The sequence below is a fragment of the Serratia nevei genome (assembly GCF_037948395.1).
Lineage (GTDB): Bacteria > Pseudomonadota > Gammaproteobacteria > Enterobacterales > Enterobacteriaceae > Serratia > Serratia nevei.
The window spans coordinates 1,375,874-1,430,691 of record NZ_CP149940.1 but is presented as its reverse complement, the minus strand read 5'-3'; the positions used below and the strand labels follow the sequence as shown (position 1 = coordinate 1,430,691).

60 protein-coding genes (2 of these 60 running past the window's edge) are annotated in these 54,818 nt (G+C 61.0%); 34 read left to right on the top strand and 26 right to left on the bottom strand.

Going from position 1 to position 54,818, the window contains the following annotated elements; translation table 11 throughout:
* A protein-coding gene (locus V8N38_RS06785; RefSeq protein ID WP_038880072.1) for a suppressor of fused domain protein crosses the window boundary here: on the bottom strand, positions 1-77 show its 5' portion. The gene continues 1,027 nt to the left of window position 1, outside the view; 77 of the gene's 1,104 nt are visible here — the first part of the coding sequence; its start codon is at positions 75-77; its stop codon lies beyond the left edge, outside the window.
* A gap of 163 nt (positions 78-240) precedes the next feature.
* The gene (locus V8N38_RS06780; protein WP_089185669.1) at positions 241-1,113 is read right to left on the bottom strand and encodes an oxygenase MpaB family protein; all 873 of its coding nucleotides are present in this window, start codon (positions 1,111-1,113) and stop codon (positions 241-243) included.
* 241 nt (positions 1,114-1,354) lie between these two features.
* Here V8N38_RS06780 and V8N38_RS06775 point away from each other — a divergent pair, with 241 nt between their 5' ends.
* From V8N38_RS06775 to V8N38_RS06760, 4 genes are all read left to right on the top strand, one after another.
* Positions 1,355-1,798, top strand: a complete 444-nt coding sequence (locus V8N38_RS06775) for an acetyltransferase (RefSeq protein ID WP_147839588.1) — start codon at positions 1,355-1,357, stop codon at positions 1,796-1,798.
* Between the two features lie 264 nt (positions 1,799-2,062).
* The gene (locus V8N38_RS06770; protein ID WP_033647004.1) at positions 2,063-3,088 is read left to right on the top strand and encodes a methionine ABC transporter ATP-binding protein; all 1,026 of its coding nucleotides are present in this window, start codon (positions 2,063-2,065) and stop codon (positions 3,086-3,088) included.
* Positions 3,081-3,749, top strand: coding sequence for a methionine ABC transporter permease (locus V8N38_RS06765; protein WP_033637581.1), 669 nt, complete (start codon positions 3,081-3,083; stop codon positions 3,747-3,749). Before V8N38_RS06770 ends, V8N38_RS06765 begins: the two co-directional genes overlap by 8 nt.
* A gap of 19 nt (positions 3,750-3,768) precedes the next feature.
* Positions 3,769-4,587: a MetQ/NlpA family ABC transporter substrate-binding protein gene (locus V8N38_RS06760; protein WP_038880058.1), complete on the top strand. Its 819-nt coding sequence runs from the start codon at positions 3,769-3,771 to the stop codon at positions 4,585-4,587.
* An 815-nt stretch (positions 4,588-5,402) separates the two neighbouring features.
* Here V8N38_RS06760 and V8N38_RS06755 read toward each other — a convergent pair.
* A complete protein-coding gene (locus V8N38_RS06755; protein WP_049201030.1) occupies positions 5,403-6,047 on the bottom strand; it encodes a TetR/AcrR family transcriptional regulator in 645 nt (214 codons plus the stop codon).
* A gap of 176 nt (positions 6,048-6,223) precedes the next feature.
* On the opposite strand from V8N38_RS06755, the gene bhsA (V8N38_RS06750) reads away from it, so the two are divergent.
* Together bhsA (V8N38_RS06750) and bhsA (V8N38_RS06745) are read left to right on the top strand one after the other, a co-directional pair.
* Entirely contained in the window at positions 6,224-6,481 is a 258-nt protein-coding gene (gene bhsA, locus V8N38_RS06750; protein ID WP_060421097.1) for a multiple stress resistance protein BhsA, read from the top strand.
* 192 nt (positions 6,482-6,673) lie between these two features.
* Positions 6,674-6,931: a multiple stress resistance protein BhsA gene (gene bhsA / locus V8N38_RS06745; protein WP_004939517.1), complete on the top strand. Its 258-nt coding sequence runs from the start codon at positions 6,674-6,676 to the stop codon at positions 6,929-6,931.
* A 77-nt stretch (positions 6,932-7,008) separates the two neighbouring features.
* Here the strand turns inward: bhsA (V8N38_RS06745) and V8N38_RS06740 are convergent, their stop codons facing one another.
* Together V8N38_RS06740 and V8N38_RS06735 are read right to left on the bottom strand one after the other, a co-directional pair.
* Complete coding sequence (locus tag V8N38_RS06740) at positions 7,009-8,307, bottom strand: SLC13 family permease (RefSeq protein ID WP_060440445.1); 1,299 nt, start codon at positions 8,305-8,307, stop codon at positions 7,009-7,011.
* A gap of 84 nt (positions 8,308-8,391) precedes the next feature.
* Positions 8,392-9,297: a helix-turn-helix domain-containing GNAT family N-acetyltransferase gene (locus V8N38_RS06735; RefSeq protein ID WP_080347957.1), complete on the bottom strand. Its 906-nt coding sequence runs from the start codon at positions 9,295-9,297 to the stop codon at positions 8,392-8,394.
* A 481-nt stretch (positions 9,298-9,778) separates the two neighbouring features.
* Between V8N38_RS06735 and V8N38_RS06730 the strand changes: the two genes are divergently transcribed.
* The 5 genes from V8N38_RS06730 (at position 9,779) to V8N38_RS06710 (ending at position 14,050) form a co-directional block, all read left to right on the top strand.
* Positions 9,779-10,450, top strand: coding sequence for a CsgG/HfaB family protein (locus V8N38_RS06730; RefSeq protein ID WP_004939528.1), 672 nt, complete (start codon positions 9,779-9,781; stop codon positions 10,448-10,450).
* An 18-nt stretch (positions 10,451-10,468) separates the two neighbouring features.
* On the top strand, positions 10,469-10,825 hold the full coding sequence (locus V8N38_RS06725) for a DUF4810 domain-containing protein (protein ID WP_060421091.1): 357 nt from the start codon (positions 10,469-10,471) through the stop codon (positions 10,823-10,825).
* Entirely contained in the window at positions 10,822-11,478 is a 657-nt protein-coding gene (locus V8N38_RS06720) for a DUF799 domain-containing protein (RefSeq protein ID WP_060421088.1), read from the top strand. Before V8N38_RS06725 ends, V8N38_RS06720 begins: the two co-directional genes overlap by 4 nt.
* A 112-nt stretch (positions 11,479-11,590) precedes the next feature.
* Entirely contained in the window at positions 11,591-13,081 is a 1,491-nt protein-coding gene (amyA, locus tag V8N38_RS06715; RefSeq protein WP_147839589.1) for an alpha-amylase, read from the top strand.
* Between the two features lie 120 nt (positions 13,082-13,201).
* Positions 13,202-14,050 carry a PA4780 family RIO1-like protein kinase gene (locus V8N38_RS06710; RefSeq protein WP_060421079.1) on the top strand — a complete coding sequence of 283 codons (849 nt, stop codon included), beginning with the start codon at positions 13,202-13,204 and terminating at the stop codon, positions 14,048-14,050.
* Positions 14,051-14,059: 9 nt separating this feature from the next.
* Here V8N38_RS06710 and V8N38_RS06705 read toward each other — a convergent pair whose 3' ends face one another.
* On the bottom strand, positions 14,060-14,278 hold the full coding sequence (locus V8N38_RS06705) for a hypothetical protein (protein WP_038879994.1): 219 nt from the start codon (positions 14,276-14,278) through the stop codon (positions 14,060-14,062).
* Between the two features lie 69 nt (positions 14,279-14,347).
* Between V8N38_RS06705 and V8N38_RS06700 the strand changes: the two genes are divergently transcribed.
* Positions 14,348-15,175 (top strand): AraC family transcriptional regulator, encoded by an 828-nt coding sequence (locus tag V8N38_RS06700; protein ID WP_147839590.1) that lies wholly within the window; start codon positions 14,348-14,350, stop codon positions 15,173-15,175.
* Here V8N38_RS06700 and V8N38_RS06695 read toward each other — a convergent pair.
* From V8N38_RS06695 to lsrG, 3 genes are all read right to left on the bottom strand, one after another.
* The gene (locus V8N38_RS06695) at positions 15,151-15,741 is read right to left on the bottom strand and encodes a LysE family translocator (RefSeq protein WP_147839591.1); all 591 of its coding nucleotides are present in this window, start codon (positions 15,739-15,741) and stop codon (positions 15,151-15,153) included. The two genes, V8N38_RS06700 and V8N38_RS06695, sit on opposite strands and share 25 nt — an antisense overlap.
* 83 nt (positions 15,742-15,824) lie before the next feature.
* Complete coding sequence (locus tag V8N38_RS06690) at positions 15,825-16,730, bottom strand: EamA family transporter (protein WP_102984095.1); 906 nt, start codon at positions 16,728-16,730, stop codon at positions 15,825-15,827.
* 87 nt (positions 16,731-16,817) lie between these two features.
* Positions 16,818-17,111, bottom strand: a complete 294-nt coding sequence (gene lsrG / locus V8N38_RS06685; RefSeq protein WP_043146917.1) for a (4S)-4-hydroxy-5-phosphonooxypentane-2,3-dione isomerase — start codon at positions 17,109-17,111, stop codon at positions 16,818-16,820.
* 192 nt (positions 17,112-17,303) lie between these two features.
* On the opposite strand from lsrG, the gene lsrK reads away from it, so the two are divergent.
* The 7 genes from lsrK to V8N38_RS06650 all read left to right on the top strand — a co-directional run bounded on the left by lsrK (position 17,304) and on the right by V8N38_RS06650 (position 23,345).
* Positions 17,304-18,869, top strand: coding sequence for an autoinducer-2 kinase (lsrK, locus tag V8N38_RS06680; RefSeq protein WP_084826616.1), 1,566 nt, complete (start codon positions 17,304-17,306; stop codon positions 18,867-18,869).
* 221 nt (positions 18,870-19,090) lie between these two features.
* Positions 19,091-20,275 (top strand): MFS transporter, encoded by a 1,185-nt coding sequence (locus V8N38_RS06675; RefSeq protein WP_048233016.1) that lies wholly within the window; start codon positions 19,091-19,093, stop codon positions 20,273-20,275.
* A gap of 59 nt (positions 20,276-20,334) precedes the next feature.
* Positions 20,335-21,228, top strand: a complete 894-nt coding sequence (locus V8N38_RS06670) for a LysR family transcriptional regulator (protein WP_060421066.1) — start codon at positions 20,335-20,337, stop codon at positions 21,226-21,228.
* Positions 21,229-21,281: 53 nt separating this feature from the next.
* Complete coding sequence (locus V8N38_RS06665; protein ID WP_147839592.1) at positions 21,282-21,743, top strand: GNAT family N-acetyltransferase; 462 nt, start codon at positions 21,282-21,284, stop codon at positions 21,741-21,743.
* Positions 21,744-21,797: 54 nt separating this feature from the next.
* Positions 21,798-22,139: an HNH nuclease YajD gene (gene yajD / locus V8N38_RS06660; RefSeq protein ID WP_016928619.1), complete on the top strand. Its 342-nt coding sequence runs from the start codon at positions 21,798-21,800 to the stop codon at positions 22,137-22,139.
* A 271-nt stretch (positions 22,140-22,410) separates the two neighbouring features.
* Positions 22,411-23,046 carry an AAA family ATPase gene (locus V8N38_RS06655; RefSeq protein WP_038879975.1) on the top strand — a complete coding sequence of 212 codons (636 nt, stop codon included), beginning with the start codon at positions 22,411-22,413 and terminating at the stop codon, positions 23,044-23,046.
* Complete coding sequence (locus tag V8N38_RS06650; RefSeq protein ID WP_049201052.1) at positions 23,043-23,345, top strand: hypothetical protein; 303 nt, start codon at positions 23,043-23,045, stop codon at positions 23,343-23,345. Before V8N38_RS06655 ends, V8N38_RS06650 begins: the two co-directional genes overlap by 4 nt.
* Before the next feature lie 48 nt (positions 23,346-23,393).
* On the opposite strand, the gene V8N38_RS06645 is transcribed toward V8N38_RS06650, so the two are convergent.
* Positions 23,394-24,149: a CDP-diacylglycerol diphosphatase gene (locus V8N38_RS06645; RefSeq protein WP_060440451.1), complete on the bottom strand. Its 756-nt coding sequence runs from the start codon at positions 24,147-24,149 to the stop codon at positions 23,394-23,396.
* A gap of 236 nt (positions 24,150-24,385) precedes the next feature.
* Between V8N38_RS06645 and V8N38_RS06640 the strand changes: the two genes are divergently transcribed.
* Positions 24,386-25,186: an alpha/beta fold hydrolase gene (locus V8N38_RS06640; RefSeq protein ID WP_080432949.1), complete on the top strand. Its 801-nt coding sequence runs from the start codon at positions 24,386-24,388 to the stop codon at positions 25,184-25,186.
* 28 nt (positions 25,187-25,214) lie between these two features.
* On the opposite strand, the gene V8N38_RS06635 is transcribed toward V8N38_RS06640, so the two are convergent.
* The 5 genes from V8N38_RS06635 to V8N38_RS06615 all read right to left on the bottom strand — a co-directional run bounded on the left by V8N38_RS06635 (position 25,215) and on the right by V8N38_RS06615 (position 29,331).
* On the bottom strand, positions 25,215-25,940 hold the full coding sequence (locus V8N38_RS06635) for a substrate-binding domain-containing protein (protein WP_080480295.1): 726 nt from the start codon (positions 25,938-25,940) through the stop codon (positions 25,215-25,217).
* Positions 25,933-26,712, bottom strand: coding sequence for an ABC transporter ATP-binding protein (locus tag V8N38_RS06630; protein WP_147839593.1), 780 nt, complete (start codon positions 26,710-26,712; stop codon positions 25,933-25,935). The genes V8N38_RS06635 and V8N38_RS06630 overlap by 8 nt, the downstream gene beginning before the upstream one ends.
* The gene (locus tag V8N38_RS06625) at positions 26,705-27,706 is read right to left on the bottom strand and encodes a FecCD family ABC transporter permease (protein WP_049201062.1); all 1,002 of its coding nucleotides are present in this window, start codon (positions 27,704-27,706) and stop codon (positions 26,705-26,707) included. The genes V8N38_RS06630 and V8N38_RS06625 overlap by 8 nt, the downstream gene beginning before the upstream one ends.
* Positions 27,703-28,752: an ABC transporter substrate-binding protein gene (locus tag V8N38_RS06620; protein WP_147839594.1), complete on the bottom strand. Its 1,050-nt coding sequence runs from the start codon at positions 28,750-28,752 to the stop codon at positions 27,703-27,705. The genes V8N38_RS06625 and V8N38_RS06620 overlap by 4 nt, the downstream gene beginning before the upstream one ends.
* Before the next feature lie 186 nt (positions 28,753-28,938).
* Positions 28,939-29,331, bottom strand: coding sequence for a hypothetical protein (locus tag V8N38_RS06615; RefSeq protein WP_060421050.1), 393 nt, complete (start codon positions 29,329-29,331; stop codon positions 28,939-28,941).
* Between the two features lie 354 nt (positions 29,332-29,685).
* On the opposite strand from V8N38_RS06615, the gene V8N38_RS06610 reads away from it, so the two are divergent.
* Complete coding sequence (locus tag V8N38_RS06610; protein WP_084826621.1) at positions 29,686-30,714, top strand: methyltransferase; 1,029 nt, start codon at positions 29,686-29,688, stop codon at positions 30,712-30,714.
* Here V8N38_RS06610 and V8N38_RS06605 read toward each other — a convergent pair.
* The 3 genes from V8N38_RS06605 to V8N38_RS06595 all read right to left on the bottom strand — a co-directional run bounded on the left by V8N38_RS06605 (position 30,711) and on the right by V8N38_RS06595 (position 35,036).
* The gene (locus V8N38_RS06605; protein WP_060558889.1) at positions 30,711-31,634 is read right to left on the bottom strand and encodes a hypothetical protein; all 924 of its coding nucleotides are present in this window, start codon (positions 31,632-31,634) and stop codon (positions 30,711-30,713) included. The genes V8N38_RS06610 and V8N38_RS06605 overlap by 4 nt on opposite strands.
* Before the next feature lie 71 nt (positions 31,635-31,705).
* Entirely contained in the window at positions 31,706-34,003 is a 2,298-nt protein-coding gene (gene bglX, locus V8N38_RS06600) for a beta-glucosidase BglX (RefSeq protein ID WP_147839595.1), read from the bottom strand.
* Between the two features lie 112 nt (positions 34,004-34,115).
* Positions 34,116-35,036, bottom strand: a complete 921-nt coding sequence (locus tag V8N38_RS06595; RefSeq protein WP_147839596.1) for a LysR substrate-binding domain-containing protein — start codon at positions 35,034-35,036, stop codon at positions 34,116-34,118.
* A gap of 118 nt (positions 35,037-35,154) precedes the next feature.
* On the opposite strand from V8N38_RS06595, the gene V8N38_RS06590 reads away from it, so the two are divergent.
* Complete coding sequence (locus V8N38_RS06590) at positions 35,155-36,309, top strand: pyridoxal phosphate-dependent aminotransferase (RefSeq protein ID WP_038879947.1); 1,155 nt, start codon at positions 35,155-35,157, stop codon at positions 36,307-36,309.
* 34 nt (positions 36,310-36,343) lie between these two features.
* Positions 36,344-37,123, top strand: a complete 780-nt coding sequence (locus V8N38_RS06585; protein ID WP_147839597.1) for an ABC transporter substrate-binding protein — start codon at positions 36,344-36,346, stop codon at positions 37,121-37,123.
* Positions 37,124-37,157: 34 nt separating this feature from the next.
* On the opposite strand, the gene ddlA is transcribed toward V8N38_RS06585, so the two are convergent.
* On the bottom strand, positions 37,158-38,261 hold the full coding sequence (ddlA, locus tag V8N38_RS06580) for a D-alanine--D-alanine ligase (RefSeq protein ID WP_070914061.1): 1,104 nt from the start codon (positions 38,259-38,261) through the stop codon (positions 37,158-37,160).
* A gap of 168 nt (positions 38,262-38,429) precedes the next feature.
* Between ddlA and V8N38_RS06575 the strand changes: the two genes are divergently transcribed.
* The 5 genes from V8N38_RS06575 (at position 38,430) to V8N38_RS06555 (ending at position 43,442) form a co-directional block, all read left to right on the top strand.
* A complete protein-coding gene (locus tag V8N38_RS06575) occupies positions 38,430-38,633 on the top strand; it encodes a ParD-like family protein (protein WP_006324220.1) in 204 nt (67 codons plus the stop codon).
* Positions 38,630-39,424 carry a type I methionyl aminopeptidase gene (gene map / locus V8N38_RS06570; protein WP_038879936.1) on the top strand — a complete coding sequence of 265 codons (795 nt, stop codon included), beginning with the start codon at positions 38,630-38,632 and terminating at the stop codon, positions 39,422-39,424. The genes V8N38_RS06575 and map overlap by 4 nt, the downstream gene beginning before the upstream one ends.
* A 125-nt stretch (positions 39,425-39,549) precedes the next feature.
* On the top strand, positions 39,550-41,256 hold the full coding sequence (dld, locus tag V8N38_RS06565; RefSeq protein ID WP_060440460.1) for a D-lactate dehydrogenase: 1,707 nt from the start codon (positions 39,550-39,552) through the stop codon (positions 41,254-41,256).
* Between the two features lie 231 nt (positions 41,257-41,487).
* Positions 41,488-41,913, top strand: a complete 426-nt coding sequence (locus V8N38_RS06560) for a PAS domain-containing protein (RefSeq protein WP_070914062.1) — start codon at positions 41,488-41,490, stop codon at positions 41,911-41,913.
* Between the two features lie 5 nt (positions 41,914-41,918).
* Positions 41,919-43,442 carry a flavodoxin domain-containing protein gene (locus V8N38_RS06555; RefSeq protein ID WP_147839598.1) on the top strand — a complete coding sequence of 508 codons (1,524 nt, stop codon included), beginning with the start codon at positions 41,919-41,921 and terminating at the stop codon, positions 43,440-43,442.
* A gap of 13 nt (positions 43,443-43,455) precedes the next feature.
* Here the strand turns inward: V8N38_RS06555 and V8N38_RS06550 are convergent, their stop codons facing one another.
* From V8N38_RS06550 to V8N38_RS06540, 3 genes are read right to left on the bottom strand one after another with little or no spacing between them, the layout of a single operon-like run.
* Complete coding sequence (locus tag V8N38_RS06550) at positions 43,456-44,463, bottom strand: FecCD family ABC transporter permease (RefSeq protein ID WP_147839599.1); 1,008 nt, start codon at positions 44,461-44,463, stop codon at positions 43,456-43,458.
* Entirely contained in the window at positions 44,460-45,416 is a 957-nt protein-coding gene (locus V8N38_RS06545) for an ABC transporter substrate-binding protein (RefSeq protein ID WP_070914064.1), read from the bottom strand. The genes V8N38_RS06550 and V8N38_RS06545 overlap by 4 nt, the downstream gene beginning before the upstream one ends.
* A gap of 16 nt (positions 45,417-45,432) precedes the next feature.
* Positions 45,433-46,149 carry an ABC transporter ATP-binding protein gene (locus V8N38_RS06540; RefSeq protein ID WP_060421015.1) on the bottom strand — a complete coding sequence of 239 codons (717 nt, stop codon included), beginning with the start codon at positions 46,147-46,149 and terminating at the stop codon, positions 45,433-45,435.
* A 565-nt stretch (positions 46,150-46,714) separates the two neighbouring features.
* On the opposite strand from V8N38_RS06540, the gene V8N38_RS06535 reads away from it, so the two are divergent.
* A complete protein-coding gene (locus V8N38_RS06535) occupies positions 46,715-47,566 on the top strand; it encodes a DMT family transporter (RefSeq protein ID WP_147839600.1) in 852 nt (283 codons plus the stop codon).
* 57 nt (positions 47,567-47,623) lie between these two features.
* Here V8N38_RS06535 and V8N38_RS06530 read toward each other — a convergent pair whose 3' ends face one another.
* Positions 47,624-48,214, bottom strand: coding sequence for a Yip1 family protein (locus tag V8N38_RS06530; protein WP_004939641.1), 591 nt, complete (start codon positions 48,212-48,214; stop codon positions 47,624-47,626).
* A 205-nt stretch (positions 48,215-48,419) separates the two neighbouring features.
* Between V8N38_RS06530 and V8N38_RS06525 the strand changes: the two genes are divergently transcribed.
* From V8N38_RS06525 to V8N38_RS06505, 5 genes are all read left to right on the top strand, one after another.
* The gene (locus V8N38_RS06525; protein WP_147839601.1) at positions 48,420-48,887 is read left to right on the top strand and encodes an acyltransferase; all 468 of its coding nucleotides are present in this window, start codon (positions 48,420-48,422) and stop codon (positions 48,885-48,887) included.
* Positions 48,887-49,429 (top strand): GNAT family N-acetyltransferase, encoded by a 543-nt coding sequence (locus V8N38_RS06520; RefSeq protein ID WP_100396140.1) that lies wholly within the window; start codon positions 48,887-48,889, stop codon positions 49,427-49,429. Before V8N38_RS06525 ends, V8N38_RS06520 begins: the two co-directional genes overlap by 1 nt.
* Before the next feature lie 104 nt (positions 49,430-49,533).
* The gene (locus V8N38_RS06515; RefSeq protein WP_147839602.1) at positions 49,534-50,385 is read left to right on the top strand and encodes a DUF1460 domain-containing protein; all 852 of its coding nucleotides are present in this window, start codon (positions 49,534-49,536) and stop codon (positions 50,383-50,385) included.
* 130 nt (positions 50,386-50,515) lie between these two features.
* On the top strand, positions 50,516-51,328 hold the full coding sequence (locus V8N38_RS06510; RefSeq protein ID WP_038879912.1) for a MetQ/NlpA family lipoprotein: 813 nt from the start codon (positions 50,516-50,518) through the stop codon (positions 51,326-51,328).
* 158 nt (positions 51,329-51,486) lie between these two features.
* A complete protein-coding gene (locus tag V8N38_RS06505; RefSeq protein WP_087762124.1) occupies positions 51,487-52,026 on the top strand; it encodes a GNAT family N-acetyltransferase in 540 nt (179 codons plus the stop codon).
* Between the two features lie 229 nt (positions 52,027-52,255).
* On the opposite strand, the gene V8N38_RS06500 is transcribed toward V8N38_RS06505, so the two are convergent.
* From V8N38_RS06500 to V8N38_RS06490, 3 genes are all read right to left on the bottom strand, one after another.
* Positions 52,256-53,176: a DUF808 domain-containing protein gene (locus V8N38_RS06500; protein ID WP_147839603.1), complete on the bottom strand. Its 921-nt coding sequence runs from the start codon at positions 53,174-53,176 to the stop codon at positions 52,256-52,258.
* A gap of 122 nt (positions 53,177-53,298) precedes the next feature.
* Positions 53,299-54,216: an AEC family transporter gene (locus tag V8N38_RS06495; RefSeq protein ID WP_025301959.1), complete on the bottom strand. Its 918-nt coding sequence runs from the start codon at positions 54,214-54,216 to the stop codon at positions 53,299-53,301.
* A gap of 11 nt (positions 54,217-54,227) precedes the next feature.
* On the bottom strand, positions 54,228-54,818 hold the 3' portion of the coding sequence (locus V8N38_RS06490) for a TauD/TfdA family dioxygenase (RefSeq protein ID WP_070914071.1). It continues 414 nt past the right edge of the window; the window shows 591 of its 1,005 coding nt (coding positions 415-1,005); its start codon lies off the right edge, out of view; its stop codon occupies positions 54,228-54,230.

Sequence of the window (54,818 nt, the reverse complement as noted above, 5' to 3'; positions counted from 1 at the left end):
CGGTGATCTTGCTGAACCACCGCAACCAGCGTCTGGTTCTCATTGCTGACTTCAGCAAGTACGTATGACTCGTTCATATCACCTCAATAGGGTCAGGGCGCGGCAGAATCGGCTGCGCGCAAAAAATGGAATGTGGCTTTGCCCCCAAGTGTAAAACGCATTACTGGCCGGATCACCCGTAAAAGTCTCAAAAGCGGCCGTAAACGAAGATAAACAAAGGTTAATTATAGCGGCTGTGGCTCATGACGGCTGAGTGATGCGCCGCACCGCGCGCTGATAGGAGCCGTTGCGCATCGACGCGCCCAGCACCTTGCCGAGGCCTGCGGCGCCCGTTCGCACCAGCCGCCGCCGCAGCGCGCCCGGATGAAAACCGAACTGCCGCTGCGCCCAATCGGGTAACAGATCGATGCCCGCCTGCATCACCACCCCGCCGAGCGGGCGCGCCAATGCGCTCGGCGCCGGCGCCTTCAGCAGAATGCGCGCCACCTCTTGCGTGCGTTCATCGCAGACCAGCTGCGGCCGCATCGCCTGCAGGTACTCTTCGACCTCCGCGCAGGACTGAGGAATTGCGGTCGCCCCCAGCGCGGCGGCCACGCGCGCCGCTTCGCGGTAGTATTGATCCTGCAAATCGCGGGAAAGATGGGGGTTGCGGTAGCGCAGGTGGCTGGCCAGAAAACGGCTGCTCTCCGCGACGTGCACCCAGGTGAGCAGCGCCGGATCGCTGGCGGCATAAGGCGTGCCGTCGCGGCCGACGCCGGTCACCCGCAGATGGATGGCTTTGACTTTGGCGATCAGCCGCTCCGCCTCGGCGGTCGGGCCGAAGGTGGTGACCGACACGAACTGGCTGGTGCGGCGCAGGCGGCCAATCATATCTTCGCGGAAGTTGGAGTGATCCCACACCCCGGCCAGCGCCAGCGGGTGCAGCATCTGCAGCAGCAAGGCGCTGACGCCGCCGCACAGCATCGGGGTGAAATCGCGGTGAACCTGCCAGATGACCGACTGCGGGCCGAACAAGCCCGGATCGCCCGGTGGGTTCTCAAAATCGACGCCGCCGAGCGCCAGCCCAGTCAGGCTGAGCACCTGTTTTTCTATTGCTGCGCGTACCGCTTCCATCCTGCTGCCCTCTCGCTCATTCAGAGGCCAGTGTATCACGCGGCGGGCGCCCCATTGCGCCCTGCGGCGGTTGAAAGCATTAACTTACTGAATTACAGTTGTTATACCGCTGGCAGAAAGGCGGGCCTATTCGATCCACTGCAGAGGCGCTTTGCAGGGCGTTAACCCACGTTAATTCGGCACTAACCCCACAAAACCTCTATCTAGTTTTTTTCCTTCAACTTAGATAGCAGAGAGTTCGATGATTACCATCAGAGCACGCGCGGCGGAAGACAACGCGCAATTGGCAGATATCTGGCTGCGTTCGGTGCGCGCCACTCACCATTTTTTAACCGAAGACAACATCGCGCAGCTGTTCCCACTGGTGCTGAACGACTACCTGCCGGCGGTTAACGTCTGGGTGGCCGAAGAGCGGCCGGGGCACCCCTGCGGCTTTATCGGCCTGAACGGCAACAAGGTAGAGATGCTGTTTATCGACGCCGATCAGCGCGGCAAAGGGGTGGGCAAAGCGCTGCTGACCCACGCGGAAACGCTGCACGATGAACTGCAGCTGGACGTGAATGAGCAAAACCCGCAGGCCAGCGGCTTCTATCGCCACTACGGGTTTGTCATCACCGGCCGCTCGCCGCTCGACGGCCAGGGCAACCCGTTCCCGCTGCTGCACATGAGGCTGGACAAACGCTAGCCCTCCCGCCGGCCGCCCTGCGGCCGGTTTTCTCCCCCCTGTTTCACCCGCCGATTTATATATCAAATAAGAATAAGTAATAGAATTTACATTCTTCCTGTCACTATAAACCCTCGGTAGGATTGCCCGGTATTCACCCGCAACAGAGGTTCCGTCCGCCACTCCCCGCCGGGTTGTGCCCCGCAGAAAAGCCGAACGATCCCTGTCCGGCGCACCGCGCTCTGGACGGAATGCTGTGAAGTATCGATAAGGATCCGCTTCGCTATGATCGTTCTTTCGAACGTTTGCAAAACTTTTGACAGCACACAGGGCCGCGTCGTGGCGGTAGACAACGTCAGCCTGGCGGTAGAGGCCGGGCAAATTTACGGCATCATCGGCTACAGCGGCGCCGGCAAAAGCACGCTCATCCGCCTGCTTAACGGCCTGGAAACGCCCACCAGCGGCCGCATTGACGTAGGCGGCTTCGATATCGCCCGCGCCAAAGGCAGCCACCTGCGCCAAGCGCGCCTGAAAATCAGCATGGTGTTTCAGCACTTCAACCTGCTGTGGTCGCGCACCGTCAGCCAAAACATCGCTTTTTCCATGCAGATCGCCGGCGTGCCCAAGGCGCAGATTGCGCCGCGCGTGGCGGAACTGATCGCGCTGGTCGGCCTGCAGGGGCGCGAAGACGCCTACCCGTCGCAGCTCAGCGGCGGCCAGAAACAGCGTGTCGGCATCGCCCGCGCGCTGGCCAATAACCCGAGCGTGCTGCTGTGCGACGAGGCCACCTCGGCGCTCGACCCGCAGACCACCGACGCCATTCTCGACCTGCTGCTGGACATCAACCGCCAGCTGAAATTGACCATCGTGCTGATCACCCACGAGATGCACGTGGTGCGCAAAATCTGCCACCGCGTGGCGGTGATGGAAAACGGCCGCATCGTCGAAGAAGGCCCGGTGCTCGACGTGTTCACCCGACCACAGCAACCGATCACCCGGCAGTTCGTCAAACAGGTGTCGCAGTATGCGGATACCGAAGAGAGCTTCAACCCGCTGCTCACCGCCCATCTGCCGGGGGCGATTTTCAAGCTGACCTTCGTGGGCGTGCAAACCCATCAGGCGGTGATCTCTGAAGTGATCCGGCGCTACGCCCTGACCATCAACATTCTGCACGGCAAGATCAGCCACACCCTCAACGGTTCGTTCGGCGAACTGTACATCCACGCCGAAGGCAACGAACAACAAGTCGCCGACATGCTCAGCCTGCTGCACGAAAGAGACATCGCCGTCGAGGTTATCCAACATGATTGAATCCCTGTTCCCCCACCTGCGTCTGGATCAACTGTGGGACGCCACTTGGGAAACGCTGTACATGACCGGCATCGCCGGTTTGGCCACGTTGGTGCTGGGCATCGTGCTCGGCGTGCTGCTGTTTTTAACTTCGAAGGGCCAGCTGTGGCAGAACCGGGCGGTCTACTCTCTGATCTCCGTGTTGGTCAACGTCTTCCGCTCCATTCCGTTCATCATTTTGATCGTGCTGCTGATCCCGTTCACCAAATCGCTGATCGGCACCATTCTCGGCGCGGACGCGGCCCTGCCGGCGCTGATCGTCGGCGCGGCGCCGTTCTACGCCCGGCTGGTGGAGATCGCGCTGCGCGAGGTCGACAAAGGGGTGATCGAGGCGGCGCGCTCGATGGGCGCCAAAAACCGCACCCTGATTTTCCGCGTATTGCTGCCGGAGAGCTCGCCGGCGCTGGTTTCCGGCATCACCGTCACCCTGATCGCGCTGGTGAGCTACACCGCGATGGCCGGGGTGATCGGCGCCGGTGGCCTGGGCAACCTGGCCTATCTGGAAGGGTTCCAACGCAACCACAGTGACGTGACGCTGGTAGCGACGCTGACGATTCTGCTGATCGTTTTCGTCATTCAGTTCATCGGCGACACCCTGACAAGAACGCTCGATAAACGTTAATTAACCAAGGAAAACGATGATGAAAAAGCACCTACTGATGTTGGCTTTCGCCTCCGTCGCCACCCTCGCCTCTTTTGGCGCCACGGCAGCGACCAAGCTGGTGGTCGGCGCCTCCAACGTGCCGCACGCCGAGATCCTCGAACAGGCCAAGCCGATACTGGCGAAGGAAGGCATCGATCTGCAGATCAAGCGCTTCCAGGACTACATCCTGCCGAACACCGCGCTGGCCAGCCACGACATCGACGCCAACTACTTCCAGCACGTGCCTTACCTGAACTCGGTGCTGAAAGACCACGCCGACGACAAGAGCTACGACTTCGTCAGCGCCGGCGCGATCCATATTGAGCCTATCGGCATCTACTCGAAGAAGTACAAGAGCCTGAAAGATCTGCCGGAAAATGGCAAAATCATCATGCGCGACGCGGTGGCGGAAGAAGGCCGCATCCTGTCTATTTTTGAACGGGAAGGCGTGATCAAGCTGAAGCCGGGGGTGAGCAAAGTGGACGCGCGCATCAGCGACGTGGTGGAAAACCCGAAACACCTGAAGTTCCAGGCCAACGTTGAGGGCGCGCTGCTGCCGCAAATGTACAACAACGACGAAGGCGACGCGGTGGTGATCAACGCCAACTACGCCATCGACGCCGGGCTGAATCCGACCAAAGATCCGATCGCGGTCGAAAGCGGCGAAAACAACCCGTACGCCAACATCATCACCGTGCACAAGGCCGACGTGAACAAACCGGAGATCGTGGCGCTGGTCAAGGTACTGCACTCCAAACCGATTCAGGACTTTATCCGCGAGAAATACCAGGGCGCGGTGATCCCGGTCAATCAGTAATGGGTTACACGGCCCGGTAAAAGCCGTAATGCTGGTCAGTTAGCGTTTTATGCAGGCGTTCGTGAAATTTTCGGTCGATAAAAGTGAGATGCTCTATGTGGCTCACGCACCTCGACCGAGCCAGGGGCCGAAGGCGCGGCCCCTGGCAACCCTCGCCTTTGCCCTGTCAGACGGTTGGCTTTGCCAACTCCCCTCCCTCCGCCATACCGCATTGAGGCCGGTTGCGACAGGCGTCCCTGCCTGTCTCACCTGAAACCGCCGTCCATGGCGGTTTCGCCTAATGCGCTATGCCTGCGTTCGGCGTCTTCAAGGGCGTCCAATACGGTGCTCATCTCCGATTCCTCGCTCTGCCATAACCTCATAAAGGACGGGTTGCCCGGTAGCTGCCAGCACGGGGGTTGACCTTTGGTGCGCATCACCGGCTGCCGAGCAAGACGGCGTTGTCAGGGGCAACCGGTCAGGGAAGGCCGGTTGAGGCGAGACTAACAGGGACGTTTGTCGCAGCCGACCCGCCCGACAATGCAGACGCGGCGAGGACAAATCTGCCGGGAGCAGATTTGAACGCTGCTTGCAGCGGCCCCGAAGGGGCGAGGCCCAGGATGGGCCGAGTAATTTCCGCAAAGCGGACAGACGGTGTTAAGCAAGAGCGCGGGTGGAGGGGCCGCGCCTTCGGCCCCTCCAATTGCCGTTCATGTTGGCCACAGAGAAATGCAGGACATTTACGGCAATTCCCCTGCACAGAACGCCCAGAGGCTGGATAAAAAATGCCACTCAGGATTAACTGAGCGGCATTGCGGTAAAAACCGGGCCGGTTGTTACACCTTATTGCCAATCTGGCTGAGCCGCGGCCACACCAGCATCAACGCCTCCAGCAACCGCAGCAGATCGCTCCGGCTTGCCCCTTCACGCGCCTGCACCGACATGCCTTCAATGGTGCAAATCACGTATTTCGCCAGCAGCGCGGTGTCGGTTTTCGCCAGCAGTTCGCCCTGCTGCACCTTGCGATCGAAGCAGGCCTTCAGCGCCGCTTCCTGCGCATGATGCTTCCTGCGCAGCATCTGGGCGACATCATCGGACGCCGACGACAGCGCGGCGGAGGCGCACACCATAAAGCAGCCTGACGGCGTGTCAGGGTCGGTAAACACCTCGGCGGAAGAACGCACGTAGGCTTCGACGATCTCGGCCACCGGTAGATCCTGCTCCAGCATTTGGTTGGCGCAAACCGTATATTTCTGCAGATAGCGCTCCACCGCCGCGCGGAACATCCCTTCTTTGTTGCCGAATTCCGCATACAGCGTTGGCGCCTTGGCGCCGGTCACTTCCACCAGATCGGCCAGCGAGGTAGCTTCATAACCGTGCCGCCAGAACAGATCGAGCGCGCTTTCCAGCGCCCGGTCGCGATCAAATTGTTTCGGTCTGCCACGGCTTTTTTTGCCGCAGACCGTTTCATTGATGCTCATCGTTCCTCTCCTATCCCGCTCCACAGCAGGGTTAGCACAAATAACTTAACGATCATTATAAAAAAATATTGCGCCCTCGTCGAGAACCTATTAGCATTTAGTTATCGATCGTTAAGATAAGTTAGCGAAGCGGATTAAAACCCTCTATTCACCGTTATCGGAAAGGAAATAACATTATGAAAAACTTAAAATTAACCCTAGCAGCTCTCACTCTGGCCAGCGTTTCCTTCGGCAGCTTCGCCGCCGATTTAGTCCAGAGCCAACCGGCTGACCAGCAGAAAGTGGGCGTCATCACCGTCAGCGGCGCATCCGATCTGACCTCGCTGGAAAGCAGCCTGGCAGCCAAAGCCGATCAGGCCGGTGCAAAATCCTTCCGCATCATCGGCGCCGGCGGTAACAACCAGCTGCACGGCACTGCAGAAATCTATCAATAACAACGCATTAATCCAACGGATTGCCTGTTCTTTTGCTCACAACGCCAGGGCGTAAAAAAAAATTAATTAACGAGCATTAAAAAATACTTGCAATCTGTCAAACCGGCATCTAACATTAAATTATCGATCGTTAATTAATTTAACGACCTTACCAAACAAACATTGTAAAGAACACAGATAGGAAATAAGACCATGAAAAACCTGAAAATGACCATCGCCGCCATCGCACTGGCTTCCGTCTCCTTCGGCAGTTTCGCCGCCGAACTGGTCAACGCTCAACCGGCCGATCTGCAAAAAGCCGGCGTCGTCACCGTCAGCGGTGCGTCCGACCTGAGCAGCCTGGAAAACAAACTGGCGGCCAAAGCCGACGCAGCCGGCGCCAAATCCTTCCAGATCATCGCAACCACCGGCGACAACAAACTGCACGGTACCGCGATCATCTACAATTAATTGCCACACCGGCAATCGCGCAAAAGGGCGGCTCAGGCCGCCTTTTGTTTTATCTGCCCACCAACGCGCCGGTCGGTTTACGGGATCCACCCCAGCAGCCTGAACCACAGATAATCCAGCGGCACCAGCAGCGCAAAGCTGAGCGCGGCCAACAGCAGGCACAGCTTCAACCCTTCACGCGCCGGCACTTTGCCCATCCCCATCGCCACCACGATCGGCGAAGCCTGATACGGCAGCAGCGGCGTGGCGTAACCAATCACCTGGGTCATCAGCACCGTCAGCAGCGGCAAGCCGCTGCCCGCAGACAACGCCTGCGCCAGCGGGGTAAACAGCGCCGGCACGCCGTTGGCGGTCACCACAAAATTCAGCAATGCGGTGATACCCACCAGCGAACCGAATGCGGTGAACGGTTTGCCGTGCAGATCCGGCATCATCGCCAGCAGCGCACCGCCCAGCCGATCGCCAAGCCCCGAGTGGCTGACCAGCGCGGTCAGTCCCAGGATCCCCGCCACGTAGATGCAGGTGCGCACGTTAACCCCGGCGGCGAACTGCTCGCCGTTGAGAAATCCGATGCGCGGCAACAGGCAAACGCAGGCCGCCGCCAACCCGATCCAGGCGGGAGCGATGCCATGCCAGCTGTCGGTCATCCACAGCAACACCGTGACGCCCAACAGCGCGATCAGCCGCCATTCGGCGGCGCTGAGCGGGGTTTGCGCCGCCTCGGCCGCCACCGGCTGCGGCCGCGCACGGAACAGGCCACAGATGCACAGCGTCAGCAGCGCGCCTTTGGCGATCCCGAGCACCGGGGCGTGCAACAGCAGGTAAGAAAGATAGGCGAAGTGGCTGCCGTAGGCGCTTTCCGCCGCGCCGCTCATCACCAGATTGGGCACGTTGGCCGGCAGGATGCTGGCGGAGAGCTGGAAGGTGCCGAACCCCACCGCCAGCGCCAAACCGATGCGGCCGCGCGAGCCCTCCCCCAAACCGGCGCGATCGGCCAACGCCATGACGATCGGCATCAGCAGCGTAATGCGCCCCATGTTGGAGGGCATGACAAACGCCAACGCGTAGCTTATCGCCACCACCCCGCCCACCAGGCGGGGCCAGGAGCCGGCCAGGTGCGGCAAGAGCCGGTTGGCTAGGCGATCCGCCAAACCGGTGCTACGGATGGCGGTGCCCAGCACGAAACCGCTAAGCACCAGCCAGAATGCGGAAGACGCGAAACCGGAAAAGGTCACCGCGGCGGGCGCCAGCTGCAACACCATCACCGCCGCGAAGAACAGCAGCGCGACCAAATACTCCGGCAAGCGGGCGCTGGCCCACAGCGCGATGACCACCAGCGTGACCAGCGCGGACAGCGCCATCGGATCCCCCAACATAGTTTCCTCCCTGATAAAACGTTGTGATTGTTATCAAACGGTTAACAGGGTGGCACAAGGCGCGGGCGCTAACCTTGAAACCGCTCACATATCGTCGTTCTTCAGATTTTTCAGCATGCACACGTTGCAACCGTGATGGCCGGTGTTGCCGCGCCGTTCCGTCAGCAGCGTGAATCCCAGCGCGTAGTACAACCCGATCGCCTCTTTCAACTGTTCGGTGGTTTCCAGGTAACAGTAGCGATACCCCGCCGCCCGCGCCGCCTTCAGCGCCTGTACCACCATATAGCGCGCCATGCCCAGCCCACGCGCGCCGGGTTTGAAGAACAGCTTTTGCAGCTCGCAATAGCCGGGCTCTTCGCCCGCCAGCGGCGCCATGCCAACGCCCCCCACCACCTGCCCGTCCCGCTCCAGCACCCAGTAGTGGCCGCCGTTGTCGCGATACAGACCGGTCAGACGATCGAGATCCGGATCGTGCAGGCTGACGCCTTCCATCTTGTCCATGCCGTACTCGCGAAACACATCGCGAATGATCGCCGCCATCGCCGCATCGTCGCGCGCGGCAATCGGCCGCACCCGCAGGTTGGCGTCGCGCTGTTTGCGCGCGCTGCGCAGCGCCGCGGTCATCTTTTTCATCGCCGCGGTGGTACTCGCCAGCTCATCGTCGTCCAACTGCGCCAGCGCCGCCTGCATAAAACCGTCGGCGTCGCTCTCGATACCGGCCAGCGCCTTGCCGCCCTTTTTACTCAGCCGGTGCAGGTTGTGCCGCTTGTCATCCGGATGATCCACCGTTTCTATCACACCGGCGGCAACCAGGCTGCGCAGCGCCCGGCTGGCGCTGGCTTTGTCGATGCAAAGCCGGGCCGCCAGCTCGGTGACGCCCAGCGGCTGCTCGCTGACTTCAATCATCAGATGGATCTGCAGCGGCGAAAAGCGCGAGCCGTTGCTCTGCTTGTTCAACATGCCGAATTCTCTGACCAAACTGCGCGCCAATGCTCTGAAATCCCTGATGTTCACAATTGATATCCCCGATTAGCTACCGATAAAAAATGACACTTGGTTGATAGTGTTACCTAATTTTCACTACCTTAACGGATCATCAAGCCGTCATGAACCCCGGCATAACACAGGAGCTGATGCAAAACGTAACATTAATCAATACAACAAACTGGTTAGTTAAAATATTTCAGGATTAATGGCCATGTATTTAAGATTAAAAAGACAATAACCCAGACAAAAAATACACAATCGTGAAAAACACTGTAATGAAGAGAGAAAATCGAGACTAATCCATTGCATTCCAATGGGTTACAACAATGTTAATAGCGGCATTAATGCCGATATATTGTTGTAATTTGTTACATATTCATGGCAGGATCGCGGCGTTTCTATAACGGCGACAACGCTCGTTATATCAACGTCGGGCGCGGGTTGCTCCCGCGCTGTTTTATGCTCATGGAGAGATTGCACGCCAATGAAAAAATCACTCGCCGTCTGTTCCGTCGCCCTTTCCGTCACCTTGCTGGCGGGCTGCGCGACCGAATCTTCTCGCACTTTGGAAGTGCCGAAAGTCGCTTCCTACAACACCACTTATCAGGGCCCACGCAGCCCTATCGCCGTCGGTAAATTCGACAACCGCTCCAGCTACATGAACGGCATCTTCTCCGATGGCGTCGATCGACTGGGCAATCAGTCCAAGACTATCCTGATCACGCATTTGCAACAGACTGGCCGTTTCAACGTGCTGGATCGCGCCAACATGGAAGAGCTGAAAACTGAAGCCGGCATTAAAGGGAAGGCACAAACGCTGAAAGGCGCCAATTATGTGATTACCGGCGATGTCACCGAATTCGGCCGTAAAGAAGTCGGCGATCATCAGCTGTGGGGGATCTTGGGCCGGGGTAAATCACAAGTCGCTTACGCCAAAGTCAATCTGAACGTCGTAAACGTACAGACCTCAGAAGTCGTCTTTTCCTCTCAGGGCGCCGGTGAATACGAACTGTCCAATCGCGAAATCATCGGTTTCGGGGGCACCGCCAGCTACGACTCCACCCTTAACGGCAAGGTGCTGGACCTGGCCGTGCGTGAAGCCGTCAATAACCTGGTCACCGGTATCGAAAATGGCGCATGGCGCCCTGCTAACTAACGGAATAGAAGCAGAAAGATGATAACTAAAAAAATGGGCGGGGCGCTGTTTGCAGCGACCCTGCTGGCCGGCTGCGCCGCGCCGAAAACGCTTTACAATTGGGATGGCTACCAAACTTCTCTCTATCAATACTACCAGCAGGAGGGGCAAAGCCCTGAGCAGCAGATCGCCACGCTGAAAGAGATCGTCGAGAAATCCCGCGCCAAGGATAAAGCCGTACCACCAGGTCTGCATGCGCAACTGGGGCTGCTGTACAGCAAAACCGGCAACGACGGACAAGCAATGAGTGAATTCAACACGGAAAAAACGCTGTTCCCGGAATCGGCGCCGTTTATGAATTTCCTGATGGCCAGGGATAAGGGGAGTTTTAAATGAAGCGTGTACTCACTTTACTCGGCGTTGCCGCCACCCTGTTGCTAAGCGGCTGCGCCAAGCAGACGCCTTATGATTATGCGGCGTTCCATGAGAGCAAGCCGAAGTCGATTCTGGTCTTGCCGCCGGTTAACCAGTCGCCGGATATCAAAGCCAGCCACAGCGTACTCGCCAGCGCCACCCTGCCGTTGGCCGAGGCCGGTTACTATGTGCTGCCGGTCGCTGTAGTGGAGGAAACCTTCCTGCAAAACGGTCTAACCAACGCCAACGACATTCGCGCCGTCAGTCCGAAAAAACTGCACCAGATTTTCGGCGCCGACACCGTGCTGTATCTGGATGTCACGCAATACGGCACCAGCTACATGGTGATCAGCAGCGAAACCCGCGTTACCGTAGCCGCTCGCCTGGTCGATTTGCGCAACGGCAAACAGCTGTGGGCCGGCACCGCCACCGCATCTAGCAACGAAGGCAACAACAACTCCGGAGGCCTGCTGGGCATGGTGATCAGCGCCGCGATTTCACAAATCGCCGATACCATCAGCGACAAAGGATTTGATGTTGGCGCCATCGCCAACACCCGTCTGTTATCGGCGACAGGTCAGAACGGCGCCATTCTTTATGGCCCACGCTCACCTCATTACGCCAGCCAGCGTTAAGCCATCTCTCGGGCGGCCTTCTCGGGCCGCCTATACCAAACTTGTCCCTTTTGCCAAAAGTAGCCCATGCTTTAACTGCTCCTCTCCTTCTGGCTAACCGGGACGCTGGCTCATGACGAAAAAAACCACCCTGCTGCAATTCTTCCACTGGTACTACCCCGACGGCGGCAAACTGTGGCAGGAGGCCGCCGAGCGCGCCCCGCACCTGGCCGAACTGGGCATTACCGACCTGTGGCTGCCACCTGCCTACAAGGGCGCTTCCGGCGGCTACTCCGTCGGCTACGATACTTACGATCTGTTCGATCTCGGCGAATTTGACCAGAAAGGCAGCGTGGCCACCAAATACGGCGACAAGGCGGCGCTCGAACACGCCGCCACTACGCTGCGCGAACACGGCGTGGGGGTACTCTACGACGTGGTGTTCAACCACAAGCTTGGCGCGGACGAGAAAGAACAGGTACACGTGTTCAAAGTGGACGCCAACAACCGTAATGACATCGACGACCAGGGCTTCGACGCGCTGGCCTACACCCGCTTCACCTTTCCCGGCCGCCAGGGCGTGCATTCCGAGTTTATCTGGGATTACACATGCTTCAGCGGCGTCGATTACGTTGAGCAGCCGGACGACAAAGGGGTGTTCAAAATCGCCAACGACTATGCCGACGACGGCTGGAACGATCAGGTCGACGACGAAAAAGGCAACTACGACTATCTGATGGGGGCCGACGTGGAGTTCCGCAATGCCGCCGTGACGGAGGAGCTCAAATACTGGGCGCGCTGGCTGTTGGAAAGCCTGCCGTGCGACGGCTTCCGCCTGGACGCCGCCAAACACATTCCCGCCTGGTTCTTCAAAGAGTGGGCGGATCACGTGCGCGGCAGCGCACAGCGCGACCTGTTTATCGTCGCCGAATACTGGTCGCACGATCTGAGTGCGCTGCAACAATACATCGAGCTGGTGGACGGCAAGGTGATGCTGTTCGACGTGGCGCTGCACCTGAAGTTTCATCAGGCGTCGAAACAGGGCGACGGCTTCGACATGGCGCAGATCTTCACCGATACCCTGACCGCCGCCGATCCGGCCCACGCGGTAACGCTGGTCGCCAACCACGACACCCAGCCGTTGCAATCGCTGGAAGCGCCGGTGGAACCCTGGTTCAAACCGCTGGCCTACGCGCTGATCCTGCTGCGCGAACAGGGCGTGCCCTGCGTGTTTTACCCCGACCTGTATGGCGCCAGCTACCGCGACAAGGGGCGCGACGGCGGCGAGTACCAGATTGACATGCCGGCGATCCCGGAGCTGGAGAAGCTGATCGCCGCCCGCCAGCGTTTCGCCAACGGCCCGCAAGCCGACTACTTCGACGACAGTCACTGCGTGGCCTTCAGCCGCGCCGGCACCGCCGAGGCCCCCGGCTGCGTGGTGGTGCTGACCAACGGCGGCGAGAGCGGCAAGACCGTCGCGCTGGGCGCCGATTTGGCGCACACCGCCTGGCGCGATTTCCTCGGCAACCGTCAGGAGGAGATCACCACCGACGACCAGGGCAGCGCCCATTTCCCGGTCAACGCCGGCAGCGTCAGCGTCTGGGTGCCGGCCGCCAGCCTGTGAGCGCCCGCCGCCGCGTAATGATGACGCGGCGGCAAAACTAATGTTTGCCTTTCGGGTCTAACTTACGCTATCAACTGCGCAAGCCATTCACACCGGAGCCTAAATAGGGTACAAGGCTGCATGAAAATTCCAAAACGACTCCAGCCGCTGGTTGATGACGGGTTAATCGACGACGTCATCCGCCGGTTGAAAAGCGGCAAAGAAGCCGACGTGTTTATCGTGCGCTGCGGCGATGAGATCCGCTGCGCCAAAGTGTACAAAGAGGCCGAGAAGCGCAACTTCAAGCAGGCCGTTCACTATCAGGAAGGACGCAAGGTGCGCAACAGCCGCGACGCGCGCGCCATGAGCAAAGGCTCCAAATTTGGCCGCCAGCAGCAGGAAGAAGCCTGGCAAAACACCGAAGTGGACGCGCTGTATCTGCTGGCCAAGGCCGGGGTGCGGGTGCCGCAGCCGGACATCTGCTTGGACGGCGTGCTGCTGATGGAGCTGATCACCGACGAAGAAGGCCTGGTGGCGCCACGCCTGAGCGATGTCATCCTGACGCCGGAACAGGCGCGCGCCGATCACGCCCTGATGATGAACTACGCGGTGCGCATGCTGTGCGCCGGGCTGGTGCACGGTGACCTGTCGGAATTCAACGTACTGATGGATAAAGACGGGCCAGTGATCATCGATCTGCCACAGGTGGTGGACGCCGCCGCCAACAACCACGCCAAAAGCATGTTCGAGCGCGATATCGGCAATCTGGCCGAGTATTACGGCCAGTTCGCGCCGGAGCTGCGCGACAGCCAATACGCCAAAGAGATTTGGGCGCTGTATCAGGAAGGCAACCTGACGCCGGACAGCGTCCTCAGCGGCCGGTTCAGCGAAATCCTGAAACGTGCCGACGTCGGCTCGGTGCTGGAAGAGATCCAGGCCGCCGGCGAGGAACATCAACGCCGCATGATGGCGCGCAACGCGGAAGAGTGACGCGCCGCGCTATTCGACGCGAAACACGTCCGGCCGCTGTGGCGTCGCCGCCTCGTGATAGATATCCCCCAGATAGCCGGCGATCTCCTCTTCGCGCAGGTCGGCCGGCAGCACGATATCGTAGCTGGGGGCATATTTGCGCTCCGGCAGCGTCACGCGGAACAGCCGCCATTCGTCCCCGATGCGCTTCACGCCCAGCAGACGGCCGAACACGTTAAAAATCATCATCCGCCATTCCCCCCCTTGACGCTTTCAGGCTATAACACTGTGATGCCGCCGCAGTGAAAAGGAAAGCGTATGAGTGAAAAAACGCCGCAGTTCTGGCGCGATCCGCAGTTGCCGTTCGTCGAAGCCCGCGCCATCAAGGATGGCCGCCAGGTGTGCTACAGCCTGCACAGCCACGAATTCTTTTCCATCGGCGCCATCACCGGCGGCGTCAGCACCTATGTCAACGGCGAGCGGCGCATGCAGGTCAGCGCCGGCGATCTGGTTGTCATCAACCCGCAGCAGGCGCATGCCTGCAATCCCATTGCCGATCGCCGTTGGTCGTACATCATGTTCTATCTCGATCTCGCCTGGCTCGGCACGCTGCAGCAGGAGCTGCTCGGCGGCGACGGTGACCGTTTTGTTCCGTTCAGCCAGCCGCTCAGCCGCGATCCGGCGCTGTTCCACGGCCTGAACCGGCTTTATGCGCTGCTGACGGATCCGCTGTGCTGCGCGCTGGAAAAACAGATCGCCATGGTGGAGTATTTCAGCGCCCTGCAGCTCGGGCTGGGCGCTGTCCGCCAGCCGGAGACACCGGCGCATACCCGACTGGAAGCGGCGGCGGCGTTTATCGACGCGCACTGCACCCGGCCGCTGACGCTGGACGACATTTGCCGCGCCGCCGCGCTGTCCCCTTCTTACCTGATCCGCGCCTTCCGCCAGCGCTACGGCATGACGCCGCACGCCTATCTGGTCAACCGCCGCGTGCAGCACGGCCATCGGCTATTGAAGAGCGGCCTGCCGATCGCTGCGGCCGCCAGCGAAAGCGGCTTTGCCGATCAGGCGCACTTCCAGCGCACCTTCAAGCAGCTGCTGGCCGCCACGCCGGGGCAGTATCAAAAACCCTCCGCCAGCAGATAGCAGGCGCTGGCCGCCAACAGCAGCGCCATCGCGCGGTTGAAACGCCGCACGTTGCGCGCCTGCCTGAGCAGGCCGCGCAGCATCGCGCCGACATAGGCCCAGCAGGCCACCGAGACATAGCAAATCACGAAGTAGAGCCCGGCGAACTGCCACAGCAGCCGGATGTCGCCGTCGCCGACAAAAGCGCCAAGGCTGGCCACCGACGCCAGCCACGCCTTGGGATTCAGCCATTGCATCAGTGCGCCGTACCAACAGGAAGGCGCCCGCGCCGCGCCGTTGCCCAATCTGCCGTCGTCAAACGCCAGCCGGTAGGCCATAAACAGCAGGAAGGCCACGCCGGCCCACTGAATCAAGCGGGTCAGCGCCGGCCACAGGGTCAGCAGCTGGTGCATGCCCAATCCCAGCAGCACCAGCAACAGGGTAAACCCCAGCGTGGCGCCGAACACGTGACGCTGGGTCGCGCCAAAGCCGAATTGCGCCCCGGCGCTCAATGCGACGATGTTGACCGGGCCGGGGGTGATGGAGGCCGCCAGCGCAAACGCGGCCATGGAAAGGTAGATATTCATGATGGGCACCTGAGAAAGAATTCACAGGCGCCAGAATGCCGACCGCCGCCGACAACGTATTGAACAGAATTGCCCTGTTCGGTTTAACGCGCGATCGCCGGCCGGCGGCGCGGCAGCCCGAAGGTGTTGACCGCCATGCCGGCCAGCACCAGCAATGCGCCGCCGAACTGCGCCGGCGACAGCGCTTCGTCCAGCAGCAGCCAGGCGGCGAACAGCCCGACCAGCGGCACCAGCAGCGTCAGCGGCGCAACCCGCCAGGTTTCATAGCGCCCCAGCAGGCTGCCCCACACCGAATAACCGAACAGCGTGGCGGCGAACGCCAGGTAGGCAACCGCCAGCCAGGTGCCGACCTGCACATGGCTCAGGCTGCTCAGCACCGCCTCAGAGCCGTCGAACAGCCAGCTGCAGGCCAGGAACGGCACGACCGGGATCGGCGCGCTCCACACCACCAGCGATAAAATATTACGCTGCGGGAAACCGGCCAGGATCTTCTTGTTGGTCAGGTTGCCCAGCGCCCAGGAAAACGCCGCCGCCAGCGTCAGCAGCAGGCCCGCCAGGGGGACCGCGCCGCTGCCCGGCTTATGCAGGCTGGCCTGCGCCAGCACCAGCATGCCGCCGCTGGCGATAGCGATGCCGACAAAATGGTTAACGCGCAGCTTTTCGCCCATCAGCACGACACCCAACAGCAGGGTGAAGAACACCTGCGCCTGCAGCACCAGCGAAGCCAGCCCCGCCGGCATCCCCACCTTGATGGCGACGAACAGAAACGCAAACTGCGCGAAGCTCATGGTCATGCCGTACAGCAGCAGCCATTTCCACGGGATCGTCGGGCGCGGGATAAAGAAGATCGCCGGCAACGCCACCAGCAAGAAACGCATTCCGGCCAGCAGAAACGGCGGCATGCCCTGTAAACCGAACTTGATCACGACGAAATTCACGCCCCAGATCACCACCACCAACAGCGCCAACAGCCGATCGCGCAATATCATCCTCGCCCCGCTTATCCCATTGAAAATTCGCTTTAGCTTGCAGGTTACAACCAAACCGGGCGCATGGACACCGGCAAACGCCGGCGATTATTCAGGCATCAGGCCGATAAAGGTGGTCTTCTTGCGCGGGCCGGTCATCAGCGCTTCCAGCTTCTCCACGCACTGCAGGTAGTGCGGGGTCTGCTTGTGCGCCGCCACCGCCTGCTCGTCGCGATAGGCTTCGTAGATGTAAAACCGCGTCGGAATCTGTTCGTCCTGCAGCACGTCGAAGCGCAGGTTGCCCGGCTCTTCGATTGCCCCCCGATGATTGGCGCGGAAAACATCGATAAATTCGTCGATTTTGTCTTGTTTAACGTTGATCTCAACCAATGTGACGTGCATGGCAACTCCTTGTTTAAACGGCGTACCGCAAAATGACTCTTTCCAACCATAGGTTTATTCCCGTCGATTGCCCGCCGCAACGGCAATTTTGCCGCCTGGCTCACAAATCGCAGCGGCGACGCCCACTCCTCCCCCTGCGGGGTAAGGCGGCGGCATCTATAGTTAACACTCCTCCCCCTGAGAGCATAGGCTATGGACAACTACTTGATGGCGCTGGACGCAGGAACGGGCAGCATTCGCGCGGTAATCTTCGATGTGGCGGGCAACCAGATCGCGCATGGCCAGGCGGAGTGGCAACATCTGGCGGTGCCGGGCGTGCCCGGCTCGATGGAGTTCGACCTCAGCCGCAACTGGCAGCTGGCCTGCCAGTGCATTCGCCAGGCCTTGCAGCGCGCCGGGCTGACGGCGCAGGCGATACGCGCGGTGGCCTGCTGCTCGATGCGTGAAGGCATCGTGCTGTACGACCGCAACGGCGTGCCGATCTGGGCCTGCGCCAACGTCGATGCGCGCGCCAGCCGCGAAGTCAGCGAGCTGAAAGAGCTGCACAACCACGGCTTCGAACGCGAAGTGTATCAATACTCCGGCCAGACGCTGGCGCTGAGCGCCATGCCGCGCCTGCTGTGGCTGGCGCACCATCGGCCGGACATCTACCGCCAAGCGGCGACGCTGACCATGATCAGCGACTGGCTGGCCAACATGCTGAGCGGCGAGCTGGCGGTCGATCCTTCCAACGCCGGCACCACCGGCATGCTGGATCTGACCAGCCGCGACTGGCGCCCGGCGCTGCTCGACATGGCCGGGCTGCGCGCCGATATTCTGTCGCCGGTGAAAGAGACCGGCAGCGTGCTGGGGCGCGTCACCGAACAGGCGGCGCAGGAGAGCGGGCTGCTGCGCGGCACCCCGGTGGTGATGGGCGGCGGCGACGTGCAACTCGGCAGCCTGGGGCTCGGCATCGTGCGCGCCGGGCAGACGGCGGTGCTCGGCGGCACCTTCTGGCAGCAGATCGTCAACCTGCCGGAGCCGGCTATCGATCCGGAGATGAACATCCGCATCAACCCCCACGTCATTCCCGGCATGGCGCAGGCGGAATCCATCAGCTTCTTTACCGGCCTGACCATGCGCTGGTTCCGCGACGCCTTCTGCGCGGAGGAAAAATTGCTGGCGGAGCGGCTGGGGGTCGATGCCTACAGCCTGCTGGAAGAGATGGCGGCCAGGGTGCCGCCGGGCGCCTACGGCGTGATGCCGATCTTTTCCGACGCCATGCATTTCAAAACCTGGTACCACGCGGCACCGTCGTTCATCAATATGTCGATCGACCCGGAGCGCTGCAACAAACAGACGCTGTTCCGCGCGCTGGAGGAGAACGCCGCCATCGTCTCCGCCTGCAACCTGGAGCAGATCGCCGCCTTCTCCGGCGTGCAGGCGCGCTCGCTGGTGTTCGCCGGCGGCGGGGCCAAGGGCAAGCTGTGGAGCCAGATCCTCAGCGACGTCACCGGGTTGACGGTGCGGGTGCCGGTGGTGAAAGAGGCCACCGCGCTGGGCTGCGCGATCGCCGCCGGCGTTGGCGCCGGGCTGTACGAGTCGCTGGCCGAAACCGGCGAGCGCCTGGTGCGTTGGGAACGCGAACACCAGCCGGACATGGCCCACCACGCGCTGTATCAGGAACAGAAAGAAACCTGGCGGCAGGTTTACGCCGATCAGCTGACGCTGGTGGATAACGGCCTGACCACTTCGCTGTGGAAAGCGCCGGGGCTGTGAACGCCACGCGGCATTCGGTCATAACCTTATGCCGTTTTATTCCTTTCCCCTCAGCGCGGCGCAAGCCGCGTTTTCACTCGCCGCCGGCGATTGTTTCCCCTCAGAAACAGTGTAACCACCGCAAACGGATTTATCCGCGGCTTCGGCCTGCCGTAGATTGTGACTTCGGTCACACCGCGCCCCGAGCGCGGCCTGCGCATTCACCCAAGACGAGCGGCATTATGCTGAATAATAAAGATAAACCTGCATCATCCCCGTGGCCGGCGATCTTCTCGCTGACGGTCGCCTGTTTTGTCATGGTCACCACCGAGTTTCTGCCAATCGGCCTGCTGACCAACATCGCCCCTTCGCTCGGCGTCAGCACCGGCACCGCCGGGCTGATGGTCACCATGCCCGGCATCGTGGCGGCGGTGGCCGCCCCCGCATTAAGCCTGATTTCAGGCCGCCTGGACCGGCGTTTACTGATGCTGGGGCTGTCGCTGCTGCTGATCGTCTCCAACCTGGTGGCGGCGCTGGCCGTCAACTTCCCGATGATGCTGCTGGGCCGCGTGCTGCTGGGCATCTGCGTCGGCGGCTTCTGGTCGTTCGCCGCCAACTACGGCCGCCATCTGGTGCCGGAAGCCAGCCAGGGCCGCGCCACCGCGCTGATCCTCAGCGGCATCTCGGTCGGTGCGGTGTGCGGCGTGCCGGCGGGGGCGCTGATCGGCGATCTGTTCGGCTGGCGCGCCGCCTTCTTCGGCGGTGCGGCATTGGCGGTCGGCGTACTGCTGGCGCAGCTGCGTTTGCTGACCTCGGTGCCGCCTTCCCGGCCGGTCACGCCGCGCGATCTGGTGCTGCCGCTGCGCCTGCCGATGGCGCGCATCGGCCTGATCGCCATCGTGCTGCTGTTCATCGGCCACTTCGCCGCCTACACCTATCTGCGGCCCCTGCTGCAACAGGTGTTCGTCCTCAGCCCGTCGGCAATCTCGCTGCAGCTGTTGGCCTATGGCGCCATCGGCCTGCTGGGCACCTTCCTCGGCGAGCGTCTGGGGGAATACAGCCTGCGCGCCACCTTCATCCTGATCGCCGCCATGCTGGCAGCCATCCTCATCGTCTCGCCGCTGCTCAGCGGCCTTGGCGGCGCCACGCTGATGGTGATGGTCTGGGGACTGGCCTTCGGCGCGGTGCCGGTATGCGCCACCAACTGGATGTTCGCCGCGGTGCCGCAGGCGCCGGAAGCCGGCCAGGCGCTGCTGGTATGCGTGGTGCAGATCGCGCTGGCCTCCGGCGCACTGCTGGGCGGCGAGGTGGTGGACTGGCAGGGCGTCAGCAGCGCCATGCTGTTCGGCGGCGCACTGATCCTCTCCGCCGCGTTGGTGTTCGGCCTCAGCTTGCGCTCCGGCGTGATTGGCGCTAAACAGTGTTAATCCTTATTTATCCACAGAAACGCGCCCCGGCCGCCGCCGGGGCGTTGCGCTGAGAGCCTATGGACCATCATCTACTCGCCATCCGGGTGTTTAACCGCGTGGTGGAAACCGGCGGCTTTACCCGCGCCGCCGATTCGCTGGGCATGCCGAAAGCCACGGTGACCAAGCTGATCCAGAGCCTGGAAGATCACCTGCAGACCAAGCTGTTTCAGCGCACCACCCGCAGCGTGTCGGTCACCCGCGAAGGCGAATGCTATTACCAGAATACGGTGAAATGGCTGGCGGATTTGGAGCAGATGGAAGGCTGCCTGACCGAATCGCAAAGCTCTCCGCAAGGCGTGCTGCGCATCGACACCGGCGGCGGCACCGCGCGCCGGCTGCTGTTGCCCGCGCTGCCAGATTTTCTGGCGCGCTACCCGCAAATACAGATCGATCTGAGCGTCGGCGACCGCGTTATCGATCTCATTAGCGACAGCACCGACTGCGTGATCCGCAGCGGCCCGCTGGCCGATTCCAGCCTGATCGCCCGCCGCCTGTTCGATCTGGACTGGGTGAGCTGCGCCACCCCGGCCTACCTGGCGCGCCACGGCACGCCGCGCCACCCGTGCGATCTGGAGCAGGGTTTCCCGATGGTGCACTATCGCCATCCGGTCAACGACCGCATCCATCCGCAACGCTATGTCGAGCGCGGCAAAGAGATCGCCATCCAACAACGCTATCCGGTCAGCATCAACGAAGGCAACGCGCTGCTGGCGGCGAGCCTGGCCGGGTTGGGCATCATCCAGACCTATCGCTTTATGGCGCAGCCGCACCTCGACAGCAGTGAGCTGGTCAGCCTGCTGCACGACTGGCAGCCGCCGCCGGAGCAGATGTACGTGGTCTACCCGTCCAACCGCCACCTCAGCGGCAAGCTGCGGGCGTTTATCGACTGGGCGGTGGAGACGTTTCATTAACCGCTCTCGCCGGCTATAGTGGCTTATCTTCCGAGCAACGAAATGGTCGCACCATGCGTATCGAACCTCTGCCGGCACATCGCCGGCGTATTGACGAACTGGCCGAGTTACTGCATCAGGAATGGGGCGCCTTTGAGCAATGGAGCAGCCGTGACACCATCAGCCAGCGTCTGGCCGAACGTTGCGCGCCCGGGCAGCGGGGCGTCGTGCTGTTGGCGCTGTCGCCGCAACAACAGATTCTCGGTACCGCCAGCCTGACGTTGTATGAACTGGCGGATAAACCGGAGCGCCAATACTGGCTGAGCGAAGTCTTCACTCACCCGCAGCACCGCGGCCAAGGCATTGCCCGTCGCCTGATTGCACGCTGCGTCGAACACGGCCGGACCCAGGGCATAGACGAACTCTATTTGTACACGCCCGATCAGCAGGCGCTGTATCAGAAACTCGGCTGGCGCTCGCTGGAGCAACGCCAGATCGCCGGCGAAGCCGTCACGGTGATGAGCCGCACGTTGTAGCCGCACGCAGTGTGGTATTATTTGTCGCATAGTGATTCACGACGGACGACCACCATGGCCTATATCCCCAAAAACTATGCGAAGCTGGAAACCGGCTACCGCGAAAAAGCGCTGAAACTGTTCCCCTGGGTATGCGGGCGCTGCTCGCGCGAGTTCGTTTATTCCAACCTGCGCGAACTGACGGTGCACCACATCGATCACGATCACAGCAACAACCCCGAAGACGGCAGCAACTGGGAAATGCTGTGCCTGTATTGCCACGACCACGAGCACTCGAAATACACCGAAGCCGATCAATACGGTTCGACGGTGGTGGCCGGTGAAGACGCGCAGAAAGATGTCGGCGTCGCCACCCACAACCCGTTCGCCAACCTGAAGGCGATGATGAAGAAATAATGTCGACAACAGCTTAATGGGTCACTAACTTATTAAGCTGTTAAATTAACAAAACCCGCCTCCGCATCGCCACTTCCCAGAGAATTCCTACTTACCCATCCTGCCGATTCACCGCAAAATAAGCTGCGCAGTTAACAACATACTGGCTTGGCAAGCCGCCGCAGTTGGTGCATATTGTTCGCGAGTTGTTCTTGTTAACCTGTTTGATTATCAACCTAATAAGCACATTAACTTAATAAGTTATCAGCTTAATAACTTGAGAGATGGCAGCATGATTGTCCTGATTGGCTCGCAAAAAGGCGGCGTCGGCAAGTCGACGAAAGCGGTGAATATCGCCGGGTATCTGATTCTTAAGCAAGGCAAGACGGCGATCATCGTCGATGCCGACGACCAGAAATCGATCATGACCTGGTACAACGACCGTCAGAACGTTGAGGGATTGCCGCACATTCCGGTGGTGGCCGCGTCGGGCAAAATCAAGGAAACGCTGCTGGAGCTGGATCGCCATTACGACTACGTGATCGTCGACACCGCCGGCCGCGACAGCGCCGAGCTGCGTTCCGGGCTGCTGGCCGCCGATCTGTTCCTCTCGCCGCTGCGCCCTTCGCAGATGGATCTCGACACCGTCGGCTATCTGTCGGAGATGTTCTCCACCGCGCAGGAATACAACGAGAAGGTCAAAGGCTACATCGTGCTGAACATGTGCCCGACCAACATCTTCATCAATGAAGCCAACGAAGCGGCGCAGGTGCTGAGCGAATACCCGGAGTTCACGCTGGTGAGCCACCGCCTGTGCGACCGCAAGATTTACCGCGACGCCTGGGGCGAAGCCATCACCGTGCATGAGGCGAACAACGAAAAGGCGCAGAGCGAAATTGAATGCCTGGTGAAAGAGGTGATCCTGTGAAGAAGCGCACCCCCACCCACCGCATGTCGGAAGACGAATTCATCAACAGCGCCACCTCGCACACGCTGCCGGTCGCGGCGCCCGCGCCGGAAGCCAAACCGGCCGGCCGCAAGCGCACCTACAAGGCGATCTCCGTCAGCCTGACGGACAACCACATTGAAGCCATCGATGAGGTGATCGTCCAGGCGGCGCGCAGCGGCATCGTGCGTATCACCCGCTCCGACATCATCAAGCTGGCCATCGACGGGCTGGCGGAGAAAAGCGAAGCGCAGCTGCTGGAACTGCTGAAGAAGCTTTGAACGCACTACAGCCGCCGGCGAGCCACAGCCGGCGGGTTGTCATCACCTTCAGTTCCCCGCCACCGCGCATTGGTAGTCCTGAATTTCGCCGGCTGAGCCCAGGTTCAGGTCGGTCAACTTCAAACGGTTCGCCAACAGCAGCATCTCGCCCTGTGGGCTGACCGCCAGCGCCAGGCCATAATTGCCGATGCTGTCGCCCTGCTCGACCACATAGTTCTGCAGTAACCGGAAAGGATCTTCCTGGGTTAAATCGGTGCCCGCCAATTTTCTGGCCAGATATTGGTGGCCGACCAATTTCACCGCCAGCGGGCGCCACTGTTGATCTAATTGTTCCGCCTGCTGCCCCAGCGCGTTATAGACATCCTGACGCAGGCAGGCAACGTGAATATGCAGCTGATTCTGAGAGCGGCCATATTTCGAATTGACCGCCAGAGAAAGCCACGCATCTTTTAACGGTTTACCCAGCTCGCCGGATATATGTTCCCGGTTATTCCAGGCCTGGGCGAAATAAGGCGGCGCGTGCTCCGTCTGCAATGCCGGGCTCTCGATGCCGCTGACTTTTTCGGTTGGCATCACCAGATCGTGATAGGGGCCTTTGCTGTCCTTAAACAGCACATAACCCTCGGTTAAATCAACCTTTAAGCAGGGCGCCGGATCGTTGTTCTGCTGCTGATTAGGCACGCACTGTTGGCTGACGATTTGCCACAGCGCATTCGGATTACCACGCCCGAAGAACCACCACAGCACCGCCGCCAGCAGCAAAATGACAAGCAAAATAATTAATAGTCTGAAAAGTCTTTTCATCGTGACTCCCTGTTTACCTATTCCATCTTGAAAGGAGCGCCAGCATAAACCAAGGCTCTTATCGTCACCAGAATATTATCCTTAGCGTCACCTTTCATTGACGTCTTGTTATCAAGAGAAATTAAAAATAAGGGTTTACCTAAGTAATTTAAGGTAAATTAATACCGCAGGTTGAATATGAGTGTGATATAAGCAGCCGGACTCTCTTTATATAAGGAACCGATAAGATGCCAACGATGGGCAAATCCCTGCATTATCTCGACGTGGGCTCAGGCTTTCCGCTGCTGCTGGGCCACAGCTATCTGTTCGATCTGAACATGTGGGCACCGCAGTTCGAAGCGCTGGCGAAACGCTACCGCCTGATCGTGCCGGATCTCTGGGGCCACGGCGACTCACCGGCGCTGCCGGCCGGGCGAAACAGCCTGTCGGATATCGCCGCCGATCATTTGGCGCTGATGGATCATTTGGATATTGAAGAGTTCGGCATCGTCGGCCTGTCCGTCGGCGGCATGTGGGGCGCCGAACTGGCGGCGCTGGCGCCGGAGCGGGTCAAGGTGCTGGCGCTGATGGACAGCTATCTGGGCGACGAAACGCCGGAGGCGCGGCAGCGCTATATGGGCATGCTGGCAGCCGTTGAACAGGCCGGCGCCATCACTTCACCGCTGCTGGAATACATCGCCGCGCAGTTTTATTCCGACGAAGTACCCGATGCGTTGTCGCAGCCATTGCTGGCCCATCTGCAGAGCCTGCCCGCCGATCGCCTGCGCGAGAGCATCGTCCCGCTGGGCCGGATGATCTTCGGTCGCCCCGACAAGCTGCCGCTGCTGAAAAACATCACCGCCGCCAGCATCGTCATCACCGGCGCGCAGGATAAACCGCGCCCCCCGGCGGAAGGCCAGCGCATGGCCGATCTTCTCGGCTGTCGGCACGTGCTGATCCCCAACGCCGGGCATATCAGCAACAAGGAAAACCCGGCGGCGGTCAACGAAACCCTGCTGGCGTTTCTGGCTGAAAACACCACCCCGCTGTTCTGGTAAGATTCCCCGGGCCGCCTGGCCCGGCGAGTCATTCCGCGCGCTGCATAAACCCGTGTCGGCTCAGGATTTCCTGCCCCTGTTCGCTCAAGATAAATGCGGCCAACCGCTGTGCGCCGTCATCCAACAGGCATAAACCGTAATCCGCCTCAATGTCCAGCGGCGACGCCAACGGCCGCACCGCCAACGTCGGGTAGGCGGCTAAAGCCGGAGCATAGCTGGCGTAGCCGAGAAAAATATCCGCCTGCCCGCCGCCTATCAGATATTCCGCCGCCAGCCGGCCCGCCGGCACCGGGGCGGAATCCATACCGCCAACCAACGGCAGCGCCCGGCGGCGCAACGCTTCCCCTTGCCCCGGCCAGTATTGCTCACAGCGTTCGAAAAGCCGCTGCGCATAATCGCCGGAAGGATCTGCCCCCGGTGTCGAGGTGGCAAGGCGCCAGTGCGGGTCGAACAGCACCTCCGGCAGCGGACGTTCGGTTAATGCCGGCACGTTGCGAACCGTCACGCAGAGCCGATTGCGCGCAAAAATCTGCACCGCCCCCGCAATACCGAGATCCGCCAGCCTTTGCGGGTGCGCCAGGTTGGCCGAAGCGAACAGCTGTGGCCGCTCACCATTCTCTATCCGTTGGCGCAACAACCCCGCCGGGCCGAATTCCGCCGTGACTTTTTGCCCGGCGTGCCGCTGAAATGCCGACAGCAGCGGCGCAAACGCCAGCCGCAGGCTGCCGGCGGCAAACAGCAGGATATCACTCATCATGTCGCTCCAGTTGGCTGCGATACAGCGGCACCAGCGTCGCGTAACGGCGGCCCGCCACCGTCAGCGGCACCCGTTCGATCGCCAGCTCGAACAGGGGTGACAAGGATTGCGCCGTTAACACCTCGCGGCAGGCCCCGAGCCGGCTGCGCCCTTCCTTGTCCAGCAGCAAAGCCCGATCGGCCACCGCGTGAGCCTGGTTGGGCTGATGCGTGGAGAACACCACCGCCAACCGCTGCTCCCGCGCCAGGCGGGCCATCAGGCTCAATACCCGATCCTGGTAATGCAGATCCAGCGCCGAAGTCGGTTCATCCAGAATCAACACCTCGCAGCGCATCGCCAACGCGCGAGCGATCATCACTAATTGACGTTGGCCGCCGGATAGGCTGCCAAACTCACGCTCTGCCAGGTGCTGCAAATCCAACGACTGCAACGCTTCTCTCGCCAGCCGATGGTCCTCGGCTGACGGTGAACGGAACAGGCCGACATGGCGCGCCCGCCCCATCAATACGATATCCAGCACCCGATAGGCGAACGGCGGCGCAAAGTGCTGCGGGACAAAGCCCATCTCACCGTGGCGCTCAATCTCGCCGGATTGCGGCGTCAGGCTGCCTAACAACAGCTGCAGCAGCGTGCTCTTGCCACGCCCATTCGGGCCCAATACCGCCAGCACTTCGCCGCGCCGCAGCTGAATGTCCAGATGCTGGAACAGCGGTGCCCCGCCCGGCCAGGCGAAACTCACGCCGCTGGCGGCCAATAAGGTGTCAGTCATGCCAGCCTCTCACTTGCGCGCGGCGCAGCAGCAGCGCGAACAGCGGCGCGCCAATCAGCGCGGTCAGAATGCCCAGCGGGATTTCGCTGCTGCTCAGCGTGCGCGCCAAATCGTCAATCAACAGCATGTACAGAGCCCCCAGGCAAAGCGAAGCCGGCAGCAGGCGCCGGTGATCCGGCCCCACCAGCCGCCTCGCCACGTGCGGGATCACCAAGCCGACCCAGCCGATGCTGCCGCTGACCGCCACCTGGGCGGCCACGATGGCGGCGCACAGCGTCAAAATCAGCCAGCGGGTACGCTCAACGTTGATGCCTAATGCACCGGCATCCTCATCGCCCAACGACAGCAGATTGATGCGCCAGCGCAGCGCCAACAGCAAGCCGCCGGCCAACAGCAAAGGCACAAACAGCATCAGCAGCTTTTGCCGATCGGCGGTGGCAAAGCTGCCGAGCAGCCAAAACACGATGCTCGGCAGTTTCTCTTCGGTATCCGCCAGATATTGCATCAGGCTGACGCAGGCGGAGAAAAAGCCGCTGAGGATCACCCCCGCCAGTACCAAAGAGAGAATATTGCGCCGTGCAATGGCGCTGGTGAGAGTGAAAATCAGCAGCAGCGCCGCCATGCCGAAAACAAAAGCCGACAGCAGCAGCGCCGCCAACGGCAGGCTGAGCAGGATAGCCAGCGTGCCGCCAAACGCCGCGCCGGAAGACACGCCGATAATATGCGGATCGACCAGCGGGTTGCGAAAGACGCCTTGCAAAGCCGCGCCACACAGGGCCAGCGCCGCGCCGGCGCCCATCGCCAACAGCACTCGCGGCACGCGCACACCCAGGATCACCTGGCGTTGGATAGCATCGATGCCGGCATAATGTTGCCCGGTGAACGGCTCCAGCAAAATCATCAGGCTGTGCGTCATCGGCACCTGAAAGCGGCCAACGCCGAGCGAAAACAGCGCGCAGCACAGCGTCAACAACGCCAGCCAGCCCAGCCTCATTGCCCGCTCTGGCAGCAGGTGGCGCGGTAATAACGTTGATAGTAAGCGTCGACCCGCTGCTGCAGATTGATATCGGCAAAGCGCTGCGGGTAAAGTTTTTTCGCCATCCACAACTCACCCAGCGCCATCGCCTCCGGCATCGGATATCCCCAGGCCTTGGCGTACTCCGGCATCAGGTAGACCCGCTTATTCTTCACCGCGTCGATCGGCTGCCACTGCGGTGACGTCAGGATCTGTTTCACCACGTCCGGGTAGCGCTCCTGCACGAAAATCACCGCCGGATCCCACTTCAGGACATCCTCGATAGAAACCTGTTTAAACCCCTGAATGTCCTTCGCCGCCACGTTGAGCGCCCCGGCGTGCCGCATCATCAACCCGGTATACTTGCCGGCGCCGTAGGTGGTGAGATCGGGGTTGGCCATATACACCCGCACCCGCCGATCTTCCGGCAGATCGCGCAGCCGTTCGGCGACCAGCGTGCGCTGCTGAATGACGTCCTTAATCAGGGCTTCGGCCTGAGGCTGACGCGACATCACTTCGCCGATCAGGCGAATGCCGTCCTGCAGCCCCAGCGTATAGGCCCGATCTTCATCGCTCAGCTGGGGGTTCATTTTGCCCGCCTGATCGGCTGCCTCGCGGCGCAGCGAGACCGCCACCACCGGAATGCCCGCCCGTTCGATCTGCGCAATCATCTCCGGCGGCGCGTAATTGGCCACGAACACCACCTGCGGATGCAGGCCGAGCAGGCTCTCGATGTTCACCGAAGTCAGATCGCCCGGCATCGGCAGGGTTGCCAACGTCGGCGCCAGCCGCAGGTAGTTTGGCCCCAGCTGCTTTTTCCAACTGCTGAGCACGCCGACCACCTGCGGCATCGCATCAAGCTGCACCAACAGGTTCAGCGTCTGGTGTTGCAGCACCACCGCGCGGGTGATGCGATCGGGCAACGTCACCTGGCGGTTGAGTTGATCGGTGACCTGGCGATCCGCCTGGGCGGCGGTGGAAAACAAAACAAGCGCCAACAGCAGGCGCGGGAGAAAGTTAAACATGGCAGTGACCGGTTGATTATCGTTGTATAGCAAATAATATAGCGATGAGCATGGCGAAACAATCAGCGGGATCAAACCGGATGCGGGTACTCGGGAGGTAAAACGAGGCGTGAATGCGATCCTGGAAGCGGATCCGCCGGTGCGGTGACGGATCCCATCGGCCTTATAAGGGCGCGTGAAGAAGACTTATTGACCGATAGACGTCAGACCCTGGCGGATCCCTTCGTCAGCCTGCTGGCACCATGTCTGCAGCCCCTGCGGCGCTTCTTTTTCCAACGCAACCACTTTGCCGTCGTCGTTCAGCACATTGCCTTCACGGCCCATCGCTTCGCGCTTGTCGCCATCGCGGGTGTCGACGCCGCCGGGAATAGCCGCCACGTAGGCCACCATTTTCTTGGCGTTGTCGATGCTGTCGGCTTTCAGGAAGCCTTTATCGACGCAGTAAGACATCAGCCCGGCGGTATTGCGCGTGATGTCATAAACGTTTTTCAATGCGGCAGGATCCATCCCTTCAGCGTTAGCGGTGTTGAACAGGCCCAGAGTCGCGGCAATCATGCCGGTCAGAATGCTTTTTTTCATTGTTAACTCGTTTTAATAATGAAATAGTTAAGTTTTAATTATTCACAAAAAGAATGCGAACACCGCTACGGTATAACGGCGGCCTAGATTAGCACAACCCTAACGCGTTAATAACTGTGATTAAGTTAACCCCCAATAAAATAAAAACGCACGATAGGGTAATGACCCCCGCCCGGTATCATTTTTTCATGCTCGATATTGGCCACGCTCAATTCATATTAAAAATAATCTCACCCAGGAATTATTTGCAACGGAAGTGTTGGCCTGCGGTCAATCGTGCTCCCGCCCTTTGCTAAAATCACAGGCGTGACATAGCCTGTTAAGACGCGCCATGCCTAGTGGGAGGGGATTCACATGAACTATTCCGTCCGGCCGCCGCAATGCGACGACAAAACCATTCTCGATATCACGATGAATTTATATCTCTATCCGGCGGTGCTTATCGCGCATCGCCTGGGCATCTTTGAATTTATTGCTTTGCACCCCCGCAACCTGACCGATATATGCGCTCAGGCCAATGTGGAAAGACGCCCGGCGGAAACGTTGGTCATGGCGTTATTGGCATTGAAATTGATAGACAGAGACGGTGAAACATTCTCTCTCACGCCGGAAGCGGAAACCTTTTTGTTAAAAAACAACCCGCATTATTTCGGCTACTTCTGGGATTTGATGGTTGAAAATAGCGAAATTTTCTCGCTGAAAAACCTGGAAAGCGCCATCAGAAAAAATACCTCGCAGGTGTACGGCGAGCAGGAGCTGTTTGAAACCCATACGCTCGACGCCGACAGAATGCGGCGGTTTACCCACGCCATGCACAGCCTGAGCATGGGCTCGGCCAGCGTTTGGCCGGCGCTGTTGCCCCTCGGTGCCTGCCGCGCGGCGCTGGATATCGGCGGCGCCTCCGGCGCCCATGCCATCAGCCTGGCGGCCCACTGGCCGACGTTGACCTGCACCGTGTTCGATCTGCCGGAGGTGTGCCCGCTCGCCACCGACTACGCGCGCCATTACGGTCTCAGCCAGCGCATCGGCACCCACAGCGGCGATATGTGGCGCGATCCCTACCCGGCGGCGGATCTGCACCTGTACTCCAATATTTTCCACGACTGGCCGATGGACAAGAACCGCTTCCTGGCGCAAAAGAGCTATGCGGCCCTCCCGCCCGGGGGGAGGATCGTGATCCACGAAGTGCTGTACAACGATGACGGCGACGGGCCGCCTGCCGCCGCGGGGTACAGCCTGATGATGATGGGATGGACGCAGGGCCGCCAATACTCCGGCAGGGAAATCGGCGACCTGCTGCACGACGTCGGCTTCGGGCCTGCTCAGGTGCTGCCGTCGCTCGGCTATTTCAGCATCGTGACGGCGCAAAAGCCCCAGGCTTAGCGGTTCACCGAGCGCGCCATGCGGCTGTAGGTGTGGCGCACACCGCGAATCGCCACGCTGTAAGCGAAGATGTTTTCCGGCAACGCCAGCCCCAGATAGCCGGTATCGCCGATATGGTGCAGGTCCGCCCCGGCCATTTTGCTCATCAGCGCAATCTGCCGCACGGTCTGCACGTCGGCGCCCTCTTGCGAGGTGCCGATCGCCGTCATCGCCAGCGCGCCCTGCCGCTGGGCAAAGGCGATCAGCGCCGCCACTTTCTCCTGCGACATGCCGGGAATGGTGCCCGGCGCCGGCAACAGCACGATGTCCGCACCGTTCTCCACGAACAGCGCAATGTCCTGCTCGCCGATCAGCTGGCTGCCGCTTTCGCGCACGATACCGGCCCCGTGCATCTTGCCGGTCACCAGCACCATCTCGTCGCCCACTTCATCGCGAATCGCTTTCAGCGCGGCGGCGATCGCCTGATTGCTGACGCCGTTGTTCGGGTTGCCGGTCAGCACCAGCATGCGCGCGCCGAGCTGATACAGCTTGCGGGCATTCTCGGCGGTGGCGGCACGCCCCGCCGTCATCTGCCAGAAATCGTTATGTTCGGTGGCGAAGGCCGGATCGACGGCCTCCAGGTTCACCCCGATCACCCGCCCGGTCAGGCGCTGCAGCGTGCGCAGCGCCTCCTGCGGCGGCACGTCGGCGGGCAGGCCCGCGATGTGCGGACGGTCGACGTCGAACAGGTTCAGCAGCAGCAGGTCGGCGCCCTGACTGGCCGCCAGCTCGGCGTTGGTGACGTTATTGAGCAGCGGCTGAGTGACCGCGATGGTTTCGCTGACCAAAATGCGCCCTTCGCTGGCGCGGATGGCATAGAGCAGGTCGGCTTTGCCGATATCGGCCAGATCGCTGGCGCTGCAGTCCAGATAGCGTTTCATGAGGCAAGCTCCGATGACGTTAGCGGGAATGGATGCCCCCTCGCTCAGCGCGGCGAACGAGGGGGACAGGGTTACTTCAGCGTAAAACTTTGCGCCTGCACGTTGTCGGAGTCCAGGCCGACGAACACGTTGAATTTGCCCGGCTCCGCCCCCCATTTCAGGCTGGCGTTGTAGAACTTCAGATCGTCTTCGCTAATCGGCAGCTCAACCTGCTGCGACTGACCGGCCTTCAGCGTCACTTTCTTGAAGTTGCGCAGCTCTTTTACCGGCCGGCTGACCGAGGCGGTCACGTCCTGCAGATACAGCTGCACCACCGTGGCACCGTCGTACTTGCCGGTATTTTTCAGCGTGACGCTGGCGGTTAGCTTGCCGTTGCGCGCCATCGTCGGGCTGGACAGTTTCAGATCCGACAGGCTGAAGGTGGTGTAGCTCAGGCCGTAACCGAACGGATACAGCGGGCCGTTCGGCGAATCGAAGTAGCGCGAGGTGTACTTGCCCGGATTCTCCTTGCCGAACGGGCGGCCGGTGTTCAGGTGGTTGTAGTACATCGGGATCTGGCCGACCGAGCGCGGGAAGGTCATCGGCAGCTTGCCCGACGGGTTGTAGTCGCCGAACAGCACGTCCGCCACCGCGTTGCCGCCCTCGGTGCCGCTGTACCAGGTTTCCAGCATCGCGTCCGCCTGCTCGCTCTCCCAGCTCAGCGCCAGCGGCCGGCCGTTCATCAGCACCAGCACCAGCGGCTTGCCGGTGGCTTTCAGCGCGGCGATCAGATCGCGCTGGCTCTGCGGGATGGTGATATCGGCGCGGCTGGAGGCCTCATGCGCCATGCCCTGCGATTCTCCCACCACCGCCACGACCACGTCGGCCTTGTTCGCCGCCTGTACCGCTTCGTCGATCATCTGCTGCGGCGAACGGGTATCGAACGCCACCGCCGGCTCATACTCGTTCAGGTAGTCGATGATGCCCTTATCCTGCGTGACGTTGGCGCCCTTGGCGTAAAGAATGCGCGCCTTGTCGCCCACCGCCTGCTCCAGCCCTTCACGCAGGGTCACCGACTGCTTGACCACTCCGGCGGCCGACCAGCTGCCCATCACGTCGCGCTGGCTGTCGGCCATCGGCCCGACCAGCGCGATGGTCGCCTGCTTGCTCAGCGGCAGCGTCTGCTTATTGTTCTTCAGCAACACCATCGTTTTGCGTGCCACCACCCGCGCCTCGGCGCGGTGCAGACGGCTTTCGGCGTTGGTGTCCTGCGGGTCGGAACCCGCCGGGCCCAGATGCACATACGGATCGGTGAACAGCCCCATGTCGTACTTGGTGTTCAGCACGTCGCGGCAGGCGCGATCGATATCGCTTTCAGGCACCAGCCCGTCTTTCACCAGACCCGGCAGGTATTTGTCGTAAAACTCGTCGCTCATGCTCATGTCGACGCCGGAGGTGATTGCCAGGCGTACCGCGTCGCGCGCGTCGGCGGCCACGCCGTGTTTAATCAGCTCTTTAATTGCGCCATGGTCGCTGATTGTGATGCCTTTAAAGCCCCACTGGTCGCGCAGCAGGTCTTTCAGCAGCCACGGGTTGGCGGTGGCCGGCACGCCGTTCACCGAGTTAAGCGACACCATCACCCCGCCGCTGCCGGCATCCACCGCCGCTTTGTAAGGCGGCAGATAGTCCTGATACATGCGCAGCGGGCTCATGTCGACGGTGTTGTAATCGCGGCCGCCTTCGACGGCGCCGTACAACGCAAAGTGCTTAACGCTGGCCATCACCGAACCGGGCTTGGCCGGGTCGCCGTTTTGATAACCGTCGACCATCACTTTGGCGATTTTCGACACCAGCCAGGTGTCTTCGCCGAAGCCTTCGGAGACCCGGCCCCAGCGCGGATCGCGGGTGATATCGACCATCGGCGCGAAGGTCATGTTCAGACCGTCATCGCTGGCCTCCTGCGCCGCCACGCGGGCGCTGAGCGCAATGGCTTCCAGATCGAAGCTGGCCGCCAGCCCCAGGCTGATCGGGAACACGGTGCGCTGGCCGTGCACCACGTCATAGGCGAAGAACAACGGAATTTTGAGGCGACTGAGCTGCATCGCCTGATCCTGCATCACCCGAATGTCCGGGCGGGTGACGGTATTGAAGATGGCGCCGATCTGCCCTTTGCGGATGCCCTCGCGGATCGCTTCTTTCGGGTTATCCGGCCCGACGCTGATCAGCCGCAGCTGGCCGATCTTCTCTTCCAGCGTCATCTGCTTCATCAAATGGGACACGAAGGCGTCGCGCTGCTGGGCGTGAATGCCCTGCGTTATCGGCGTTTCCTGCGCAAAAGCCGGGCTGAGGGCCAGACCGGACAACATACTCACCACACAAAGCCATTTCATCTTGTTTTATCTCAGGCGTGTTTCCGCAGCCAAAGCCGCGAGGTTTAATCGGAGTGAAGAAACAGTTTGCCACACTCTGTTTCATCGCCAAGGGAATTCGCATCGGTAATGTTTACAAAGCATTACAGGTTATCGGCAGGTAATTCTGCAGCCGGGCGCGGCTGTCGGCGGCCTCCGCCGTCAGAAAATCGATCAGCGGCGCCAACGCCGGCGGCGGCGCCCCGCGTTCAGGATAGACCAGATAATAGGCCGCGCCGCTGCTGACGCAGAGCGGGAACGGCGTCACGACACGCCGCGCCTGAATATCCTCCTCCAGCAGGCACAGATCGCCGATGGCGATGCCGAACCCCTGCAGCGCGGCGCTCATCGCCAGATCGAGAGTATCGAAATGCTGAGCCTTGCCGGACGGCAGCGCATCGGCGCCCGCCGCCTTCAGCCAGCGCAGCCAGTCGCGGCGATCGCGCGTCGGGTGCAGCAGGGTTTTGTCCGTCAAATCCACCAACCGGGGCGCCGGCGGCAGAAACGTCGGCGTGCAGACCGGCGTGAGGATTTCGTCGAACAGCAGGTGCGCGGTCAGTTTTTTACCCGGCGGCCGGCCGAATACCACCGCGGCGTCAAACTGCTCGGTACTGAAATCCAGACCGTGCGACACCGAGGCGGTCAGCTCGATATGCATGTCCGGCCGTTCATTCTGCAGGCGAATCACGCGCGGCAGCACCCAGCGCATCGCGCAGGTCGGGCATTTGATGCGCAGCGCCCCCGGCGGGGCGGCGGCCCGCGTCAGCGCCTCGTCCAGCTGCCCCAGCGCCTGCTGCACCGGCGCCAGCAGTTGCGCGCCCTGCGGCGTCAGCGCCAAACCGCGCGCCTGGCGGCTGAACAGCGGATAACCCAGGCGCTGCTCCAGCCCGAGAATTTGCCGGCTGACCGCCCCCTGCGTCAGGTGCAGCTCCCGGGCGGCATGGGTAAAGTTGAGGCGTTGCGCCACCACCACGAAGGTTTTCAACACGTCGAGCGACGGCAGGGATATCGGCATAGCGGGCCTCGATTAGGTATGATCGTAGTGCATGGCAAGTATGACAAACTTTCCCTTGTCCGCCTACGCCGGCTAATGCTTAATCGCTCAACACTTCCCTGTTTGCCTGGAGCCCATCATGCAGAGTGCCTGTTCATCCCGCTCGAAGCTGCCGGACGTCGGCACCACCATTTTCACCGTCATAGGCCAACTCAGCGCCGAACATCAGGCCCTCAATCTGTCGCAGGGCGCGCCCAACTTCGCCGGCGACCCGCAGCTGATCGAGGCTACGGCACAAGCCATGCGCGCAGGTCATAACCAATACGCGCCGATGAGCGGCGTGGCGGCGTTACGTGCTGCTCTGGCGGAAAAAGCTGAACGATTGTATGGCGCACGCTATGACGCCGACGAAGAAATCACGGTGATCGCCAGCGCCAGCGAAGGGCTGTACTCGGCGATCAGCGCACTGGTGCATCCCGGCGACGAGGTGATCTATTTCGAACCGGCGTTCGACAGCTATGCGCCGATCGTGCGCCTGCAGGGCGCCACGCCGGTAGCGATCAAACTGTCGCTGCAGGATTTTCGCGTCGACTGGGACGAAGTGGCCGCCGCCATCAACGGCAAAACGCGCATGATCATCGTCAACACGCCGCACAACCCGACCGGCGCGGTGTTTGACGAGCACGACATCGAACGCCTGACCGCCCTGACCCGCGACACCGACATCGTGATCCTGTCCGACGAGGTCTACGAACACGTGGTGTTCGACGGCGAAATTCACCACAGCATGGCGCGCTACCCGCAGCTGGCGGAACGCAGCGTGATCGTGTCGTCGTTCGGTAAAACCTACCACGTCACCGGCTGGCGCGTCGGCTACTGTCTGGCGCCGGCGGCGCTGATGGACGAGATCCGCAAGGTGCACCAGTTTATGGTGTTCTCCGCCGATACGCCGATGCAACACGCCTTCGCCGCCGCGCTCGCCAACCCGCAGAGCTACCTGGGGCTGGCGGCGTTTTACCAGCAAAAGCGCGATCTGCTGGCCAGCGCCTTGCAGGATTCGCGCTTTGAGCTGCTGCCCAGCCGCGGCAGCTTCTTCATGCTGGCCCGTTTTAGCGGCTTCAGTCACGAAAGCGACAATGATTTCGCCGTACGCTTGATCCGCGAAGCGAAGGTGGCGACGATCCCGCTGTCGGCGTTCTACAGCGACGGCACCAATACCGGCCTAATCCGGCTGAGTTTTTCCAAAGATAACGAGACCCTGCTGGAAGGCGCGCGCCGCCTGAGCCAGGCGTAATTTTTTGTCCGACCATGGGAAAGGGGCACTGCCTATGAAAGCACTGAAAACGCTGTTCGCCGCCGGATGCCTGTTGGCCGCCGGCTCTTCGCTGGCGGCGGAAAACAGCCTGCGCTTCGGCCTGGAAGCGCTGTATCCGCCGTTCGAATCCAAATCCGCCAGCGGCAAACTGGAAGGGTTCGACATCGAACTGGGCGACGCGGTATGCGCCGCCGCGCAGTTGAAATGCAGCTGGGTGGAAACCTCGTTCGACAGCCTGATCCCGGCATTGCAGGCGCGCAAGTTCGACGCCATCAACTCGGCGATGAACGTGACCGAACAGCGGCGTCAGGCGATCGCCTTTACCGACGCCATCTATCAGGTGCCGAACCGCCTGATCGCCAAGGCCGACAGCGGCCTGCTGCCGGACGCCAAATCGCTGGCGGACAAACACGTGGGCGTGCTGCAAGGATCGATTCAGGAGATTTACGCCAAAACCCATTGGGCGCCTGAAGGCGTGGACGTGGTGTCTTATCAGGATCAGAATCAGGTTTACCTCGATCTGGCGGCCGGTCGGCTCGACGCCACGCTGGTGATGGCGCCGTCGGGGCAAAGCGGCTTCCTGTCGCAGCCGGACGGCAAAGGCTTCGCCTTCGTCGGCGAGGCGGTGCGCGACGACAAAATCCTCGGTGAAGGTATCGCCTTCGGCCTGCGTAAAGGGGATGAGGCGCTGAAGAAAAAACTGGATGCCGCCATCGCCAAAGTGAAACAGCAAGGCACGGTGGCGGCGCTGTCGAAGAAGTATTTCGGCGACATCGACGTGACGGTGAAATGATAGACGGGGGCGGCACCGCCGCCCCCTGCCGCGTTTAGCGATCGAACACCGAACTGTTCAGCGCACGATCCTGCTGGTGGCGTTCCAGCGCCAATTCGATCAGGCGCGTGATCAGCGCCTGATAGCTGACACCGCTGGCGGCCCACAGCTTGGGATACATGCTGATGTTGGTGAAGCCCGGCAGCGTGTTGATTTCGTTGATCACCACCTGGTTGTCCGGCGTCAGGAACACATCCACCCGCGCCAGTCCGAAGCACTCCAGCGTGCGGAACGCCTTCAGCGCCACCTCGCGGATGTGGTCGCTCACTTCCGGCGCGATTGCCGCCGGCACCACCACCTGAGCGCCCTGCTCATTGATGTATTTGGTGTCGTAAGAATAGAAGGCGTCGCTCAGCACGATCTCGCCGCACACGCTGGCCTGCGGATCGTCGTTGCCCAGCACCGCGCACTCGATCTCGCGGCCGACGATCGCCGACTCCACCAGCACTTTGTGATCGAAGCTGAAGGCCAGCGATACCGCCGCGTCGAACTCGGCGCGGTTTTCCACCTTGCTGACCCCGACCGAGGAGCCCTGGTTGGCCGGCTTGACGAACAGCGGCAGGCCGAGGTGCTCGCTCAGTTGCTCAAACGTGAATCCGGCGCGGTTGGCGCGCGTCAGGGTGACGAACGGCGCCACCGCCAGCCCGGCGTCGCGCAGCAGGCGCTTGGTCACGTCTTTGTCCATGCTGACCGCCGAACCGAGCACGCCGGCGCCGACGAACGGCATATTGGCCATGCGCAGCAGCCCCTGCAGCGAACCGTCCTCCCCCAGCGTGCCGTGCACGATCGGGAAGATGACGTCGAGCTGGCCCAGCGCGCCGGCGCTGCCCGCTTCGATCAGCTGCTGTTTTTCCTGGCCCGGGATCAGCGCCACGTTCTTGTTCGAGCGGTTCAGCGCGATCAGCGCCGGGTTCTCGGCGTTGAGCAGGTAGTTGGAGGCGTCGTTGATGTGCCACTGCCCCTGTTTGTCGATCCCCAGCAGCGTGACGTCAAACTTCTCTTTGTCGATTGCATCCACAATGTTTTTGGCCGACTGCAGCGACACCTCATGCTCCGCCGATTTACCGCCAAAAATCACCCCAACACGTAGTTTAGTCACGCCTTAAATCCTTCTGAAAAATCATGGCAAAAAAGTCGTTCATCACAATAAACGCATTGTCTGGCGGCGGCAATCGTTGTTGCCAGAATCTTCTTACGCCACAGAATGCCACATCGCCACCATCCTAAACGTATACACTTCGTATATCGTTCACTTAGGGAGACGCCGATGGGCATCGTAAAAATTTCAGACGCGCTGCATGACGATCTGCGCCTCGCCAGCCTGACCATGACGCGTTCGATCAACGCGCAGGCTGAATACTGGATCAAAATCGGCATGCTGGCGGAGTTCCATCCGGAACTGACCTACCCGCAGCTGGTAAAAAAGATGATGAAAGATAACGCGCTGACGCTGAAGGAGATTGTCGGGTGAAACAGATTGTGATTAAAACGCCGGAAGAGATTGCCAAAATGCGCCATTCCGGCGCCCTGCTGGCGAAAGTGTTTGCTATGCTCGATGAGGTCATCGTCGAAGGCATCTCCACCATGGAGATCAACGACCGCGCCGAGGCGTTTATCGTCGAAGAGCTGAAGTCGCGCCCGGCCAGCAAAGGGCAGTATGATTTCCCCTATGTGCTCAACACCTCAATCGACGATGTGGTGTGCCACGGGGTGCCGTCGGCCAGCAAAATCCTGCGTTCCGGCATGATTATCAACGTAGACATCACGCTGGAAAACGGCGGTTATATCGCCGACTCCAGCAAGATGTACTGCGTCGGCCAGGTGACGCCGCTGGCCAAACGGCTGGTGAACAACGTCTATGAATCGATGTGGCAGGGCATTCGCGCGGTAAAACCGGGCGCCACCCTGGGCGATATCGGCCATGCCGTCCAGCGGCACGCCGAGCAGGCCGGCTACAGCATCGTGCGGGAGTATTGCGGCCACGGCATCGGCCGCGATATGCATGAAGAGCCGGCGGTGTTGCACTACGGTCAACCCGGCAGCGGTATGGTGCTGCAGGAAGGCATGGTGTTCACCATCGAGCCGATGATCAATCAGGGCGACCGCCGCATCAAGCAGAAGAAAGACGGCTGGACGGTGGTGACGCGCGACAAAAAACTGTCGGCGCAGTGGGAGCACACCGTGGCGGTCACCGCCGACGGCGTGGAGATCCTGACGCTGCGCGACGAAGAGCGCCGGGCCGGCTACGCCGAACGCTACTAAACCCGCAAGCCATTAGCCTGGCAAGCTGATAGCTTAATAAGTTATTTAATTGATAGCCTCTTAGCTTATATGCGGCACTCCGGCGCCGCGGTTAAAGCGACGGGGATGACAGGGAGACAGGCAGCATGCAGTCAGGCAATCAGGCATTTATCAACCAGCTTAAAGACATCGTCGGCGGCCCGCAGCTGTTGACCGGCGATCGCAACACCGAGCGGTATCGCAAGGGGTTCCGCTCCGGCGAAGGCCAGGCGCTGGCGGTGGTGTTTCCCACCAGCCTGCTGCAGCTGTGGCGCATTTTGCAGGCCTGCGTGGCCGCCGACAAAATCGTCATCATGCAGGCCGCCAATACCGGCCTGACCGAAGGATCGACCCCCAGCGGCAACGACTATGACCGCGACATCGTCATCGTCAGCACCCTGCGCCTCGACCATATTCAGGTGCTGGATAACGGCAAGCAGGTGGTCGGCTTCCCCGGCAGCACCCTGCACCACCTCGAGAAATTGCTCAAACCCTACGGCCGTGAACCGCATTCGGTGATCGGTTCCTCCTGCATCGGCGCCTCGGTGATCGGCGGCGTGTGCAACAATTCCGGCGGCTCGCTGGTGAAACGCGGCCCGGCCTATACCGAAATGGCGCTGTACGCCCAGCTCGGGGAAGACGGCCAGCTGCGCCTGGTGAACCATTTAGGCATCCGCCTCGGCGACACGCCGGAAGAGATCCTCACCCGGCTGGAAAAAGGCGACTATCGCCCGACAGACGTCGAGTACGGCGAGCTGCGCGCCTCGGATAACGAGTACGCCAGCCGGGTGCGTGACGTCGATGCCGACACCCCTTCCCGCTTCAACGCCGACAAACGCCGCCTGTACGAGGCCTCCGGCTGCGCCGGCAAGCTGGCGGTGTTCGCGGTGCGACTCGACACCTTCGAGAAAGAAGGCAAAGAGCAGGTGTTTTATATCGGCACCAACGACACCGCGGTGCTGACCGAACTGCGCCGCCACATGCTGAGCCAGTTCGAAAACCTGCCGGTGGCCGGTGAGTACATGCACCGCGATATCTTCGACATCGCCGAGGTGTACGGCAAAGACACCTTCATGATGATCGACAAGCTCGGCACCGATCAGATGCCGCGCTTCTTCACCCTGAAAGGCCGTATGGACGCCAGCCTCAACAAGCTGCCGCTGCTGCCGCACAACCTGACCGATCGGCTGATGCAGGGCCTGAGCCATCTGGCGCCGAGCCACCTGCCGAAGCGCATGAAGGAATACCGCGAACGTTTCGAACATCACCTGCTGCTGAAGATGGCCGGCCCCGGCGTAGACGAAGCGCAGCGCTACCTGACCGAGTACTTCGCCCAGGCCGAAGGCGCTTTCTTCACCTGCACGCCTGACGAAGGCAAAAAGGCCTTCCTGCACCGCTTCGCCGCCGCCGGCGCCGCCGTGCGCTACCATGCGGTGCACGCCGACAAGGTGGAGGATATTCTGGCGCTGGATATCGCCCTGCGCCGCAACGACACCGACTGGTTCGAAACCCTGCCGCCGGAGATCGACAGCCAGCTGGTGCATAAGCTGTATTACGGCCACTTTATGTGCCACGTCTTCCATCAGGACTACGTGGTGAAAAAGGGCGTCGACAGCCACGCGCTGAAGGAAAAAATGCTCGAGATCCTCAACCGGCGCGGCGCCGAGTACCCAGCGGAACATAACGTCGGCCACCTGTACCACGCCAAGGCAGATCTGCAGGCGTTCTACCGCACCGCCGATCCGACCAACAGCTTCAACCCCGGCATCGGCAAAACCAGCAAACGTAAAGGCTGGGCCGAAGACCCCCACTAAGACCGCCCGATTGGCCCGCCGCCACACCCGGCGCGGGCTTCCTCTCCCCCTGCCTGCCTCGTCGTGACCTTTCTGCGCCCTTAAAGATGTATTTTTATTGCAACTTATAAATTTCCCGATTACCATTCACCGCACAATCGCAAATGAGAATCAATTACAAAGCTGTCATGACGGATACATGGCATCCGCCGTGGCAATCACCGCGAAGTTGTTAATGAGAAGGAACCTACCATGAGTCAGACCCTCGCTTCCGCCCAGCTGTTGTCCGCGCTCGATAAAGTGATGGTGATCTCCACCACCGATCTGCAGGGCACCATCACCTACGTCAACGATCTGTTTTGCCAACTGACCGGCTTTTCCCGGGAAGAGCTGGTGGGCCAGCCCCACAGCATCGTGCGCCACCCTTCCGTGCCGAAAGCCGTTTACAAAGCGATGTGGGACACCATCAAGGCAGGCGGCATCTGGACCGGCATCATTCCGAACGTCGGCAAAGGCGGCGTGCTGTACGTGGTCGACACCACGGTGCAGCCGCTGTATGACGCCCAGGGCAATATCGCGGCCTATATCAGCATCCGCCGCGTGATCAACGATCTGATGACCGACTTCGAATCGGTGGAATTCGCCAAAGAACAGTTCGACAACCACTACGACAAGTAACCGCCATGGCCGACCTTATCGAACGCATCCTGATTGGTTACGGTTCGGAGTCGGGCAACGCCCGGGCGCTGGCGATGCGCCTGGGTGAACAAAGCAGCCTGCAACCCTACCGCCCCGTCGTGAAAGAACTCAACGCCATCCAGCCCGCCGATGTGGGCGAACGTGACGCCCTGCTGATCGTCTCCAGCTCATTTGGCGACGGCGAACCGCCCGCCAACGCCGAGCGTTTTTCCGACGCGCTGGCGCAATGGCCGGATCGCCACCGGTTGCGCTACGCCATCTTCGGTCTCGGCGACACCGCGTACCCGCATTTCTGCGGCTTCACGCAGGCGCTGGATGCACGTCTGACGCAATACGGCGCCCGCGCCATCATCAATCGCGTCGACGCCGACGTTAACTTCGAACCGTTCTTCGCAACCTGGCTGACGACGCTGGAGAAGGTGCTGGCCGGTGATGCCCAGGCCGGCCGCGATTTGCATCTGCGCGTGACCGCCTACGGCGAAGACCATGCGTTCAGCGCCGCCCTCCTTGAACGGCGGCCGCTCAGCGCACGCACGCCGCAGGCCTGGCACCTGCGGTTGAATATCGCCGGCAGCGGCATCGTTTACCGGGCTGGGGATACCGTCTATCTGTTGCCGGAGAACGACGAAGGATTATTGACCCGGCTGGCTGACTGGCTCGGCAGGCCGGAGGCCGCTGACGCGCTGCGCCGCCGGGAACTGCGCCAGCTCAGCAAAACGACGCTGCGCGAACTGGCGCAGTTGGCCGACAGCGAAGAGCTCAAAGGCTTGCTCAAGATCCGCCAGCGCAAAGCCATGGAGAGCTATCTGTACGGCGCCGATCTGCTGGACGTACTGCACGATTTTTGCCCGCCGCAGACGGTCACGCTGGAGAACCTGTTGGCGCTGCTGCCCGTTTGCCTGCCGCGCGCCTACTCCATCGCTTCGGCAACGCGGGCAGAGAGCCTCGACCTGTGCGTGCGCGACGTACGATATGAACGCGACGGCCGCACCCGGCGCGGCACGGCGACCGGCTGGCTGCTCAGCCAACCTGGCCCTTTCCGCCTCTTCTGCCGCGCCAACCCCGGCTTTTACCTGCCGCGCGATACCACCGTGCCGGTGCTGCTTATCGGTACCGGTACCGGCATCGCGCCCTTGATAGGCTTGCTGCGCGAAATGGCCGCCCAGGGTGAACGGCGCGAAACCGTGCTGATCTTCGGCGAAAAACGGCGCGATGAAGACTTCCTGTATCACGAAGCGTTAGAAGCACTGAACGTGGCGGGCGTACTCACGCGCCTCATCACCGCCTTCTCGCGCGACGCCGCCGCCAAATATTATGTGCAGCATGCGATCGGCGAGCATGCCGATGCCATCAGCGGCCTGCTGCGGCGGGGAGCGCATGTCTACCTGTGCGGCAATCGCCAGTATCTGGAACATGCCGTGGCGACGGCGCTGGAGCAAGCCTGCGGGGCGGAAAACCTGTGGCAGACGCTGATTGAGCAGCAGCGCCTGCATCTGGAACTCTATTGAGACAGGGTGGCGTTCATCGTTCCGCACGCAGCAGCAAGGACACGATGAACGCGCCCCCCAGCCCGGCCGTAATGATGCCGATAGGCAGCTCCTGATGGGGGATCAGACTGCGGCTGAGCATGTCGCCGCCGGTCAGCAGCGTCGCCCCCAGCAGGCCGCACATCGGCACGGCCAAACGGTGGCGCACACCCACCAGGCGCCGAGCCAGGTAGGGCACCATCAGCCCGACAAAGCCGATCACGCCCGTCAGCGAAACGAGAAACGCCGTGGACAGTGCGCAGCACAGAAAGGTCTCGGTGCGCAGGCGCGCCACGTTGACCCCCATCGAATGGGCGGTTTGCTCGCCCGCCAGCAGCGCGTCCAGCGCCCGCCAACGCAGCGCCGTAAACCCGGCCAGCAGCACGAAACTCGCCAGCGGAATGAACAGATTATCCCAGCGCGCCAGCCCCAACCCGCCGAGCGACCAGAACAACACCGAACCGGCCGCCCGCTGATCGCCGGAAAACACCAGGTAGCTGGTGAGCGCGCTGAACAAAAACGAGACCGCCAGGCCGCAGACGATCAGCTGCTCGGCGCGCCTGACCCGGCCGACGCGAAACAGGATCATCACCGCCAAGGCGGACAAAACGCCGCCGGCGAAGGCGGACAGCGGCAACGTCAGCGCGCCCAGCGCATCGCCGAAGCGCGTGATGACCAGCACCGCGCCGACGGAGGCGCCGGAGGAGAGCCCAAACAAAAAAGGATCGGCCAGCTCATTGCGGGTGGTGGTCTGCAGCAGCGCGCCGGTCATCGCCAGCCCGGCGCCGGTCAAGGCCGCCAGCAACGCTCTGGGCACCCGCAGTTGCACGACGATAGTGTCCAGCATGCCGGAGAGGGGCGCCGATGAAAGCCCCAATGCCGCCATCGTCTGCCGCCATGACAGTGCGACGCTGCCCAGCTGCAGGCTCCAGATCATTAACCCGCACAATACCGACAGCGCCAACGGCGCGAGCAGCATAAACCGCCGGGTCGGCGAGTTCATTCAGCCTCCGGCGCGTACAGCGCCCGCGCCAGCTTTTCCACTGCGCCGATGTTGGCCGGCCCCGGCGTCAGCTCCGCATACTGCAGTTTCAGATAGCGATGGTGCCGTACGGCAGGCGTTAATTTCATCAACGGGTGGGACTCGAGGAAGCGCCGCAGCGCATCGGCGCCCGATCCGGTCTGGTAATCCAGCAGAATAATGAAGTCGGGCTCGGCCGCCGCTACCGCCTCCCAGGACGCCGTCGTCCAGCTCGCCGGCAAGCCGTCCATCACGTTGCGGCCGCCGGCCGCTTCGACGATCGCCGTCGGCATCGCGTATTTGCCGCTGGTGAAAGGCTTCTCCTCCCCCGAGTCATAGACGAATACCTTGAGCGGCGCCTGGCCCGCCGGCCTGGCGGGCAGCGCAGCCAACCGGCGCTGCCAGCCCTCAACCAGCGCGGTGGCCTCTTGCCGCTTGCCGAAAATCTTGCCGAGCTTCAGCTCATCGTCATACAGCAGATTCATATCGGCCTTCTGCGGCCGCCCGCCGGCCTGTACGCAGCTCTCGCTCAGCACCAGCGTTTTGATGCCGAACGGGGCAAGCTTCTCCGGCGTGACGTCGCCGCCGATCTTCATGCCGTAATTCCAGCCGGCGAAAAAGAAATCCGGCTGTGCCGCCAGCAGCGTTTCCAAAGCGGGATATTTCGGCGCCAGTTCGGGAATGGCGCCCATCGCGGCCTTGAAGTCGGGCGTCAGTTTGTACCAGCCGGTGATGCCGGTCAGCCCGACAATGCGATCCTGCAGATGCAGTGCAAAGGCCATCTCGGCCATGTTGATGTCGTTGATGACGGCGCGCTGCGGCGCCTGGTTGAAGGTGACCGGCACACCGCAGCTTTCTACGGTGACGGGAAAATGTTCGGCCGCCGCCGACCTGGCGGCCAGCAGCAGAAGCAGGATGAATACGCGTGCGTTCATGTTTCTCTCTGGTTGATCAAGCACAATGGGGAACGTCAAAAATGCGCAGCGTTTTCCCGCTGACGGGATGCGCCACCTTGAAACTGTTCATGCCGAACACCGGCAAAATCACCGGAGTTTGCAACACCGCCTCGGGCGTACCACAGGCTACCTGGCGGCTTTCGTTCAGCACCAGGATCCGATCGGCAAACGCCTCTGCCACGGGCAAATCGTGCAGCACCGCAATCACGGCAATCTCTTTATTTTTCACTAACGACAGCAGCGCCGAGCGCCCGGGCGGATCGAGGTGATTGGTCGGTTCATCCAGCAACAACAGATCGGGAGACTGTGCCAACGCCCGGGCCAGCGCGGCGCGCTGACGCTGGCCGCCCGAGAGCCGCCCCAGCGGATGGTGCCTGAGCGGCGCCAGCCCGGTTTCCCCGATGGCTTCGTCAACGATGCGTTTTCCCGCCGCAGAGCGTTCGCCATGCGGTAAACGGCCCAACGCCACGTAGTCCTCAACCGACAGCCGCAAATCCGGCGAATCGTTTTGCGCCAGAAAGGCGATGCTTTTGGCGCGTTCCGCCGCCGGCCACTCGGACAAGGCCCGCCCTCGCCAGTGAATGCCGCCGCTGTCCGGCCGCGTTTCGCCGATCAGGGCACGCAGCAGGCTGGACTTGCCGCTGCCGTTAGGGCCGATCACCGCCAGCTTCTCACCGGCGCGCAGCGCGAAATGGATGTTGTCGAGTATCAATGCCCCGCCGTGGCCGGTCAGGCTAACTCCATCAACGTGGAGGATGTCGTGAACTGGATTCATCATGCATTAATTGTTATATTATAACATACCAATATTTTTATCACGATTGCCCGCCTTCTGCAAAAGCGAATCGCAACGTCTTTTGCCGTGCCCCCTGCGTCAACACTGCGCGGCCAAAGCAACATAGCACAGCCTTTTATTAATGATAATGATTTTCATTATCAATTAAGTAATGATGATTTCCGATTGCGCATCCCGGCGAACTTGGTTATGTTTGAAGCGATTAGTTTCATTGCCGATTTTCAGGAACTCACATGACCTACCTGGCGCACAGCACAGATCCGACAGACGCGACCGTTCCGGCCGTCGTTTTGCTGTGTGCTTCCTCCGCTCCACCCGCCGTTTCCTCTGTCGTTTCAGCGGTTGCCGCTTACCCGCCACGCATTGTGGTTGTGCGCTAAGCCAAACCGACTTTTTACCTCCGGCTTATTGATCTGTTGCGTTCAGGCGTAGACCGCCGCGCGCGCCGGAGCCTGTAATTTTCACGACAGGTGAAATTGACATGCGATTACCTTCTCTCTGGGCCAATGCCGGCCTGGCTACGCTGTTCGTCCTGCTTTGGAGCAGCGGCGCGATCTTCTCCCGTTGGGGGTTGGAGCACGCCTCCGCCTTCGCTTTCCTGTTCTTCCGCTGCGCCATCGCGCTGGCGGTGCTGTTGGCCATCGGCCTGTGGCAGCGCCAGTGCCTGCCCGCTCCCGGCACCCGCCGGCGCGTCGCGCTGATTGGCGTGTTGATGATCGGCAGCTATCAAATCTGCTATCTGCTGGCGCTGGAACAGGGTATTACGCCCGGCGTGCTGGCGACGTTGCTCGGCGTACAGCCGATCCTCACCCAGTTCATCACCGAACGGCGCTGCACCGGGCTGCGGGCGCTCGGCCTGGCGCTGGCAATGGTCGGGCTGACGCTGGTGGTGTACCAAAGCCTGATGGTGGCCCACTTCTCGCTGAGCGGCATGCTGTTCGCCTTTATCGCGCTGGGCTGCATGACCGCCGGCACCCTGCTGCAAAAAGGCATGACGCAGCCGCCGCTGGCGGTCTTGCCGCTGCAGTATGCCGTCGGGTTGCTGATGTGTACGCTGGCGCTGCCGTTTGAGCCGCTGCAGGTCGAATGGCGGCCGGCGTTCGTGCTGCCGCTGCTGTGGATGGCGGTGGTGATCTCGGTGCTGGCGACCTTCTTGCTGTATCGCCTGATCCAGCGCGGCAACCTGGTGCAGGTCACCAGCCTGTTCTATCTGATCCCGGCGGTGACCGCCCTGCTGGACTACCTGCTGCTCGGCCACGCGCTGGCGGCGCTGAGCCTGCTGGGCATGGCGGGCATCGTGCTCGGCGTGGTGCTGGTTTTCCGCCGCGTATAAAAGCAAAAGCCCCCGCGCCGTTCCACCGGCGCGGGGGCGATAACAACAGCCGTTAACTCAGAACAACCAGGAACCGTACCCCCACAGCAGCACCGTCACCCCAAGCAACAGCTCGAGCAACAGGATACCGATAGCGAAGGTCGAGCTGGAGAAGATGAACCCTTCCTTACTGTCGATATTCAGGAAGTGCGGGATCCCCAGATTCAGCAGATAGCCCGAATAGCACAGGCCGATAATGCCGACAAACAGACACAGCCAGACGACCGGATAGAGCGCCACAATCCCGCTGAGGAACATCGGGGTCGCCACGTAGCCGGCGAACACCATGCAGCGGTGCAGGCTGGGGCGCGATTCATAGCGCCGCGCCATCCAGTGAATGACTTTCCCCATGGCCGCTACGCCCGCCAGCATCAGCAGGTAAAACGCCACGGCGGTATAAAGCGCGGTAAACATGTCGAGCCTGATGGCATGTCCCTCGCCGGAGAGCCAGCCCAACTGGGTGGTGCCGATAAAGGCGCAGACCACCGGGATTGCTGCCAAGAGCAACACGTGATGGGTGTATAGGTGCGAGACGCTTTCATTCTCGCTTTTGATCTGTTCGAACTCGGCGCTGGGATGCGCCAGAAGTCCCCAAACATGACTGACCATGAGACACCTCCTATCTCGCCGTAGGCCGCGATCGGCGAACGAATTTCACACCTCCGACGGACAGCTACCCGTGCGAGGATTGCGGCCACGGGGCTCTCTCCCCTGTACTAATTATAGTCTTTCGGTGAAAAAACGTGCGGAAAGCGCAACGCCGCAACGCTTTGTCTTATACTCCCACCATAAAAACCAGGCTGCGAGGAAGGTCATGTCATCCGTTATCACCACCCGCCAGGCGGGGATCGTCGACGTCGACGCCGGGCGCAACGTCACCGTTGTCGAGCCCTGCAATCTGTACGGCTGCCGGCTCGGCGACGATGTCTTCGTCGGCCCGTTCGTGGAGATCCAGCGCCACGTCAGCATCGGCGCGCGCAGTAAAATTCAGTCGCACAGCTTTATCTGCGAATACGTCACCCTCGGCGAAGCGTGCTTTGTCGGCCACGGCGTCACCTTCGCCAACGATCTGTTCAAAGACGGCGCGCCCAATGCCGATCCGGCCAGCTGGGGGCACACGCGCGTCGGCGATCGGGTGTCCATCGGCTCCGGCGCCACGATCCTGGCGGTGGAGATCTGCAGCGACGCGGTGATCGGCGCCGGGGCGGTCGTGACCCGCGACATTACCCGCAAGGGAATTTATGCCGGCAACCCGGCGCGCCTGCTGCGGGAGCTGCCATAATGACCCCGGCCATCCGCATCGCGGCCATTGAGGCGCTGCCCGATGATTACCTGACGCGCGGCGATTTCAGCTTTACCATCCGCTGTTACGCCCTGCCGCAGTTCGACTGCCCGGTCGACAGCTGGCCAACCCGGCCGGTGGCGCCGTTTCGTAAACAGTATCCCCTGGCGCCGTTCGCCAACGAAGACAGCGTGACCTTCCTGGCGTATCGCCAGGACGAAGCCGTTGGCCACATCACGCTGAGCAAAAACTGGAACGGTTACACCTTGATCGACGAGATCGCGGTCAGCGCTCACGCGCGCCGTCAGGGCATCGCCGGGGCGCTGCTGGACTGCGCCAAACAGTGGGCGCGGCAGCAGGAAACCTCGGGTATGATGCTCGAAACGCAGAACAACAATCTGGCCGCCTGTCGCTGCTACCAGCATTACGGGTTTATTCTCGGCGGCATCGACCGTTTGCTGTACCGCGCCGAGCCGGAGATCGCCGATCACGAAATCGCGCTGTTCTGGTATTTGCCGTTCAATAGCGAAATCGGTTACTGATTTATCGGCCGCCATTGAGGCTATGTTTACTTTTTAACCCCTACCATCGGATGAGAACTGTTATCACTTACTCTGATAAACCAGCGACACCCAGGGAGGGCCGTATGAACCAGAACAAGGTTGTTTTACTGATGTTAGCTATCGCCATGAGCGGATGCGCCGATCGCCCCGCCGCCGTCACCCCCGCAACGCCGCCGACCGACGTCACCGTTTCGCCGCCGGGCGTGCAGCCGGAGATGGACGCCAGCACCCGCAGCAAGCTGCGTGAGATCCTCGCGCTGCGCGCCGGTTGGCCCGCCGCACAGCCGCATGGCCGCACCGTCGATTTGATTTCGCGCGAGTTTCTCGGCACGCCCTATCTCGCCAACCGCCTGATCGGCTCGCAGAGCACGCCCGAGCAGTTGGTGATCGACTTCCGCGGGCTGGATTGCTTCACCTACATCGATTATGTGGAAGCGCTCAGCACCGCCCGCAGCGAGGGCGAGTTCGTACAGCGTCTGGTAGACATTCGCTACGTCGACGGTAAAATCGCCTTCCCGCAGCGCAAACACTTCTTCACCGACTGGGCACAGCGGCCGCACCAGGTGGCCGAAGACATCACCGCGCAGCTCAGCCCACACGCCGTCACCCTCGTGAAAACCCTCAACCGCAAGGCGGACGGCAGCAGCTACCTGCCCGGTTTGCCCAACGAGCAACGTAGCGTGACCTATATCCCCAGCGACAACGTCGACGACAAGGTGCTGGCCCAGCTGCGCACCGGCGATTACATCGGTATTTACACCAACCTGGACGGGCTGGACGTGACCCACACCGGCATCTTCGTGATGACCGACAGCGGCCCGGTGCTGCGCAACGCCTCTTCGCGCAAGGCCAACATGCGGGTGGTCGATTCGCCCTTTATGGATTACGTGATGGCTACGCCGGGCATCGTGGTGCTGCGTTCGCTCAGCCGATAATCCCCCGCCGCATAACGGCTATAAGCTATAGCCGTTTATGCTGAACGAGCGTTTGACTTCATCGGCGGTTCAGGCTTAGCTGTAAGGACAAAAAACAACTGATTTTATTGTTCTTTTCAGGGAGACTTCGATGACCTTACGCTGGCGTATCACCCCTCTGGCGGCGGCCTTCGCCGCCGTATTGGCGCTTCAGGGCTGCGATCAAAAAACCGATCAGAATCATATCAAGGTCGGCGTCATCAACGGCGCGGAACAGGACGTGGCGGAAGTCGCCAGACAGGTGGCGAAAGAGAAATACGGGCTGGACGTCGAGCTGGTCGGCTTTAGCGGTTCACTGCTGCCGAACGACGCTACCGACAAGGGCGAACTGGACGCCAACGTGTTCCAGCACCGCCCGTTCCTCGAACAGCAAAACAAAGATCACGGCTATAAGCTGGTGGCAGTCGGCAATACCTTTGTCTTCCCGATGGCCGGCTACTCCAAAAAGATAAAATCGCTCAAAGAGCTGCCGGACGGCGCGGTGATCGCCATCCCGCTCGATCCGACCAACCTGGGGCGCGCCCTGCTGCTGCTGGAAAAAACCGGGTTGATTACGCTGAAACAAGGTAAGGGGTTGTTGCCCACCGCCCTGGACATCAGCGCCAACCCGCACCATTACCAAATCATGGAGCTGGAAGGCGCGCAGCTGCCGCACGTGCTGGACGATCCAAAGGTCACCGTTGCCGTCATCAGCACCACCTACATCAACCAGACCGGTCTGACGCCGACCAAAGACGGCATCTTCATCGAGGATAAGGACTCGCCGTACACCAACATCATCGTCACCCGCGAAGACAACAAGGACGCGCCGAACGTGCAGAACTTCATCAAGGCCTACGAGTCAGACGAAGTGGCCAAGGCCGCCGAGAAAATCTTCAACGGCGGCGCGGTGAAAGGCTGGTAATTCCGGGCACAGCGCCACAGGGGCTCTCCCCAAAGAGCCCCTTCCCGCTCACCATCGCCTTTTCTTATCTCACCATAAGAAAACCCGATTTACCCCGGCGGTGAGCGGCGCGCATAATGGCGTTTATCCGCTGATTTCCAAGGTAAACAGGCATTACCATGACGCTCTCCGCTCCCGTACTCAGCCTCCTCGATGCCACGCCGGACGATATGGCCGCCGTGCTGCGCATTTACACCCACCACGTGCTGTACGGTGCCGCCTCGTTTGAAGAACAGCCGCCGACCCTGGCGGAAATGCAGCTGCGGCTGAGCAAGGTGCAAGAAGCCGGGCTGCCCTGGCTGGTGGCGAAGAGCGAAGGCCGTATTGTGGGCTACTGCTATGCCACGCCGTATCGCCCCAGGCCGGCCTATCGCTTTACCGTGGAGGACTCGGTGTATATCGCCGAGGGGCAACAGGGCAAAGGCGTCGGCAAGGCGCTGCTGAGCGCGCTGATCGCCCGCTGTGAGCAAGGCCCCTGGCGCCAGATGCTGGCGATCGTCGGCGATTCCGCCGCCAACCGCGGTTCGCTGGCGCTGCACCAGTCGCTCGGTTTTACCAGCGTCGGGACGTTAAAGGCCGTGGGGTTCAAACTGGGGGAATGGCGCGACACCCACATCATGCAGCGCGCGCTGGGCGCGGGCGACAATCGGCACCCCTGAATGCATGGCGACGCACGACCGGAAGTTAGCGTCTATAGTGAAGAGTGATTTCATTGAGTTAGCGCCAGTTGCGCGCCACATTTAACGGGTAAGGGAGAATCAAATGAAAATTATTCTGTGGATTGTCGCCATCATCTTTATCGTGGGTTTGTTGACGATTACCGGCGTTCTCAAACTGATATTTTAAAGCGTCTGCACCGTCCCGCCCCTCTCGGGGCGAGACTTTTCATCATGCCTTGAAACGCGCGCGCACCGCGCCCAGCGCCGACACCACCGCCAGCACCACGCCGCCGGCCACCAGCCCGAACGCCACGTTCAGCAGAGCCGGAACCACCCCCTGCAAGATATGGCCAAACGTCGGTACCACCGTGGTGTACGAGGCCCAGTCTTCGAAAAGGTGATGCACCGGCGGCAGACCGTGGGTCAGGATGCCACCGCCGACCATAAACATGGCGACCGTGCCGACGATCGACAGCGTTTTCATCAAATAAGGCGCGGCGCGCACGATGCCGCCGCCGAGGGAGCGCGCTAACGCGCTGCCTTTGCGGCTCAGATACAGCCCCAGATCGTCCAGCCTGACGATGCCGGCGACGATGCCATACACGCCGAGCGTCATCACGACGGCGATGCCGCACAAAACGATTACCTGCTGGCTGAAGGTGGCGCCGGCAACGGTGCCCAGCGTGATGGCGATAATCTCGGCAGAGAGCACGAAATCGGTGCGTATTGCGCCTTTCACCTTGCGCTTCTCATAGGCCGCAGCGTCCTCATTGGCGCCGGGCCCGTCCGATTTTTCCTCCTGCGCCGCCTTGCCGTGGCTCAGGCTGTGAAACACCTTTTCGAACCCTTCGTAGCACAGGTAGGCGCCGCCCACCATCAGCAGCGGCGTAATCGCCCAGGGTGCAAAAGCGCTGATCAGCAGCGCCAGCGGCACCAGGATCGCCTTGTTGATCAACGAACCTTTGGCGACGCTCCACACCACCGGCAGTTCGCGATCGGCTTTAACGCCGGTGACCTGCTGCGCGTTGAGCGCCAGATCGTCCCCCAGCACCCCGGCGGTTTTTTTTGCCGCCATTTTGCTCATTAACGAGACGTCGTCCAACAACGAGGCGATGTCGTCGATGAGGGTAAGTAAGCTACTTCCTGCCAAAATGATTCATCCTTTTCATATTCACGGGCCATTCTATTTTTAGCATAGCGGTAAAGCGTCATGAAAGGATATGAGAGGATTGCGGAAAACGCCGGGCGGGCGAATGCCGCCCGGCGCCGGCGTTAGAGCGCTACGCTGCCCAGGATGAACGTCACGGTGATAACCGACAGCAGCGTCGTCCAGGTGATGATGGAGGCCATCGCTTCATGATCGCCCCCCATTTGCCGCGCCAGAATATAGGCGTTGCCGGCGCAAGGCACGGCGGAGTAGAGAATGGCGATGCTGGCCGGCACGCCGGTAGCACCGAAATAGTGCACCAGCGCAATGGTAATCAGCGGCATGGCCACCAGCTTCAGCACGGTCGCATAAGAGATGGAAACCAGCTTGCGGATATGCATGCTGACGATCAACCCTGCGCCGACCGACATCAGGCTCAGCGGCGTGGCGGCGTTGGAGAGATAAACGAACAGCTGTTTAAGCGCGCCGGTAATGTGCAGGTTGCACAGGTTCATCAGCACCCCGAACAACGCGCCGATGATCAGCGGGTTTTTCGTCAGCGCCAGCAGCGCGCCGCTCAGGCTTTTCTTGCTGCCGGTGCCGTAGTGGTTCATCACCAACACGCTCATGATGTTGGTCAGAATGATCATGTATGCCACGAAGAAACCGGACAGTGCCACCCCTTCGCTACCGAACAGCGATTGCGACAGCGCGATGAATACATAAGAGTTGTATCTGACTCCGCCCTGAAAAATGGAGGTAAACAGATCGGCCGACGTATTGAAGAACAGTTTGCCAACGAAAATAATCAACGCGATAGCCAGCGTGGAAACAATGGTCGCCACAACGGGATAAAAGCTGTCCGCGCCGCTAAAATCCGCCTCACTGATATCCAATATCAACAGCGCCGGAAAAAACAGGTAATAAACAAATTTGTCTGAGAAGCCCCAAAATACGGCGACGTCTTTAACATAGAGTTTTGACAAATAGCCCAGCACGATTAACAAAAAAATCGGCAATATAGAAAGAAAAACGTTCAGCATGAATAATAACCTTAAATCGAGAAAATGCGCTCTTCAACCTGATTGAGGTTGCGGTGATTCCACAAGCTTGCCGAAATGAAGACACGTTGCACCCAGCGCAACGGCGTATCTCTTTCATCGAAAGAAGGCGTGAATTTATCGCGCGAATGCAGCGCAAAGCGGTTATCGATATACACCAAATCGCCTGGGCAAATATCGATGCCGATGGCGTTTTCTTTCACCAGCCCGTAGAAACGCTCCAGCGCGGCTTCCGCTCGCGGCGTGCTGGCCGCAATCATGCCGGGATAGAAGACGGCGCTCACATCCGGCAATACGTGATTTTGCGAAATCAGCGGCACAAGCGCGGTTTCTTCCCGTCCGGCCTGCGTGGATTGGCGCCAGCGGTAAGGCAGTTTGATGCTGTACAGCGGGCTGGCCAGCATTTCGACGTCCTCGCGGCTCAGTTGAGCGATCGCCAGACGCGAATCGGAGATGCGCGTCATCGGGCTGTGCGGATCGCGGCGCACACCGGCCAGCAGCAGGCCCATCGGCGAGACGTTGAACTGTTCCAGGTGTTTCAGCGCCGCATTTTCAATATGGAAGTCCAGTTCAACATCGAACCC

Bases quoted from the DNA above. Each gene is read 5' to 3' on its own strand.
- V8N38_RS06780 (WP_089185669.1), bottom strand. From the start codon at position 1,113: ATGGAAGCGGTACGCGCAGCAATAGAAAAACAGGTGCTCAGCCTGACT.
- V8N38_RS06775 (WP_147839588.1), top strand. From the start codon at position 1,355: ATGATTACCATCAGAGCACGCGCGGCGGAAGACAACGCGCAATTGGCA.
- V8N38_RS06770 (WP_033647004.1), top strand. From the start codon at position 2,063: ATGATCGTTCTTTCGAACGTTTGCAAAACTTTTGACAGCACACAGGGC.
- V8N38_RS06765 (WP_033637581.1), top strand. From the start codon at position 3,081: ATGATTGAATCCCTGTTCCCCCACCTGCGTCTGGATCAACTGTGGGAC.
- V8N38_RS06760 (WP_038880058.1), top strand. From the start codon at position 3,769: ATGAAAAAGCACCTACTGATGTTGGCTTTCGCCTCCGTCGCCACCCTC.
- V8N38_RS06755 (WP_049201030.1), bottom strand. From the start codon at position 6,047: ATGAGCATCAATGAAACGGTCTGCGGCAAAAAAAGCCGTGGCAGACCG.
- bhsA (WP_060421097.1), top strand. From the start codon at position 6,224: ATGAAAAACTTAAAATTAACCCTAGCAGCTCTCACTCTGGCCAGCGTT.
- bhsA (WP_004939517.1), top strand. From the start codon at position 6,674: ATGAAAAACCTGAAAATGACCATCGCCGCCATCGCACTGGCTTCCGTC.
- V8N38_RS06740 (WP_060440445.1), bottom strand. From the start codon at position 8,307: ATGTTGGGGGATCCGATGGCGCTGTCCGCGCTGGTCACGCTGGTGGTC.
- V8N38_RS06730 (WP_004939528.1), top strand. From the start codon at position 9,779: ATGAAAAAATCACTCGCCGTCTGTTCCGTCGCCCTTTCCGTCACCTTG.
- V8N38_RS06725 (WP_060421091.1), top strand. From the start codon at position 10,469: ATGATAACTAAAAAAATGGGCGGGGCGCTGTTTGCAGCGACCCTGCTG.
- V8N38_RS06720 (WP_060421088.1), top strand. From the start codon at position 10,822: ATGAAGCGTGTACTCACTTTACTCGGCGTTGCCGCCACCCTGTTGCTA.
- amyA (WP_147839589.1), top strand. From the start codon at position 11,591: ATGACGAAAAAAACCACCCTGCTGCAATTCTTCCACTGGTACTACCCC.
- V8N38_RS06710 (WP_060421079.1), top strand. From the start codon at position 13,202: ATGAAAATTCCAAAACGACTCCAGCCGCTGGTTGATGACGGGTTAATC.
- V8N38_RS06705 (WP_038879994.1), bottom strand. From the start codon at position 14,278: ATGATGATTTTTAACGTGTTCGGCCGTCTGCTGGGCGTGAAGCGCATC.
- V8N38_RS06700 (WP_147839590.1), top strand. From the start codon at position 14,348: ATGAGTGAAAAAACGCCGCAGTTCTGGCGCGATCCGCAGTTGCCGTTC.
- V8N38_RS06695 (WP_147839591.1), bottom strand. From the start codon at position 15,741: ATGAATATCTACCTTTCCATGGCCGCGTTTGCGCTGGCGGCCTCCATC.
- V8N38_RS06690 (WP_102984095.1), bottom strand. From the start codon at position 16,730: ATGATATTGCGCGATCGGCTGTTGGCGCTGTTGGTGGTGGTGATCTGG.
- lsrG (WP_043146917.1), bottom strand. From the start codon at position 17,111: ATGCACGTCACATTGGTTGAGATCAACGTTAAACAAGACAAAATCGAC.
- lsrK (WP_084826616.1), top strand. From the start codon at position 17,304: ATGGACAACTACTTGATGGCGCTGGACGCAGGAACGGGCAGCATTCGC.
- V8N38_RS06675 (WP_048233016.1), top strand. From the start codon at position 19,091: ATGCTGAATAATAAAGATAAACCTGCATCATCCCCGTGGCCGGCGATC.
- V8N38_RS06670 (WP_060421066.1), top strand. From the start codon at position 20,335: ATGGACCATCATCTACTCGCCATCCGGGTGTTTAACCGCGTGGTGGAA.
- V8N38_RS06665 (WP_147839592.1), top strand. From the start codon at position 21,282: ATGCGTATCGAACCTCTGCCGGCACATCGCCGGCGTATTGACGAACTG.
- yajD (WP_016928619.1), top strand. From the start codon at position 21,798: ATGGCCTATATCCCCAAAAACTATGCGAAGCTGGAAACCGGCTACCGC.
- V8N38_RS06655 (WP_038879975.1), top strand. From the start codon at position 22,411: ATGATTGTCCTGATTGGCTCGCAAAAAGGCGGCGTCGGCAAGTCGACG.
- V8N38_RS06645 (WP_060440451.1), bottom strand. From the start codon at position 24,149: ATGAAAAGACTTTTCAGACTATTAATTATTTTGCTTGTCATTTTGCTG.
- V8N38_RS06640 (WP_080432949.1), top strand. From the start codon at position 24,386: ATGGGCAAATCCCTGCATTATCTCGACGTGGGCTCAGGCTTTCCGCTG.
- V8N38_RS06635 (WP_080480295.1), bottom strand. From the start codon at position 25,940: ATGAGTGATATCCTGCTGTTTGCCGCCGGCAGCCTGCGGCTGGCGTTT.
- V8N38_RS06630 (WP_147839593.1), bottom strand. From the start codon at position 26,712: ATGACTGACACCTTATTGGCCGCCAGCGGCGTGAGTTTCGCCTGGCCG.
- V8N38_RS06625 (WP_049201062.1), bottom strand. From the start codon at position 27,706: ATGAGGCTGGGCTGGCTGGCGTTGTTGACGCTGTGCTGCGCGCTGTTT.
- V8N38_RS06620 (WP_147839594.1), bottom strand. From the start codon at position 28,752: ATGTTTAACTTTCTCCCGCGCCTGCTGTTGGCGCTTGTTTTGTTTTCC.
- V8N38_RS06615 (WP_060421050.1), bottom strand. From the start codon at position 29,331: ATGAAAAAAAGCATTCTGACCGGCATGATTGCCGCGACTCTGGGCCTG.
- V8N38_RS06610 (WP_084826621.1), top strand. From the start codon at position 29,686: ATGAACTATTCCGTCCGGCCGCCGCAATGCGACGACAAAACCATTCTC.
- V8N38_RS06605 (WP_060558889.1), bottom strand. From the start codon at position 31,634: ATGAAACGCTATCTGGACTGCAGCGCCAGCGATCTGGCCGATATCGGC.
- bglX (WP_147839595.1), bottom strand. From the start codon at position 34,003: ATGAAATGGCTTTGTGTGGTGAGTATGTTGTCCGGTCTGGCCCTCAGC.
- V8N38_RS06595 (WP_147839596.1), bottom strand. From the start codon at position 35,036: ATGCCGATATCCCTGCCGTCGCTCGACGTGTTGAAAACCTTCGTGGTG.
- V8N38_RS06590 (WP_038879947.1), top strand. From the start codon at position 35,155: ATGCAGAGTGCCTGTTCATCCCGCTCGAAGCTGCCGGACGTCGGCACC.
- V8N38_RS06585 (WP_147839597.1), top strand. From the start codon at position 36,344: ATGAAAGCACTGAAAACGCTGTTCGCCGCCGGATGCCTGTTGGCCGCC.
- V8N38_RS06575 (WP_006324220.1), top strand. From the start codon at position 38,430: ATGGGCATCGTAAAAATTTCAGACGCGCTGCATGACGATCTGCGCCTC.
- dld (WP_060440460.1), top strand. From the start codon at position 39,550: ATGCAGTCAGGCAATCAGGCATTTATCAACCAGCTTAAAGACATCGTC.
- V8N38_RS06560 (WP_070914062.1), top strand. From the start codon at position 41,488: ATGAGTCAGACCCTCGCTTCCGCCCAGCTGTTGTCCGCGCTCGATAAA.
- V8N38_RS06555 (WP_147839598.1), top strand. From the start codon at position 41,919: ATGGCCGACCTTATCGAACGCATCCTGATTGGTTACGGTTCGGAGTCG.
- V8N38_RS06550 (WP_147839599.1), bottom strand. From the start codon at position 44,463: ATGAACTCGCCGACCCGGCGGTTTATGCTGCTCGCGCCGTTGGCGCTG.
- V8N38_RS06545 (WP_070914064.1), bottom strand. From the start codon at position 45,416: ATGAACGCACGCGTATTCATCCTGCTTCTGCTGCTGGCCGCCAGGTCG.
- V8N38_RS06535 (WP_147839600.1), top strand. From the start codon at position 46,715: ATGCGATTACCTTCTCTCTGGGCCAATGCCGGCCTGGCTACGCTGTTC.
- V8N38_RS06530 (WP_004939641.1), bottom strand. From the start codon at position 48,214: ATGGTCAGTCATGTTTGGGGACTTCTGGCGCATCCCAGCGCCGAGTTC.
- V8N38_RS06525 (WP_147839601.1), top strand. From the start codon at position 48,420: ATGTCATCCGTTATCACCACCCGCCAGGCGGGGATCGTCGACGTCGAC.
- V8N38_RS06520 (WP_100396140.1), top strand. From the start codon at position 48,887: ATGACCCCGGCCATCCGCATCGCGGCCATTGAGGCGCTGCCCGATGAT.
- V8N38_RS06515 (WP_147839602.1), top strand. From the start codon at position 49,534: ATGAACCAGAACAAGGTTGTTTTACTGATGTTAGCTATCGCCATGAGC.
- V8N38_RS06510 (WP_038879912.1), top strand. From the start codon at position 50,516: ATGACCTTACGCTGGCGTATCACCCCTCTGGCGGCGGCCTTCGCCGCC.
- V8N38_RS06505 (WP_087762124.1), top strand. From the start codon at position 51,487: ATGACGCTCTCCGCTCCCGTACTCAGCCTCCTCGATGCCACGCCGGAC.
- V8N38_RS06495 (WP_025301959.1), bottom strand. From the start codon at position 54,216: ATGCTGAACGTTTTTCTTTCTATATTGCCGATTTTTTTGTTAATCGTG.